Consider the following 53,048-nt stretch of genomic DNA (forward strand, 5'->3'; position numbering starts at 1 on the left):
GTCGCGTTGCTGCATCACTCCGACCAAGGAAGCCAATACACCAGCGAGCACTTCCAGGAGCTGCTCAAGGAGCAAGGCATCACGTGCAGCATGAGCCGCGTGGGCGAGGTCTGGGACAACTCGGCCATGGAGAGCTTCTTCAGTTCACTGAAGACTGAGCGCACGGCCAGAAAGGTGTACCGGACTCGGGAACAGGCCCGCGCCGATGTGTTCGACTACATCGAGCGGTTCTACAACCCGACGCGTCGTCATTCGACGCTCGGCTACGTCAGTCCGATAGAGTTCGAGAAAGCTCAAAAAGCTTAGGGCTACGCTGAAGTAGCCCCCCTTTTTCTGCATCGAGCATGCTGCACGCTTTGGATTGCGCTGATCGGCACTCAGGGATGGCGGTTTTTGCCGTGTCTGTGCATCGGCGCGCTGCTTTCGGCGGCCTTCTGCGTTTTACGGGCGCACTCGCACCAACAGCAGTCCTCGGCTCATGTAGATGTTGGCCAGCGCAAGGGCCGTGAATGCCCTGGTCGCGTTCTTGTGAAGTCCACGGTATCGGACCTTGCTGAAGCCCCACAGTCTCTTGACGACACCGAACACGTGCTCGACCTGCGCGCGCACCTTGGACTTGTTGCGGTTGCGTAGCCGCTGGCCCTCATCGGGCACTCCAGCAACCTTGCGTACACGCTCATTGGTGCAGTCCAGCGCCGCGGGCGCTTTGCTGGCGATCAGTTCCTGCTGGCCCGCGTAGGCGCAATCTCCGTAGACCTTCAACTCTTCGCCGTGCAGCAGTTCGGGCAGCGGGTGCTTGTCGTGCACGTTGGCCGCCGTGACCACCGCGCTGTGGGCCAGCCCCGTGCGGCTGTCCACGCCAATGTGCAGCTTCATGCCGAAGAACCAGTTCTTGCCCTTGGCCGTCTCGTGCATCTCGGGATCTCGCTTCTTGTCCGCGTTCTTCGTGGAGCTGGGCGCGCTGATGATCGTGGCATCCACAATCGTGCCGGTGCCTACCTTCATCCCATGGCCTTGCAGCACTTCGCCCACCTTGGCGAACAACGCCTGCCCAAGGTAATGCTTCTCGAGCAGCCGGCGAAACCTCAGCAGCGTCGTCGCATCGGGAACACGCTCACGGCCCAGGTCGATGCCCACGAAGCTGCGCAGGCTCGCGCTGTCGTACAGCGACTCTTCGCATGCCTCGTCCGCAAGATTGAACCAATGCTGCACGAACAGCATGCGCAGCATCCGCTCCGGTCCAACGGGAGGCCGCCCGCCTTCGCCTCTGGGGTAGTGCGGTTGCACCACCGCGCAAAGCTCCTCCCAGGGCATGATCTTGTCCATCATGTTGAGGAACACGTCGCGCTTCGTGGGGCGGCGAAATTGCTCAAAGCCTCTGTCAGCTGCCATCGCCAAGGTCTGTTGCTTCATGCCCTGATCAACGAATCAGCCGCGATGGCGGTGGACCTTTTTCAGCGTAGCCTTAGGTCGGTGTCTATGAGACCGGCAGCAGCCCAACCTGCGACTTTGCAACGGAAGTGGTCTGTGATTCATGCCCATAGTGCGGCACGTTGCCAGCGCGCTTCCCCGTTTTCCAAGCAGCGAGCCGGCAGCACATGGCGGTAGAGAAGCGAATGAAACGATAGTTGGAATTTAAGCAGGCGAAAATTCTAGTGGCGCAGCCTGCGACACAGGCTTGTGAACTTGAGACTTGCGCACTTGCGGCAGTCCCTTTCTCGCTATGCACATCAGCGAAAGCGCACTGTCTCGCGCATAGGGGTTACGCCCTGAAAGAATATTGCCAATTTTGTACTTCCAGCCTGCAGGCCCAACTTCGCCATCGAAAACTTCAGCTCCGACTTGATGGTTATGCGCATACACGGCAACATCGAAACCTAAGGGGGCAAGCGTCTCCTCGAAAAGCTTGCGAGTCACACCGTCTCCCGGCTGGTGGTGCACTTCGGTTTTGAGCCCGCAAGACTGCTGGCTGGTGCTTTTGTGGAAGCTGTGGCCTATAAGCCTGTAGATCCACAGACGCGCGTTCCATAAAAGCTTTGCCAGTCCCTTGTAATCCCACGCTGTCATCTGAGGGTCGTGATCAGTAATTAACATCCCCCCCGGTTTAACCAGTCGAGCTGCCTCGCGCAGCACTGCGCCCATATCGTCGCAGTGGTGCAGGGAAGCATTGATGACGACTATATCTGCGATGGAAGCACGGAACGGAGTGTGTGCAGCGTCGGCCAAAACTGTGGTGTATCCCAGCCGGGCAGCCATCTCAAGAGAGCCGTCGGCCACGTCCACGCCTATCAGGTGGCTTGGCCGTCCGCCGAGTGTGGCAAAAACATTCCCCGGCCCGCATCCTAGATCAACGACTACCTTGCCCGACCAGTCCCCTCCGGCTGTCAGCCACCTTGCTCGGAAATGGTCGTCCCTATGGCAACTGTCCAGGTACTCTTTTGCCCAGACTGGATTGCCGAAGTACGTCGCATTGGCCAGCATTCCATCTGTGGTCATGCACGAGCCAAATTGATAGTGCGTGCCTGTTCGCATCACTGCCGCTCCGGGCATGAATAGCGTTTCGATCATTCTCGCTCCTTAGGTTGAACAGCTGAGTTCAACATCGGCAGAGCGCACTTCTAACGGTTTAGAGTTTCAGTTTCCGAATTTCATCTCCGTTACAGGGAATTCACGAGCCGATGTTTAACGTGTGCCCCCCTAATTTTTCCGATTTATTGGAGCTATTTTTCTTTTTTATCCCTCCAAACTGACGGGAAATGCTGCCTTTAAGAGGGGAATTTTCGCCGAAATCCAAGAGCGGGTAGCCAAAATCAAGGCCTTGAGGCTCGCAAAAAGATGTGTTTAGGATCATGTTGTCAAGCGATTTGCTTGCCTAGAATTTACTTCGAAGGCGAGTCAATGAACGAGCGACGTACCGATGGCCGAACCGTCATGTGCGAAGCGGAAACTTTCGAGTACTTAGTGCTCAGCTGTTTTGCAAATCTCCGACAAGAAGCTGACACCTCTGGAGGTCGCTGAAATGGTCTTAGAGCGCTGTATCCATTTGGTGGACGTGAAACTTCGCAGCGGAGGTGGCTTCTGATTCAAGCAACGCGGCACACGCGGCCTTTCACTTCGCGCTCAGATTCTGATCCGCTCGACCTCGTCGAGCGACACCTGGTCCTGCCGCCTGTCATAGGGCCCGGTCGTGCGGGCGCTTTCATGGTTGGCCAGCCGTCCGAACATCGGAAATGTTAGCGCCACTTGGTGCGTGCGCAGCACGGTAGGAACTGATCGTTGTGCCCTTGCTCTCCCGAGGTCAAGTAGCTCTCCCGCTGGTCAGGTTGGCCCTGCAGCACCCTGACGAGGCAGGCTCCAGAGACACCTTGTCGGGACGATGTTGGCACCTCAATTCCTGCCGCCGGAATGCGATTCGATGACGGTCTGCTCGGGCTCTACTTCGATGACACGCCCGGAACTGCCTAGTTTGACTTTCAAGATCTGATCCGCGTCCGATCGAATGAGTTCGACTCCGAAGAATTCATAGTGCAAACGTTCTTTTGGTCAACCGCGCCTGCGGGCTGCGCCTAGGACAGCATCCATGAATCCCTTCGGGCCGCACACGTACAAGTGCACCTCCAAACCTTGGGCGGCGCGCAAGGCGTCGAGATTGCGCGTGAACGAGCTTCATCATTTCGTGGAGGACGGCGAGGTTGACGCCCTCGCGCTTCAATGCAAACTGGGCAGCCAAGCGTCAGGCAATGCACGCACACTTGCCGCGTCGTGAGATCCCGCAACTGGGCGGTGGCGCGGAACATGTGGCATCGTTCGCCATGCTCAAACATCTTCTGGTCCTGATCGAGTTGGCGCCCGAAGGACTTGCTCGTGTCGAAGCCGCTGGGTTCAAGGCGCACGTGGCTCTTTCCGCGCAGGATAAGGTGCTTTCGATCAAAGCGTTGGGTCCCTGCATTCATGCCGTGCTCACCAACGGTTCGACGGGCATTGCCGCAGCCCACATCGCGGCGCTTCCCAAGCTGGAAATCATCTGTTCACTTGGTGCCGGGTACGAAAAAATCGATCTCGACGCCGCGCTTGCGCGAAACATCGTTGTCACAAACGGCCCTGGGACCAATGATGCTTCTGTCGCCGACCATGCCATGGCACTTCTGATGTCGGTGGTTCGGGGCATCCCGAAGGCGGACGCCGCAGTCCGTCTGGGCCAGTGGGCGAAATTGCGACAGCCGCGTCCAATGATCTCCGGCAAAAAACTAGGCATCCTGGGCCTCGGGAATATCGGAATGCAGATCGCGCAACGAGGGATGCACGGTTTCGGGATGACGGTGGGCTATCACAGCCGCCGCCCGCGTGAGAACACCACGTTTCTGTACTTTGAAACGCCGATAGCATTGGCGCAATGGGCCGACTTCGTGATCATCGCGACACCTGGCGGCGCCGGCACCTTGCATCTGGTCGATTCCGCCGTGCTCCATGCGCTGGGTCCCGATGGCTTTCTGGTCAACATTGCACGCGGCAGTGTGGTCGACACTGCGGCGCTTGCGCAGGCCCTGGTTCAGGCAAAAATCGCTGGCGCTGCGCTCGACGTCGTAGACGGCGAGCCCGATGTCCCTGCGGAACTGGTTCGCCTCGATAACCTCGTGCTAACGCCGCACATCGCGGGGCGTTCGCCTGAAGCCGTCGCGGCCACAGTGCAACTGGTGATCGACAACCTGAACGCTCATTTCGGCGGGCAGCCGGTTTTGACACCCGTTTCGTTAGAGAGGTAGCTACTCGCAGAACGGCGTCAGGGCGGCAGGCGCCCACACCGTGTATCTGCACGTTCGCCAAAGGTGGAACAACGGCTGGTCTAGGAGGGTATGTGGTTCGACTTCGCTTCTTGCGCTCGTTGCATTGAAATGTGCTGCTGCACCGGTACCACGTTCGAGACTCCCATCATGGGCCGTTTGAGCGGGTGGTTGGGAATGGTACGCGGCTTATGAACCCGACGATCGGTAAGCGCAGTTCCAGGCCGGGTTCGCCGTCGTCCAGGCAGCCCAGGCGCTGCTGTCACGATCGGATGGCCCAGTCCGTCTACGCTGCGCAGCGGGGCCTGGTGCTTGCCTTGGTGTGCATCCATCGATCCTGGTCGGAGACGATCCGTGCGGCACGCCCGTTGCGTATGTCGCCAACATCGCACGCAAGGCCGCGGCAGCGCTCTTCGCCGGCATGCCGAACGGCCCCATGTCGCGCAAGGCCCCGAGCTGCCATTGATCTCATCGCCGGCTTTCAGGACCGCCGTGGACGGTCGGGAATGCGCGCACCGCAACGAGCCTGCGTTCCCGCAAAACGAACTGGCAATGCCTGTTGTGGGTCACTCAGGCGTCGCGGTATCGGGGCAGTCGCAACCGGAACAAGGAACCTTGCTTGGACGTCGCTGCGAGCGCGACTTCACCGCCATGGAGTCGCGCGATGTCGCGAGACAGGTGAAGTCCCAACCCGGTGCCCGGCACCGCGGATGCGCTTTCGGCGCGGAAATATTTGTCGAAGATGCGTGGTGCGTCCAGCGGCGAGATGCCCGCGCCGGCGTCTAAGACGTCGATGTCGATGTGGTCCTCGTCGCGCCGGAGTTCGATGCGCACGGGTCGATCGGCGGGCGAGTATTTCAGCGCGTTGTGAACCAGATTGCGAAGCGCGATGTCCAGCAGCGTGGGGTCTCCGCGAACCGCCGCATCCCCGTGCGAGGTCTTATCGAACGAGAGCCGGGAAGGTCCCGGCAAGTGCAAGCTTTCGCACAGTTCATGTGCCAGCGCCGCCATGTCGACCTTGTCGAGCCGCAAGGGTCTGGTGCCCGATTGCAGGCGGTCCGCCAGCATGACGTTTTCGATCAGCATCGTCAGGCGCTGCACGGCGCGACGGATGCGCTGGGTGCGCAGCTTGACCGCGGGCTGCGCGCCCAGCCTGGAAATGTCGAGCGACTGCGCTGCGGCGTCGATGACGGTCAACGGTGTGCGGAATTCGTGAGAGACCATCGAGACGAACTCCCGTTGCTGGGCGACGGCCTCGCGCTCCACCTCGAGCGATTGCACCAGCTGGCCTTCCAACCGCGCTCGCGTTGCGATCTCTTCGTGCAGTGTCGCGTTGGCGTGTGCCAGCTGCGAGGTTCGCTGCACGACCGTCGACTCGAGCTGGCGCTCGGCCTCGCGCCGCACGGATAGCACCTTCTCGCGCTCCGCGCGGACATCGCGCTCCGCGCGGCGCGTTCGGTTGGCTACTGCGGCGTTCAAGAGCACCAGGTGCATCATGCTTCCGATCACGTACAGGCGATCGGGTTGGGCGCCGGGCACCCAGTCACCCAGCCAGAGCTTCAGCAGCCCGTAGAGTCCCAAGATGGTGCCGACCGAAAACGCCGAAGCGGGCAAGAGATACTGGAACTGGCGGCGCACGAGCAGCAGATAGGCGACGAACAAACCGCCGAACGCGGTCGATACCAGGCTTCCGGCACTGACCCAAGGCGCCGCCGCCGCGTGGTGGGAGGTCATGGCGACGACGCATGCCAACAAATTAAAGGCCGTCACAGCCTGGAAGAAGGTCGATGCGGGTTTCCAATGCTGTCGGAACCCGAAGATGCGGGCCATGAAGCTGGTGGCGACGGCGTTGAACAGGCAGTTGACGATCAACAGCGTTTGCGCCACCCGCTCGGGGTGCGCAGCAAGGAACCACTGCGCCGCGAACCCCTGCCGGTTGAGCGTCAGTGCGGCGACACCGAGCACATACAACGCGTAGTGGCCATAGAGCGGATCCTTGAGCCAGACCATGAAGATCAGATTCATGCAGATCGACAGCACGGCCGCGCCGACCAGCAGGCCCACCACGACGTAGTCCGTCGTGCGGTCCCGCGCGAAACCATCAGGCTGCCAGAGATCGAGCTCGGCGCGCAGCGCGGGACCATCGTTGCGCAATCGCAGGAAGTAGTTTGCGCGCTCGGTCGTCACTGTCAGGGGAAACACGAGGTTGTGGTCCGGAATCTTGCGTTGGGCGAACGGCTGGCGCTCGTCCACATCGGTTCGGGTGAAGCCGCCGTGCCCGTCCGGTGCGTAAAGGGTCGCTTCGTTGATGCGCGGCGGGCGAAGGCGCAGGAGCCAGTCGGCCGGGGCGTCCGGCGCGCGTGAAAGGGAAAGGCGCAGCCACACCGCGTCGCGGCTGAAACCTTCCTGGACGGGGCCTTCCAGGGGCGCGAACCCGCCATGATGTGCGCCGCCGGCGGCCACCTCGGCAATGTCCCATCGGCCCGACGGGTCGCGCAGGATCTCGACGCCGGTCGACAGGCCGAGGGGTTTGGCCACGCCGTCGGCTGCAGACAGGACGAGGCCATGCGCATGCAGCGCGATGCAGGCGAGGGCGAAGCCGACGCAGGCTCTCAGACGTCGCACGACATTGAAAATCCAACGGTCGCGGTGGCCGCGGGGATACAGGGTGCACATGGTCGCGCGGTAGGGCATGGACTTGACGGGTTGCCTGAGGCATGCGAGGGACGACTTTATACTTTGGCGCGCATGCAACTCCCCAGCGAACCACCCCCGCTTCGCATCCATGTGGTCGAGGACGACGACGACATTCGCGAAGAGACCGTCTTTGCCCTGGGTGAACTTGGTTTCGACGCGTCGGGCTTCGGCGATGCCGCTGGGTTCTACAGGGCGCTGGTGGTCGCGCCTTGCGACATCGCGGTGGTCGACATCGGCCTTCCGGGCGAGAGCGGGCTGTCCATCGTGGCGCACCTGCGCGCCCTGCGCAGCATCGGCATGGTGCTCTTTACGGCCCGCAGCACCCTTGACGACAGGGTGGCAGGCTTGCGCGGAGGCGCGGATGCCTATCTTGTGAAGCCGGTCGACATGGTGGAGCTGGCGGAGACGCTGAAGGCCGTCGGGCGCCGGCTGCGTGCTTCGCACGTCGCATCGCTGCCCGCGGCGGCGCCAGACGCTGCTGCTGCCGCCGCCATTGGTGCCCCGGCGCAATGGTCGCTTCACGAGGGCGGCTGGGTGCTCAGCGACCCGCAAGGCCGTCGAATGACCCTCACGGCCACCGAACGCGCGTGGCTCGGCTGCCTGATCCAGCGCCAAGGCAGCGCTGTCAGTCGTGACGATTTGATTGCGGCACTGGGCGGCGACGTGTTTGACTTCGATCAGCACCGCATCGATGCCATCGCAAGCCGGCTGCGCCGCAAGGCCGACAGGCTGGGCATGCGCCTGCCTGTGCACTCGGTGCGCGGCACAGGCTACGTGTTCGCAACCTAGTCAGCGACCCTGGGCCCTGTGGCGCGGGCGCGCTCAGAGCCGCGAGGGGGTGAGGCGGTGAGGATTGGTGAGAAAGCGTCAGGAATCCTGCATGCTTTCCAAGGGGATCGTCGGCACCATGCCGGTCGTCAACGATCGACGAAGAGCACCCCTTTCATGTATACGAATCCAATGCAACGGTCCCAGGATCTGTCCGCCCTTGCATTTCATGGCCGATCGGCGCGCGCGCCACAGCTGTCGCCTCCTTTGCCGCCTGCTGACAGGCATGAGTGGCCGCTCGGACGTGGTCACATCCTGGTCGTCGAAGACGATCCGCAGGAGCAGCAGACGATCCTCACGGCCTTGCGCTCAGCGGGACATCAGGTCAGTTTGTCGGCCGACGGCTCGGAAGGCTACCGTCGGGCCACGGCGCTCTGCCCCGACCTCATCCTGCTCAAAGTGCGGCCCCGCTCGCCGAGCGGTCTGGCCACGGCCCGGCTGCTCAATGCCGATCCCTCGACGTCGCAGATCCCGGTGATCTTCCTGCTTCGCGGGGCCACGCTCGAGGAGCGGCTCGCGAGCCTTGTGCAAGGCGCGGTTGATTGCGTGCAGGTCCCCGTCGACGGCGAAGCGTTGCTGATGCGCTTGGCGGTCCATCTCGCGCTCGCGCGCCGCGTGACGAGGCCGGGCACCGATCAGGCCGATGACGAGGCGGCACACGCTGGGCACGACGCCGAGAGGGTGCTGGCGCAAGCCGCGCAGCGCCTCATCGAGGCCGATCTGTCGACGTCGCAATCGCTTCCTGACCTGGCGACCCAGGTCGGCACACATGCCAAGCGGCTTTCGCGGGCTTTTCGCGCGCACACCGGCATGACGGTGTTCGAGTTCGTGCGCAATGCGAGGTTGCTCCACGCGCGCGCACTGCTGGGCGAATCGGCACTCAGCGTCGAGGAAGTGGCACAAGCTGTCGGATTTTCCAGCGCGGGCAACTTCTCGACGGCGTTTCGCGCTCGTTTCGGGTCCACGCCCTCCGCCTATCGCAGCAACCATCGGGTGCCTGGCCAGGCGCGTCTTCGCTGACGCCCCTGCCATGGGACAGCGATCGGCTCGACATGGCATTCCGCCCCATCACACGAACCGATTGAGGAATTCGAGCCATGAAGGACCTGCTGACCGCCGGAGGACGCCTGTTCTCTGCCACCGTGGAAGGTGCCCCCACGACGCTCAGAGACGCCATGGTGGCCGCACCCCTGTACGTTCGGCTGCTCGAAGAAGACTTTTCCAGCGCCGAGCTGCTGCTGCTTTGTTTCCGCGCCTGGCGGGACGACGCGCAGGGCCCTGTGAACCTTTGTGACCAGCAGCTCGAGCGGGTGCGGCGGTGGGCCGCCGCGCATGCACGCGCGGGTGAGGTCGCCAAGCAATGGCTCAGCGATCCCGACAGGCAGTCGTTCCGCTTCCAGCTCGCAGCCACGGACTGATCGGGTGTGAGGCTGCGCTCGTATGGCTGGCGGCCGCCGCGGCATGCCCCTACTCGCCCTGCTTTCGGGGGCTGCCCTATCGACCCGGCTCCCAGCTCACGCCTGTGGCGTCTCCGGTTGCTTCTCAGGCAGGCGGTGTCGGGTCGCCGCGCGCTCACGAAGCACTGCGTTGATCTCTGCGCCGAAGATGAGGGTCGTGGCGCTGATGTACAGGAAGACCAGCGTCGCGACCACGCCAGCGAAGCTCCCGTAGACCAGCGCCAGCTTCCCCGCGCTGCGCAGCGTATAGGACAGCATGGCCGCTGCTGCGACCCACAGGGCGGCGCCCGCGACCGCGCCAGGGACGACCGTGTACAGGCGCTGTCGGATGTCGGGCAGCCAGCCGTACAGAAGGGCGTACAGGCAGGTCAAAACCAAGAATGCCGTGCCATACCGAACGCTGTTGCGCAGCCAGACCGTTTCTTCCCCGACGCCCACATTGTCCCGCAGCAGGGCCCACAGGTATGGCATGACGACCACGGAACTGAACGCTGCGACGGTGGCCGCGCCGACGACCACGGTGAAGACCGTCGACTTGATGCGCGCACGCCAGAACGGGAGCCCGTGCTCGATGCCGTACGCGCGATTCAACGCGGAGCGTACAGCCTGCATGCCCGATGACGCCGTCCAAACCGTTGCGATCAGCCCCACCGCAACCAAGGCTTGATTGCGCTGCGCGAGCACCTGGCGGATGACGGGCTGCATGGCATCTTTCACAAGCTGCGGCGCATAACTCATGACACGGTTGGCCAGTGCTGCTGCGTCGCCTGGCTCGCCCACGTAGCCTGCGGTGGCAGACAACAGGATGAGCAGTGGAAACATCGCCAGCACTGCGGAAAACGCAAGGCTGCCTGCCTGGTTGGCGCTCTGATGAAAGATGTAGTTGCGAATGGCCAGAAACAGGACCCGCAGGCCGGGTGTTGACAACACGGCGCCATGCAGACGCCGAACAACTTGTCCAGCGGATGTCATTCTGCGATCTCCGGCCCCGCGAGCCTGCCTGGATCGCGCAGTGTCATGACGAAGAGACGAATCATCCGCCCATTGGGCACGATGGCATGCCAGCTCGGCGTAGGAAGACCTCCCCACCGCGGCGACAAGCGCTGCGGGCACTTGCAGTGCCGTCCCTTTCATCCCAGCTCCCATCCTTGACGCGTGTCGCACGTACGCGCGGTGCACGCGACCCCAATCACTGCTCGCAGAGGAAGACTTCTGACGAAATTGTGAGTAGATCGCTGACTCGGCCAGGAACTTCGGTCCTTGCACCATCCGTTGTCTTGCTCTACGACCATTCCTCCCCGGAGCGGGACCCTCTTGCGTGACAGCCAGAGGCATGGCCCGGCGAATGCCGGTCTTTTTTATCGGTCATCAGCGCGCCGCTCCGACGCTTTTAGGACCAGGACTGCGAGGTCAGGCTCGCGGTGGCAGCGGGGTTGAAGGTCCGACTCGGGCGTTAACGATCCGCTTGTCCTTCATCGGCGCAGCAGCTCTGTGCGTCTGCAGTTGGACGTCCCCGTTGCACCCAGATCAACCGCCTGAGGGATGTGCCGTAGCGATACGGCCCGTCGACGGGACAGCCGCATCACGTTCGACCGCGCTCGGCTCGAACGCAACTGTCTGAGCTCCTGGACATCGCCGCCCCACGCAGCAGGAACGTTCGCGAAGGTGGTTGTGCCTGGCGCAAACGCGTGTCAGCCCCATGTCGAGGGGCACGTGTGACGGTGGCCTTTGAATCCCCTCCGAGGGTGCAAAAAAACCAAACGCGGCACCCTTGAAAAGCTAGAACCCCAACCTACGTTGACCTCGTTGGAACCTGGTCAACCGACAAGGAGGTTTGAAATGACCATGAACCTGTTGAAGCAAATTGCCAGCTCGCGACTGCCCGTCACGTTCTACCGGGAAGCGGATATCGACGGCGTCAGACTGCTGCGTGCGGCCGGCCTCGTGGTGGCGCTGGTGCCTTCCCCTTCCGACCCGATTGCCCTGTCGGGCTCGCCGACCGCAGCGCAGGTGCTGGCGCTCACGCCAAAGGGGCGCGAGGAACTCGCGAGCTTCGACCATCCCCGTTCGCGTCCCGTGCACGCGCGCATCCCCAGGATCAGGACGGCGGCCTCGGCCGAGCCCGTCCGACAGCGCGGGTTCCCGTCAAGGGGCCTTGCACAGAAGGGCAGCCGCTCGCTTGACCGCTGGCGAGGCTGAACTGCTCGCCCTTGCCTTGGTTTCGCTGTCAGCCGACGCGGCGCTTCGTGCGCCGCTGTGATTTTCCATGGGAGGTCTTGCCGTGTTCCGAACGCTCTTTCCCCGTGGCATCTTCGCTGGCATTACCGCCTGCAACGTGACGTGCAGCAGGCGGGCTCCGTGCGTGTCTGATGTCTTCGCGAAGACGCGACTGCCTTTGCCGCGTCCAATCAGCGCTCCCAACCCTGGACTGACGCTGTGCTTTTGCCATGACGATCGATCAACGCGGTGTTGCCGCATGTGCTGGCGGGCGCCTGCCCATGCGCGTCGCGTGTGGTGCATCGCCTTCAAAGCGAGGGCTGATATGCGCTGCATTTGAACCGATGCTCACGACTGCGAGTGGGGCGCTGCTGGCACCTTGTGCAGCCATGCCGATGCCGGCATGCGCAAGTTCACACCCATGCCCGACCTGTCGTGGCTCGGCGCGCGAATGGCCCGTCTCCGGATGAAATTGCTGCGTGAGAGCGTTGCCGCCATGACGGAAGGCTTGATGGCGAGGTCAGTGACGTGCCGGCGGCGGGACACCCACCTGCAGGTGGTCGATGTCATAGCCATTTTCGCAAGAACTGGCTCAAAGAGGCCGGACACCCTCGAAGGCAACGTGTTGCAGGGCGATGCATTTCATGGCGTCAACCTCTTGCGCTGCGGCAGCGGTCTTCATCGCAGTGCTCGTCGTCAGCGTCGTCGGCGTCTGTGTCGCCCGAAGCGCGGGTGATCAACGTCGTAGGCATCGTCTCGGCGGCCAACTGGCCGATGGCCGCGCCGAGCGCCATGTCGTCGATCCCACCGAAGCGGCTCAAGCGGATGCGCCCTTGCTTGTCGACGAGCACGATGCTCGGGGTGCCCTGCAGCTGATAGGCCCGCATCGTCGCGGGAATGCTGCCATCCGCAGGCGAGTCGATTCCGATCGGGAAGGTGTAGCGGTACTCACGCACAAAGGCCTCGAGCGCAGCGGGCGTCATGACATCGTGATGTTCGAACACGGTGTGCAGGCCGATCACGGCGACGTCCCGGTCGGCGAAGAGTTGACGCGTCTTTTTTGCCTGCGGCAGGCCGTGCGTCACGCAGGCCGGACACAGCATCTGGAACGCGTGCATCACCACCACGCGACCGCGCAGCGACTCGAGCGTGAGGGCGGCGTCGCTGTTGAGCCATCGGGTGACCTGCAGCGCGGGGCCTTCTGGGAAGTGGTTCGACATGGCGTGGAAATATCCGACTTGAAGGCAAATCCGGGAAGAGAGCGTCCCTCGCTTCCCGGGACGGTTTTTTAATGGGTTACTTTCACGCAGCGGCGCGCAGCTTGACCGAGGGGAAGTCGACCGGCACGTCGAACGCCACGTTCACGTAGTTGGTGAACAGGTTCAGCGCCACATGCGCCAGGATCTCGACGATGTGCTGGTCGTCGAATCCTGCATCGCGCAACACCTGCACATCCGCAGCGTCGACCTGGCCGCGCTCGTCGACCACCTTGAGCGCAAAGCGCAACGCCGCGGCGGTCGGCGGGTCGGACGATTCGCCGGCCTGCGCGGCCGCCATGTCCGCGGCGGACACGCCAGCCTTGCGGCCCAGCGCCGTGTGCGCGGCCAGGCAGTAGTTGCAGGCGTTGCGGTCGGCCACCGCCACTGCGATCTGCTCGCCGAGCTGCGCGGAGATGACGCCGCCGCCGAGCGCGCCGAAGGAACCCCACAGGCTCTTGAGCGCGGCCGGCGAGTTGGCGACGGCGCGGAACATGTTGGGCGTGGCGCCGAACGCGCCGTGAATCTGGCCGAGGAGCGCCTGGGATTCGCCAATGGCTGCGGCTTGGGTAACGAGTTGAATGCGGGACATGAAGGGATCCTTGGAAGTGGTCGAAGTCCACAGTGTCTTGGTCAAATCCGTATGATTCGGTTCGTTTCGTCCAAGGTACATATCTTTTCGTCCAATGCCGCCGCCCACCATGCCGTCGATCGACCGGCTGTCCTCGCTGCTGGAGCGCTTCCGTGTGCGGGCGCATCTGTTCCACGCCGGCCCGTTGTGCGGCACTACCCACTTCGCAGCGAAGCCGGGACGCGGATTCCTGCATGTGCTGCGTCACGGCGAAATGGTGGTCACGCATTCCGCGCGCGCGGGCGTGCCGCGCAAGCTGGTCGTGAAGGAGCCCAGCCTGCTTTTCTATCCACGACCGCTGGCGCACGACTTCCACAACGCGCCCACGGAAGGATCCGACTTCGTGTGCGCAACCCTCGATTTCGACGGGGGCGAGGCTCATCCGCTCGTGCGGGCGCTGCCGGCCCTGATTCGACTCCCATTGCACGCCGTGGAAGGCCTCGAGCAGTCACTGGCACTGCTGTTTGCCGAGACCACCCGGGTCCTCTGTGGGCACCGGCTGTTGGCGGACAGGATGTTCGATGTGGTGCTGATCCAGCTCTTGCGGTGGCTGCTCGACCATCCTCAGGAAGCCGAGCTACCTACAGGCCTGCTCACGGGACTGGGCGATCAGAAGCTCGCCCGTGTACTGGTCGCGATGCACGAGCGGCCGGGTGAACCATGGTCGCTGGAGGACATGGCTCGGGAGGCAGGTTTGTCGCGCAGCGCCTTCGCCCAGCACTTCAAGGCCAGGGTCGGAACGACGCCGGCAGATTACCTGGCCAGCTGGCGCCTCAGCATCGCGCAAGCTGAACTCAGAAAGGGCGCCTCTCTGAAGGCCATCGCAGCCAGCCTGGGCTATGCGAATGCTTCAGCGCTGTCCCGTGCCTTTGCGCAGAGAGTCGGGATTTCGCCACGCGAATGGCTTGCCTCGTCAAGCTGAGCGGGCAACGCGCGTCTTTGCGTGGACATCGCTCGCGGGGCCACGCAACCGCACCCCTTTTCTTTGCGGGCGCGATGACGCGGTCAATGGCAGCCCTGAACTCGGGGGCGATGCGAGAACCTTATCCAGGTGGACGCAGCCCCTCAATCAGCATCATGGAAATGGCACCCGGCAACAACCTGGATTTTTGCGATGGCGCATGGCACTCAGGGGCAACGAAGAGCGGCGGCTGATCTTCAAATGCGGTGGTCGCACGCCTGTGACGTGCAGATCAGCGACCCACACTGACAGCGCCGACGCTGGGGGGCGTTCCTCTCCCGACCACCCCCGGCGAGGGAGCGAGGGGTCAGAAATGTTCAGGAACGGGATGTGCCCGGTTCACCCCGGCGAAGCCTCCGCGGGGACCATCCGAAGCCGCTTCAAAACTTCGGCCGGCGTGGCAAGTGCAACTGGTCGGCCAAATCCGCCATAGCCTCTGGTTGTCTACTCGGCCAGTTCGAATCGCTTCTGAAGTTCACGGATTGCACGCGCAATCTCGGGGCGATGCTGGTCGACGTTCGTTTCGCTGCGTACTGTCCAGTTTGCTGCGCCAGCGCGCTCGGCGGCTGCGACCACTTTGGCCCGGCCGAGGTCAGTGATCAACGCGAAAAGTGCCGAATCACTAGCTACGAAATCCAGTAGCGCGTCCATGAGCTCGTTCGCGGTTCGGCGTTCCTTTTTCACAATCGCTCCCAAAAGGAAGACGATAGAAGCAAGGAAGCTTCCACAAGATTACATGTGCGTTAGGCCAGAGCCCCGGCCGCCCAAAGCGTTAAATAGTTCGCGATCTGCTTCACCTGAGACCGGGGCTGTTGGATTCCGCCCATCTCCACCTTCGGGGGGTGAGGATCAAAACTTGAACTGGCTGACGAGGATGGCGCAGACGGCGGCGCCGCTCATGAACGCCAGGATGGGGCCCTGCGCCATTCAGCGGCAGGGTGGCATTGCGCCGCGCCATGCCGTCGAGCAGCTGCGAGGCGAAGCTGGTCATGTGCGAGGGTGTAGAGGTGCAGCACCAGGAAGCCGCCCGCATTGATGGCGCCGGCATTGAAGGTCAGCAGCAGGCCGAGCGCCAGGTTTGTCGAGGGCGCCCAGTGGCGGATGGTGAGCTAGCGGACTAGCGGACTAGCGGAGTCTGCGCACGGGCACCTTGCAGGCTGGTGCCGGCCTGCCTTCAGGCTGTCAGTGCTGCTCCCAGCGCCAGTTCTCGATGTCCGGCATGTCCTTGCCGTGGCGCACGATGTAGGCTCGATGTTCGAGCAGCCGGTCGCGCAGGTGCTGCTGCACGTGACCGGCGGTGTCGCGGATGCGCGGCACGCGGTCGATGGCGTCGGCGGCCAGGTGGAAGCGGTCGAGCCGGTTGAGCACCGTCATGTCGAAGGGTGTGGTGGTGGTGCCTTCTTCCAGGTAGCCGTGCACGTGGAAGTTGCCGTGGTTGCGCCGCTTGTAGGTCAACCGGTGGATCAGCGCCGGATAACCGTGGAAGGCGAAGATCACCGGCGCGTCGGTGCTGAAGATGGAGTCGAACACCGCGTCCTCCAGCCCGTGCGGATGGCCCGAGGGCGATTCGAGCGCCATCAGGTCGACCACGTTCACCACGCGCACCTTCAGATCGGGCAGCAGCGTGCGCAGCAGGTCGACGGCGGCCATGGTCTCCAGCGTGGGCACGTCGCCGGCGCAGGCCATCACCACGTCGGGCGCCACGCCGTGGTCGTTGCTGGCCCATTCCCAGATGCCCAGGCCCACCGTGCAGTGGCGCTCGGCCGCGGCCATGTCCAGCCACTGCGCCTCGGGCTGCTTGCCGGCCACGATCACGTTGACGTAGTTGCGGCTGCGCAGGCAGTGGTTCGTGACGGACAGCAGCGTGTTGGCGTCGGGCGGCAGATACACCCGCACCACCTCGGCCTTCTTGTTGACGACGTGGTCGATGAAGCCCGGGTCCTGGTGGCTGAAACCGTTGTGGTCCTGGCGCCAGACGTGGCTGGTCAGCAGGTAGTTCAGCGACGCGATGGGGCGGCGCCACGGAATGTGGCGCGTCACCTTCAGCCACTTCGCATGCTGGTTGAACATCGAGTCGACGATGTGGATGAAGGCCTCGTAGCACGAGAAGAAGCCGTGCCGACCCGTCAGCAGGTAGCCTTCAAGCCAGCCCTGGCACAGGTGCTCGCTCAGCACTTCCATCACCCGCCCGTCGGGCGCCACGTGGTCGTCGCCGGGCAGGATCTCGGCGGTCGAGGTGCGGTTGCTCACCTCGAACACCGCACCCAGGCGGTTGGACGCGGTCTCGTCGGGCCCCATGAGCCGAAAATTGCTGTCCGCCGCGTTGAGCCGCATCACGTCGCGCAGGAACTCGCCCACCACGCGCGTCGCCTCGGCATCGACGGCGCCGGGCTTGGCCACCGTGACGGCGTAGCCGCGGAAGTCGGGCAGCTTGAGATTCTTCAGCAGCAGGCCGCCGTTGGCGTGCGGGTTGGCGCTCATGCGGCGCGTGCCCTGCGGCGACAGGGCGGCAAGGTCGGCCCGCAGGGCGCCGTCGGCATCGAACAGTTCTTCCGGCCGGTAGCTCTGCATCCACTGCTGCAGCAGCGCGATGTGCCCGGGCTTGTCGGCAAAGCCGGTGAGCGGCACTTGGTGCGCGCGCTGCGTGCCCTCGATGGGCAGGCCGTCCACTGTCTTCGGCCCGGTCCAGCCCTTGGGCGAGCGCAGCACGATCATGGGCCAGTGGTGTCGGCGGCTGAAGCCGTCGGAGCGCGCTTCCACCTGGATGGCGCGGATGGCATCGAGCGAGGTGTCCAGGGTGGACGCCATCAGTCCGTGCATCAGCGCGGGGTCGTCGCCCGACACGAAGCGCGGCTCGTAACCGTAGCCGCGCAACAGCTGTGTGAGCTGTTCGTCGCCGATGCGTGCGAGCACCGTCGGCCCCGCGATCTTGTAGCCGTTCAGGTGCAGGATCGGCAGCACCGCGCCGTCGCATGCGGGGTTGAGGAACTTGTTCGAATGCCAGCTGGCCGCGAGCGCGCCGGTCTCGGCCTCGCCGTCGCCGATGACGCAGCAGGCCAGCAGGGCGGGGTTGTCGAACACCGCGCCGTGCGCGTGCAGCAGCGAATAACCGAGCTCGCCGCCTTCGTGGATCGACCCGGGCGTTTCTGGCGACACGTGGCTGGGGATGCCACCCGGGAACGAGAACTGCGTGAAGAGGCGCTTGAGGCCTTCCGCGTCGCGCGAAATGTGCGGATACACCTCGGTGTAGGTGCCTTCGAGGTAGGTGCTGGCCACCACGCCCGGCCCGCCGTGGCCTGGACCGGCGATGAAGATGGTGTCGAGCCCGCGCGCGTTGATGGCGCGGTTCATGTGCGCATAGATGAAGTTCAGCCCCGGCGTGGTGCCCCAGTGGCCCAGCAGGCGCGGTTTGATGTGTTCAAGCGCCAGCGGCTCGCGCAGCAGCGGGTTGTCCATCAGGTAGATCTGGCCCACCGAGAGGTAGTTGGCGGCGCGCCACCAGGCGTCCAGCAGGGTGAAGTCTTCCAGGGGCGGGTGAACGGCGGGGTTTGGCATGCGTCGGGCTCCAGTCAGGGCGTGCGGGCGCCTGCGATGGCAGGCAGTGTCTTGGAGCGAATGTGCGCGCACTGCGCCCTCGGGTCTGTACGACGTCGCACAGACCGCCTGCCGGGTGGGTCTCCAGAATGACCGGTTCATGAAACTTCACCAAACAAAAGCAAATGAAATTTCTTCTTGCAACTGATGGGTCAGCCCCAGCCTTACGGGCCGTCAAGTACGCAGCGAAGCTCGTCGCGCTCATGGAGGAATCGCGCGAGCACAAGGTCACGCTGGTCAGCGTGCATGACGACGCGGGCCTGCGCCATGCCAAAGCGCTCGTGGGCAGCGAGGCCGTACAGGATTATTTGCGTGAACTCAGCGACAAGGAGCTTCGGCCCGCCATCAGGGCGCTCGACGCCGCCGGCATTCGGCACGACATCGTGATTCGCACCGGCAGCATCGCCGGGGAGATCGTCGCACTCGCGAACAAGGGTAGGTTCGACATGATCGTGCTGGGTTCGAAGGGACGCGGCGCGATGATGGATCTTCTGATCGGCTCCGTGGCCCAGCGTGTACTTGCCACTGCGAAGCAGCCGGTGACGCTGGTGAAGTAGGCGCATGTTGCCTCGCCGCGGCGTCACCCTGACAGCACCGGAAGAAGCTCCCCGCATGGCGACCCAGCCCTCCGCGGAAATTTCCAGGACGAGGATTCAGGCGCTGGCGAAGCGCTGGTCCACCGACCTTCGGCAGGACGTGCACTGGCGGCCGCACGTCACTCATTACCTCCGCTTCGAAGTCGCAGGTCCGCCCACTGGATACAGCGCTCCAGGACCATTTCAGCGACCTCCAAGCGTGTGCGCTTCCTGTCGACGACCTGCAAGACGGCTTTGAGGACTGAGTGCTCGAAAATTTCCGCTCTGCACACCACGGTTCGTCCATCGGTACTCTGCTCGACGTGGAACACAAATTCAAAGCGATCCCGGTATTGCGGGGGCACGGTCAGCTTCATCCCTGTACTCGAGGTTAGGCGGCCTTGCGATGCGAAGATATGTATGGGAAGCCCGCGGAAACCGTGGGGAACTGCACGGGATCCATTCTTTTCTATCCTTTCACTGCCGTCCCAAATCAATCGAATCGGACCGGTTTTTTGGGATAGAAAATATATCTCTAGATTGAAAATCTATCTATGCGGCCGTGCGTTTTTTGCGACGGCTAGCGAAATCGCTTGGTGAATTCGCGCACCACACCAATGACCTTGGCATCGCCGAGCGGTTTCAAGGGATAGCGGCTGTTCAAGGGCTTGAGATAGAGGTCGCCGCCGTCTTTCACGAGTTGTTTGAACGTGGTCTCGCGCGCTGCATTCAATGCAATGACATAGTCACCCGGAATTGCCTCCATGTCGGGCTCCACGATCAGGATCGACCCGGCAGGAAACGAGTCTCCGACATCACTGACCATGCTGTCCCCGTGCACCCGCAACGCGTAGGTGTGCTTCTTGACCGGCACGCTCACAGGGACAGTGTCGAACTGTGTCGCCGGCTTGAAGTTGTCGATGACGGTGTAGTTGCCGGCCTCAACCTCCGACACGAGAGGAACTTCAAATCTCATGTCGGCACCCCGCGCACCCGCTGACACCCCGGAGACCAACTCGGCGATGGAGATTCCGAGCAGTTTCGCCACTCGCCCTTGATTGGCCCGCTTTGGAGCTGTGCCGCCTTGTTTTTCCCATTGCTGTACTGCGCCACGGCTCACCCCCAACGCAACAGCAAATTGCTGCTCGCTCATCTGGAGACGCTTGCGTCCTTCGCGAATTAAACGGCTGCTGGTCACAGGCCCTAGAGTAGGCGCTGTTTCAGATAGAAATAAAATCCATGATAGCTCTTCCATCATCGGGGTAGGGAAATCCTTAGAGATCCGATAGTTTGGTTGGGTTTGACCAAACTTCTATCGTAGGTCGCACGCTTTAGTAGTCTTACTATCAGGCGCCTGTCGGCTCGGTCGGTAATAGTTCACCGGCAGTCTTGGAAGAGCCCCTATGTCCAGTGATGGCAATTTCTATGAATTGCGCATGACTACGCCCAGCGAAGTCTTTGGCAGCACCATGCTCGGGGTCCGCGTAAGGGCCGCTTGCCAGATGCCGTTTGCCGAGAATTCGATCGGTTCAGTTCAGGACCATATCAACCGTCAGTTTCGATATTTCGAGGCGCTCGGAAAATTCATCATGTTCGCCGACGGCGCGGTCTTCGTTGGAGCTCGTGTGAGTTCCATCGTCGACACGACAGCAAGCATTTGCTGGAAGTCTGCTTTCTACCCGGGGCCGCGTCATCGGCGAGCCATCCAGGGAGGGCACGGTGAACTGCTCCCTCTGGGCTTTCACGGACGGTTCGATCTGTACCTGCAGCAAGCCGAGGACATGCCTGGTGGTGCGAAAGCCTCCGTTGTGGCTAGATCAGGGCTGGGCGAGGCAACCACGCTCGATTGCAAGATCGGCATGCCCGCGGATGTCGCACATGCCCTGCGCGAAGGCATGATGCGCGCGAGGCTCCTGGCTGCCGGGCCTCCATAGCAGCAGTTGCGGGACCAGTCCCCTGAGAGCACGCCGGTGCGAGCGATGAAAAAGCCGATCTTCCACAGCGCAACCATCACGTTGAAGCTCCCGCTAGACATCAGCGCGCACGAAGAAATCGAGGCCCTGCGAACTGCAGGCATTCCGGTCGACGCGCTGGGCAATGCGAAATCCGGTTTTCTTTTCGTGCGAACCGTTGGAGGCGGCGCGCAGAGCCAGCAGAACATCTTTCGGTGGTTTGCCTCCCACATACGCTAGATCCACCGGCTTGCAAGGGGATCGGTCTCATCAGACACGGGTGGTGTGGCCGATTGGACGACGCTTTGGTTTTCAATGGACGGAGGAGGAAAAATGACCGAAAAGATTCGGCTCAACGATGAGCAATGGAACAAACTGCTCAGCCTGCCCCACGAGGGCGAGACCAAAACGCATGGGGAGCCAAGCCATGTGTCGAACAGGTTGAGGTCACATGGATTGGTGACACAAGACAGCCAGGGCCGCGAGCACCTTACCGAACAAGGAATTCGTCGATTGAGCCAAGGCCGGTAGTTTTTGCACGCTCATGCTGGCCGCCGCGCTCCGCCAGTAGTTGCGTGAGTACGCACGGTCAACCAGACTGCCTCAACGGGCCTGCCTGAAATCCGCCGGGGCCTTGCCGGTCCAGCGCTTGAAGGAGCGGAAGAAAAGTTGGGCTCCGAAAAGCCGAGCAGAAGGCTATCTCGGTCAGCGTGGCGATGCCTGCCGCCAAGTAGCGCTGCGCCATCTCCAGGCGGACGTTGTCGAGCAGCGTCGAAAAGCGCACCCTCTCGCTGCCAGGCGACGCCGCTGCGTGCGAGCGCTGAGAAAGCGCCCGCGATACACGCTCTCGGTGTCTGGCACGTCGCCGTGCAACTTCGGCTCCAGGATCTTGCGCACCGCCGCCGCGGTACCGCTGGATGAGGCTTCGTAGGGCCCGCAGGTCGGGTTCGACTGCCGACTCGAACATCGTGGTCACACCCTGGTTGGTGCTGACCAGCGGCAGGTCGTTGTCGGCGCGCCTAAATACGGTCAATCATGGGACGAACCAATCCGAGCGCATCGGCTGCAGCCCGACGAAGAGTCCCGTGGCCGGGTTGGCGGCCTTCTCGTACATCACGAGGAAGACGCGGTCGGCCTGTTGGCTGCTCAGCGGCGTCCTCAGGTCGTCGGTTTCGGGACCGGCAAGTGCGGGCATCGCGCCCAGATTGACACCGGCCTTTTGCAGGCGATTGAGCCTTTTCCAAAGGAAGGCGCGCCAGCGTCATAGCGACGTGTCGAACGGACCCGCTTTTCGCAAGCCCATGCTGTGGGCGGCGTCGAACAGGGGGAGTCCGCATCGAGGCCCGGGCAGGCCGCGCCGACGTAACGAGCTGAAGAATGGCCGCCCCGATCAGCCCGAGGAAGGAGGCCGACCTGCATCAGGAGCGAGGACCCGAACGGTGGCGGCCGTTAAACCACACCTTTTTGTAAGAGGTGCCGGCCTTCCCGCGTAATTCCGTGGACGACCGCAGACTGCGGTTGTGCATCTGGTGAAGTGCGTTGCACCGTTGCCGTGATGACCAGCGCAGCGCGGAGTAGCACTATTTGTCTGATGTCTTCGGGATCAGTGACGGTGAGCGGCAATGTTGCTCGTTCGATGACGCGAAGAAAATTGAGGGGCATGACATCAGGTCATTGAAGCGACGAAATTTTAAACCGAAAAACGGCCACTCGTGACGATAAAAAATGCGATGGACAGCCCTTAACTCTTGCTCAAATAATTTTAGGACGGAAAGGATCGCTATCCACCTATTTTTCCCAGATAAAAAATCCAAAGTACCATGATTAAATGCAATTTCGCTGCGACAGCTCCCGCAATAATGTGCGCAGCAGCGACCATTGGAAATGCATCGATCTGGACAACCCTCAACAATAGGATTGGGGCCAAACGAGAAATTTCTAAGTGCTACAAGAGGGGTCTAAGAACTGGGAGCCCGTATTTTGAAAAACGGTGGCTGTTTTCATTTCAGAAAAAAGCGCGTCGAAGCGCCATCCTTTTCCTACAAGTATCCCTGGTTGGCAGGGTGGGAGCCAGCAGCCTCAAGCGACGGGGTTTCGCCTGGCAGAGAGAGCTGGAACTCCGTCACGGCTTCAATCGAGGGACCTGAACAGATCCAGCATGCGCCAGCGCTATTTCTCGGAGGACATGCAGACCAGGGCCGACGTTCGCACGCGCAACCTCGGATTCCGAACCGAAGTGAAAGAGCGGCCATCTAGGCGTGCTCTCACATTGCCTGCCGTCCTTGAGCGCGCAGGGCAGGCGCGGGCGCCCCCGGGAGCTTGCGATGAAAACTTCCATGACCCCACTCGCAATTGCCGTCGAAATGTCTCGAGGAGGCTGCCCTGGTCGAGGCAGGGCCCCGGCTTCGGTCGCCTCCAGATCAGCCAGCCTGCCCCCGCTCATCGCGCCGACGCCGCGGAATCGAACCGGACGCTGGAGTTCTGCACCGCCCACATCCGCAGCACGCATTGGCCTCACGCGCGCAGGGTAGCGCTGAACTCAGACTTTCGGCAGCGTCACGGGATTTCCGTTGAGCACCGCAGGTGCCAGCCTTTTGCCTATCCTGCCCCGCTGGTTCAGTCCAACAATGTTCAAGCGTGTTGGGTTGACATTCAGTTTTTCGCAATCGGAAATCCAGCCTCTTTTCGAATGCCGGTAGAGAGTTGGTGACTACGTGATGCGCCCGCGTTCAATCCACGTGCGAATCACGGGTTGGTACTCCCAGGAGAGATGCCGCGCTGGTCACCATGGAACGCGGCCTTGGGATGACCCATCCGGGCATGGGTTGCCTCGCTGTTTGGTGTCAAGGTTCCGGACCGTCGCCTCCGGACCAGCGCTACAGAAAATCTGAAATTGGTGCCGGCGAAGGTTGCCTTTGCTCAGCCGTCCCATGAGAACAGGTTGGAAACGCGTTGTCTTTTAGCCGAAGGTCAGCCCATCGTATGCATCGTTCCAAGACAGCATCGGTGACTTCCAAGCGGGTTTGATTTTTTGTCGCGATTTGCAGCGTTGCTTTCAGAATCGAACGCTCAAAGATTTCCGCCCGGCACACCACCGTTTTTCCATCGGCGCTCTGATCAATGTGAAATATGAATTCGAACCGGTCGCGGTATTGCGGCGGAACAGTCAGTTTCATCCCCATTGGATATCTCTCTCTGGCGCAGCTCAGCTCCCACTGCGCTTTATCAAACTAATGCATTATTTTTACTTCATTGGACCCGATGGTTTTATTGGGGTAAACAGCTATCGACTCAAAGAAGCGGTGACCTTTACAGAATGCGGCAGCGGATGCCAACGAACGGGCCCCCACTTACCGGAACAGCGCGGTATGCCCCTACGCGGAAGCGGACCGTCATTGGCTGGAGCAAAAGCATTACTCACTTGGGACGGGTCAAATGGTGGCGACCGGAATGCGACAGTCGGGTCCAGCCCTTGTGGAACTGGCTGGTGAACGATGAGCTCTAGGAAGGCTTGCATGCTTCTTCTTCGGGAGCGCTTTCGAAGGCATCGAAAAGACTTCCAGATTTCTCGAAGCTCGAGCGTCCACTTTCCGAGCTTCCAACATTGACTCGACAGTGGCGGCATTGAGCTGTCGCACCGTAAGCACCCAGGGAATTCATTGACTGGAGAAGCCGAGGCAACGGGAAATGCGCAATGAAAAATGACGCCCTGGAGGGTTCGGCGCGCCACGAGGTGAACGGCCTGTGGCCTACTGCAGCGCTTGGCGAGGCAGGGAGATGGTGAAGACGCAACCGGAGTTCGGGACGTCACGCACTGTTAGCGCGCCCTCATCGGCTTCGATGCTTTGACGTGCGATGGACAGCCCGAGCCCAAGGCCTGCGCGCCCGTCGTCGTTAGGCTTGAAGGGCACGAACATCTTGGCCGCGCCGCCAGGAGGCAAGCCGCCGCAGTGGTCCTCCACATCGATGAGGACATGCTCGCCGAAGGCATACGCATTCAGCGTGACCAGCGAGTCCTTTCGCGTGAACTTGAACGCGTTCTGCAGCAGATTGGCCAGGGCCGCGTGCAGCAGATCTCGATTGGCGTGCACTGCCAACCCTGGGTCCACGGCACGCACTTCGAAAACTGCCGCTTTCATATTCGGGTCGAGGCGGGCCGCCAGTTCGACGTCGACGATGAAGGTGGCGACCGAGAAAGTCTGGCGCTGGTCCGATCCTTCACCCCGGACTTCTGCAGTCGCTCTGCTGATCAACAGGCCGAGCGTGGAAAGGCTGCGCTTGAGAATCGCACCGGTGGCGCCACCAATCTGCATGTTGCCGAGTTCGAGCGCCCGAACCGCGAGGGTGGCCGTGCCCTGCGAGTTGCGCAGTTCATGAACCAGGAAGCCCAAGCGCTGCTTCTCGCCGGCCGTTTGCTGCACCAACAGCAATGCATCGCGCTGAGAGCTGAACTCGGTCACCGCGTCTGCAATGGCGTTGTACAGGCAGCGATTCAGAGTGCGGAACTCACCCACCGCAAACGGCGCGTCGCGCTCGAACGCCAGGTCGGTGATCGCCTGGCAAAGATCGCCGTAGTCATGCACCACCTGATCCACGGTGTAGCCGAGGTTCAGAAGTTCCTTGCCGTGCGCGGTAGCACTCACGCCGATCTCCGACAACGCGAGCGAGTCACCCCCGGAGGGACCGGAGATGGCGATGCTCGCTGCCGCGTCGTCGTTGTTCTCAGCGACAAGCGTTCGCGTGAGCTGGTCGAGAAACATCGGCACCCCGTGGGCCAACTGCTTGGCGGTGGCCGCGCGCAAAGGACGCTGTGCCACCTTCAGCTTGCATCTGGCGACCAGTTCGTCGCGGTTGTTGGAAAGAAATCGATGCATGTCCGTTTGCGCTTCACGCGCATTTTTGTTTGATATCAGATCGAGCCTTTTCCTGTGCGACGGCCAAGCTTCCCTTTGCCGTGATGACCTTCACCAGCATGGCGTGGAGCCCGATGCCCGATTTTGTGGAATGCATCTGAGGCGAGGCTTCGATGAACCCATCGTCATGGAGTCGCTTTGCAGCGGCGAAGTCGGCCTGCAGGGTGAGGATCCTGGGCGGCAGCATGCGGTCGAGGCGCATCAGAAGTTGAATGTCCATAGGAGCTCTCTGAAGTGCGGCCGCGGCTAAGTGCATCGCTGCCTGCTGGCAGCGTCTCCGGAATGGCGGGGGGCGTCTGTGCGCCCCCGTACAGACTGGTTGGAATTCGCAACCTCAACTGTCCTCGCCAGCAAGGCGTCATGTCACATGCGTCAGACCCCATACGACCCGTTCAGCATGGGTGGGAGTCATTGGAAGGATTGCTGCGTTCGCTACCCGCTGCGCGAACAGGTCGCCGACTTGCCGAGTGCCACGTGGGCCCACCGGAGTTCCGACAGGGCAGCGTGTCGCTGCCTCGCCATCCGAGTTGATCCTGAAAGCAATCGGACGTCAGCGTCGCCCGGGGCCTGCGGCGCTTGGAAACACCGCCGCTTCGCTGTTTTCCGCCGAGGCGGATTTCCCCCGAGGCGTTACGCACATCACGATGGCCTGACCCGAATAGACGGTTCGTCCGCGCTCGTGCAGTACGGGCGGCAACTCGGCTTCGATGAGCCCGGAACTGCGCAGCACTTCGCACTTCTGGATCTCGTCCTGGTCGCCGAGCTTCAGGGGCAGTTGCGCGCAACAGAGGCGATTGAGTAGTCGCATGGGCATTTCAGGCTCCTGGGGGCCGACTGGCGGACGTGCGAATCGCTGATGCGTCGGGTGCGCTGGCTTCGCGGTCGATGTTGGCGCGCAAAGCGTCATCGAGCACGGGTTGCTTGCCGCTGCTCATGCGCGTCTGCGCGATCCATACCACCGCGTGGTGCAGGATCTTCGGCAGCTGCCTGCCACTCAGGTAGGCCCGAACCAGCTTGTCGGCGGCGATTTCCGAATGGTTCGTCGAGTGCATCGTTTGTTCCTCCAGAACAGATGGGTCTGGCTCCCACGCTAGCCAGAAACAGGCTCGAGCACCGTTCGCCAGCGCACCGACGCGCTCATCTGGCAATATGGCTCGGGTGTGTGCGCCACCGTACAGACATGCGGAGTTTCGCCGCGGAATCATGTGAGCTTTGGAAGGATCCTCCCCACTATGGCGTTGCCCCCGCGTTCGTCTTCGCTCAATGTCGCCACCGCGCACAACGGCCTCCTGGATGCCATCCCGCCCGAAGTGATGGTCCGAATGGCACCGTCCCTGGAACTGGTGCGACTGAGCCTGGGCGAGGTGCTCTATGAGTCTGGCGTGGTGCAGCAGCACGTGTTTTTCCCGACCGACAGCATCGTTTCGCTGCTGTATGTGCTGGAGAACGGCCAGTCGGCCGAGATTGCGGTCGTGGGCTTCGAGGGCATGGTGGGCGTGTCGCTGCTCATGGGCGGGGGCAGCACGCCCAACCGCGCGGTGGTGCAAAGCGCCGGCCATGCCTTTCGCTTGAGTGCCAGCCATATCAAGGAACTGACGGACAAGGGTGGGCCGCTGCTGCATCTGCTGCTGCGCTACACGCAGTCGCTGATCACGCAGATGTCTCAGACGGCGGTGTGCAACCGGCACCATTCGCTGGAGCAGCAGCTGTGCCGCTGGCTGCTGTTGAGCCTGGACCGCCTGCCCGGCAACGAACTGGTGATGACGCAGGAGCTCATTGCCAACATGCTCGGCGTGCGGCGTGAAGGGGTGACCGAGGCGGCGGGCAAGCTGCAGCGCCTGAGCCTCATCAAGTACGCGCGCGGCCACATCACGGTGCTCGACCGGCAGGGGCTGGAGCGGCAGGTGTGCGAATGCTACGAAGTCGTCAAGCGTGAGACCGACCGGCTGCTGCCGCAGCGGCCGGCCATCTGAGGCGGTGTGTGGGTGCGGCGGCGCACAGAGGGCGGGCCGCCGACGGGCAAGAATGGCTCGCCAGCGCTCTTGCAGCGCTGGCGTTCCTGACTTCTTCCTCTTCCTGACAGGCGGTTCCGTGACTTCAGATCCGTCCGCCTTCATGGTTAACCGGCTGCTCGAGGCCTTGCCTCCCAACGACCACACCCGGCTGCTCGCGCGCTGCGATCAGGTGCAGTTGGAGGCCGCGCAGGTGCTGTACGAGCCGGGCGACATCATCCGCCACGTGCACTTTCCCACCTCGGCCTTCGTGTCGCTGGTGTCCACCGCGGATGGGCACGATGGTCTGCAAGCTGGCATGGTGGGCAACGAAGGCGCATTGGGCTACGAGCTGTCGCTCGGCGCGCAACGCGCTCCATTGCGCACGCTGGTCCAGGGTGCCGGCTTGGCGTGGCGACTCTCGGCGGAGTCGTTCGAGCAGGAACTGGCGGCCAGCACCGCGCTGAAGCGCGTGCTGCACCGCTATGTGTGCGTGCTGCTGACCGAGTTCGGCCGCTCGGGCCTGTGCCATCAGTTCCACCAGATCGAGGAGCGCCTGGCGCGCTGGCTGCTCACCACGCAGGACTGTGCGCATTCCGCGCAACTGGCGCTCACGCACGAGGTGCTGGGGCGCATGCTGGGTGTGCGCCGGGTAGGCATCACCAACGCGGCCACGGCGCTGCACGCGCGTGGCCTCATCTACTACCGGCGCGGCGTCATCGCCATCACCGACCGCCAGGGACTGGAGAACGCGGCCTGCGACTGCTACCGCGCCAACCGGCGTAGCTACTCGGAACTCATTGCACGGGGCTAGTTAGCGTCGTATCAGGCCGCGCCGTTGCGAATCACCTGGTCAGGCAGCCGGCGGATTCCTGGCAGGCCTGCCAGCGCTGGCAGAGGCGCCAGCAACATGTCGAGATCCACTTGCTGCCGACGGCCTCAGGCCGACTGGCCGCGCCAAAAGTCGCCCATGTGGCGAAGTGCTCCCCATCGACCTGATTCAGTTGGGCAGCGATCAGCTTCATGACTTGCTCCCGGACCGAGTAGCGCTCTCAGTGTTCACAGGGTTGGAATGAACAGTGCCGCCTCCAATTCACCGGAGTGGAAAAACGTGCGATTTCTAGGCATGGTGTGATGGGGGACGCAATGCAGGACTGACCCGATCCATGCGGTGAAGGAACCAGGCAGGTTTTGTGCGGGGACGCGGGCGGACCGATGCCCCCGACTGAAGCCGCGGAGTGCTGATCGGTTGGATGCGGCAAGGGTGGAAGCGACGATATTGATCAAGTGGCTCGTGCGTCCCTGCAGCGCCTTCAACTTTTCGGTATTGAGATCCGAAGCGGTCTTCGTCGAACTCGTAACCCTTGACTATCTCGGCCCGCGGCACGATCTTCTTTGCTTGGTTCGCCGCGACGTATTGCTGCCTGACTCGGGAGCCTTCCCTTGGAGAGCATGTTGAAGTGGACGAACGCCGAACTCTGCGTCGCTCTGTGGCGCAAAACCGGTATCGGCGCCAGGCCGAGAGCAAGTGAAGCGACGCAATCGATCGAGGGCGGCCATGGTGATCGCTTCGTCCAGAGGATCAACATGCCACCTATCAAAGGTCTCTCGGGAACAGGCAGGACTCGCCGGAATCTCTCAGTGCTGTCATACGCGGGTGCAAAATGACCGGATGACGATACCAAGTTCTTCGCCTGGTCAGCCGGGCGATGATTCCGCGACGCACCTGAGGGTGAGCGGTGGCGCACTTTTTCAGCCAGCGCCCCACGGGCGGGCTGAGACATTCTCCGGTGGCACCCGGGTACCCTCGGGGTGGGCAAACGACGAGTTGCTTAAACCCCTGTTCATGCCCCGAGAACAAGACGAGTCCTATCGCGGGGTTATCGACCCGTAGGGGATGAATGATGCCGATGGATTTTTTACGCAGGATTGAACACGCCGAGTTTCCGCTGGCAGTGGAAGACTTCCGAGACGTCAACAACGCAGCGGTGTTGAAAGCAGCTGGACTCATCGAAGCAGAACTCGTTGAAGCCGTTGATGGCGACCCTGATCCGTGCTGTGCACTCATCAAGCGCATCACGCCGGAAGGCAGGGCGGCGCTCGCAGGGACACTCAAGCCCGACGTCTAGGGAGGCGGCGGAAGACGCTCGAGGAAATCCAGGAGCCCGTCTATTTCGGTGGACTTGTCGAAAATCGCGTCTGCCCCGAGCTCGTTCGCTCGGCGACGGATTTCCTCGGTGGCATAGTTAGAGAAGATGACCACGCGCTGGCCAGCGCGTCGATTCGCACAGCTCGCGAGGACGCCCAGGCCCGACCCCTCGCGCAGGAAGAGGTCCACCACCGCCACGTCCCAACCGTCGTGAGACTCAAGCCAGGCGATCGCCTCGGCTTCGGTCTCGGCGACACCTTCCACGCGGGCCTCGGACAACGCCTCAAGCGTCGGAATTAGGTTGTCGCGGATTACCTTGTTGTCTTCGACGAGCAATGCATGAATGACCATGCTGCGAAGCTAAGCTGTAAATCCGTCTCATTTGTAGGAAATAGGGTCGGCGAAAGGAAAGCATTTCATCCGACAGAAGGTCGGGCCGGCAAAACCAGCGTTCGAACAGGGCCTACGCTTCCTTGCCGGTCCCGATGTGTTCCGCTGCGACGCCGTCGAGCGCTGGCGATCTCCGAGGCCGTCCATTGGTTTAGCGTCCTCCCTGGCGACCGATGCTTGTCATCGCTTGTACCCCACCAGCTTCATTGCCTCTGCAAGCGGCTGGCGCGTCTTCCAATACCCGGCCCACGGGTCTGACGTCTGGAAAGACAGGTGCTCGCGCGCGGTGCGCACGGTCCATTGGGCGCCGCTCTTCAGCTTGGGAAGATCGTCCCAGCTCACAGGGATCGACACGCCCAGGCCCGGCCGCGCACGTGCGGAGAATGCTGCAGCGGTCGTCGCGCCATGGCCATTTCGCAGGTAGTCGATGAAAAGTTTGCCGACTCGGTTGCTTGGGCCGCTCTTGGCCACGAATCGAATGGGGATCGTCCTGGCCATGTGCTGGACAATGGCTTGAGAAAACCCCTTCACCGTGTCGTAGTCATAGCGCGGCGCCAGCGGGACGACCACATGCAGCCCCTTGCCGCCACTGGTCTTCAGCCAGGACTCCAGCCCCAGAGCGTTGAGCATGGTCCGCATGAGCGCCGCAGCTTCCTGGATGTGTTCCCAGGTCGTCCCTTCGCCGGGGTCGAGGTCGAAAATCATCCGGTCGGGCTTGTCGATGGCCTTGGCCGTCGAATTCCACGTGTGGAACTCAATCACGTTCATCTGCGCGGCGCCGATCAGCGCCTTTGCGTTGCCCACCTCGAGCAGCGACGTATGGCCGGGCCAGAGGGCTTCCGGCAACTCCGTGATGCCGGGAATGCCGATTTTTTCGCCATGCTTCTGGAAGAACAGCTCCCCCGTGACGCCTGCAGGACCGCGAACGAGAGAACAAGGGCGCCCCTTCAGGTGTGGCAGGATGAAATCGGCGACCGATTCGTAATACCTCACCAGGTCGAGTTTGGTGACGCCAGTGGCGGCGTCGATCACCCGCTCGCCGTGACTCACCTTGATCGTTTTTCCGGCGTCCCTGCGGCTGGCGCCGGCGACGGCAATGTCGCTGTCGGCGCCCATAGCTGCAGGCGCGCCAACCACCTTCGGTTGCTCTCTCACGATGGCCTCGGCCGGCTTGTCGTCGCGCAGCCCGATGAAGGATGCATGCCTCACTTGACCGTCAGGCGTCCATTCGGCAAACGAAGCCTCTGCCAGCAGGACTGGCTTCACCCACCGCTCGCTGCCCACCTTGCGCTTGGACCATCGGCCCGGCTTCGAGGTGCCTTTGTCGAAGGGAGATGCGTCGACCGCCAGCGGCAGGAGCTTGCGCTTGAATTCAGCCGCCTCGTCGCCGCTCCAGCCGGTTCCTACGCTGCCTGCAGGGACCAGATTGCCCTGGTCATCATGAATGCCGAGCAGCAAGCTTCCGATCTGGGCGCTGTTGTCCGTCCGGTCCGTATATCCGCACACGACGAATTCCTGGCGGAGCTTGCATTTCAGCTTCAGCCAGGTCTCGCTGCGCCGCGACACATACGGGGCATCGGCCCGTTTGGCGATGACGCCCTCCAGGTGCATCTGGCAGGCAGACTTCAGAATCGAAACCGGATCGGCTGGGAAATCAGCGCTGAAACGCACGTGCTCAGAGGCGCGCGCTTCAAAGAAATCTCGAAGAAGCGCTCGACGCTCCTTCAACGGCACTTGGCGAAGGTCCGCGCCTTCGAAGAAGGGGGCGTCGAAGACGAAATACACAATCCGCTCGGCGCCTTTGCGCTGTTCGAAAGCGTTCTGCAGGGCATTGAAGTCCGGCGCGCCATTGGCGCCCAACACCACAATTTCGCCGTCCAGGAACGCCGAATTCAGGCCGAGCGCGCTGAGTTCGACAACGAGACCTGGCATCTTGGCCGCCCAGTCATGCCCACCGCGGGTGAGCAGGGCCGCCTTGCCCTTCTCGATGCGAGCCATGAGTCTGTAGCCGTCGAATTTGATTTCGTAGAGCCACTCGCCCGACGACGGAATACCGGCGGCCAGCGTGGCGAGCTGGGGCTCGATCCTGGCGGGCAGAACGGCTTTGCGCGCGTGGGCCAGCGGATCTGCCTTTCTGGTCGTCCTGCGTCCAGGGTCCGCTACAGGGCGAGCTGCAGCCTTCTTCAACGGCTTGGAAATGACGCTGTCGGGCAAGGCGGTGAGTACGTCGTACGCCGAGTGCGGCCTCGCGAAGTCGTCTTTTTTCTTGAAAAGAATCCAAGGTTCCTGCCGCTCGCCCCCCTTGGCGATCTTCACAAGTTCCCACAGGCCTTCGAGCTTCTGGCCATGCAGCCTGAACACCAGCTTTCCGTCGGCCAGGCCCTGGCGGGGATCGCCCACAGGCTCCCAGGTGCCGTTGTCCCAAACGATCACTGTGCCGGCGCCGTACTGCTTCGCCGGAATGGTGCCCTCGAAGGAGGAATAGGAAATCGGATGGTCCTCCACGTGGATCGCCATCCGCTTTTCTTTGGGGTCGAAGCTGGGGCCTTTGGGCACAGCCCAAGATAGCATGACTCCATCCAACTCGAGGCGGAAGTCGTAGTGCAGTCGAGAAGCTGCGTGCTTCTGGATCACGAACGACAGCGCGTGCGGGTTGGCCACGCCGCCCTCTGCAGGCTCTGCGGTCACGGCGAAATTGCGCTTCGCCTTGTAGACGGACAGTGCGTCGGCCTTCGGCATGACGGCCCCTTGCTACTGTTTCTTTGCCAGGTACTCGCGGACCTTCTCTGCCGAATTGCCTGCAGCCTTCACGGCTTCGCGCAACTCGCCCGGTGTGCAGCCCAGGCTCTGGGTCCAGTCCCGCACTTCGTAATCTTCTTCAAGCGAAATGAGTTTGCGGTCCCACGCGGTTTTCTTGCTGTCCTCTGTCATGCGCGTCTCCAAAAGAAATAAATACCTTGCAAGGATTCGCGGACTGCCCCTGTAGGCGTTCGTCGCGAGCGCGGCTCAGATGGTGGCAGTTTGCGCAGCCGCGCGGAGGATTGAGCACCGGTGCCGCACGCCCCGTCGGGTCCAGTCGCCGCTGCCGTCGCGACGTTTCTGACGGTGTTGCTGATTCAACAAAGCCAGATTAAGGACAGCGTCGCGCTGCACTTGAAGCTCAATGAGTTGCTGCCAGCATGCAAGTGACGAGCAAGCGAAGGATCGGGATCGAAGAGCTCGATGACAGAGCTGCGCGATGTCGCTGGGTTCTACGTTCAATTGCCGCGCGCGTGGAACCGGCGCGTGCAAGGAGCGTCACTCCATCGACGAACGCTCCGAAACACCACCGGTTTTCTCATGAGGGTGGAGCGCGCCCAGCGCCCCCGTGCGCATCGAACCCGACCTTACTGGGCCGGTCCGCAACATCGATGCGCGCAGCTGAACGGTCATCCACGCAAGTCTTGGCGCAGCGAAGGCCGTCGCCCGGCGCTTGAAAGCCTTGGCTCAGTCGACCTTCACCTCAATACGTCTGGGCTGCGCGTGGGACGTCTTGGGGATTCGAAGCTTCAGGACGCCCTGCGACAACTCCGCCGTCACCTTCTCGGTGTCCAGCTCCTTGCTGAGAGTGAACACGCGCCGAAAGCGGCCAAACTCCACCTCGGTATGGCTTGTCTTCAGCCCTTCGGGTGTCTTCAGGGAGGACGCGGCGTCGATGGTCAGCGTAGCCCCCTCGACATGCAGGTTCAGTCCCTCGCGGCGCACGCCAGGCAAGTCTGCATACAGCGTGATGCCGCTGACATCCTCGATCACATCGACAGGAGGTGTGAGTGCTGCCGCATCGTAGCGAGAAGCATCGGGGGCGGCAGCGTCTTGGCGCATTGCGCGAGCGGCGGTCTGGACATCGTGGTTCATGGTCATCTCCTTTCGATCTGAACAGCTATTGAATATCGATTCGACGCGGCTGTGCGGAGGCGCGACGCTGAACGGTGATGTGAAGAAGGCCGTCTCTCAGTTTCGCATCCACGGCTTCAGGATCTGCGTCTTCGGGCAATGTCATCACACGACGAAATGCGCCTTCGAAACGCTCATGAATATGAACTGCGGCCTTGCCTTCGGGCGGTGGCGCAATGCCCTTTCGCTCTCCGGCAATGGTAAGCAGACCCCGCTCTAAATGGACCTCGAGCGTGGCGGGATCCACGCCAGGGGCAAAGGCGTAGATCTCCAGCGAATGATCAGTGCTCCCAACGTTCAACGCTGGAAACCCGTCGCGCGGAAGTCCGCGGATGTTGGGCGACAGGTCAGCGGCTTGCCGGATGTCTCGTTGGAGCCGATCAAGCTCGGCCAGGACGTCGCGGGGAAAAAGGGAACGGTACATGACAAACCTCCAGAAAGTTGCAGGCACACCCCGGTCGCCGGGGCGGCCATCAAAGCAGAAACGTGTGGCGGCGCGAGGCGCCTTGGTTCGGCGCCGCAGGCTCTACTGCATCCGAGTTGGCTCGCGCGATTCGGACGTCGGGCGAAGGAGCTTGGCCCAGGGCGCGGTTTTGATCCGAGGCATCCTGAAGCGCCACCGAGGAGGGCGTGATTCGGGGTATGGAAATTTCGCGAGTTCTTCGCGGCCCTTTTGCGTGATGGCCAGTACCTGGGCCATAGATGGCGCGTGAGGAGCGTGTGCGGCGGACGAGAACATCGCCACCACCAAGCCGGCTGCACGCAACACCCTGACTTGATCGATGTCCTCGGTGCGATAGAACGTCAAAGGCAAGCGGGAGCCGGCAATTTGCTTGAGCAAGTTCATGGTCATTCGATACCTCCTTTTGCGGGTGACCAGGTTCCGACGGTGTGGAAGTTAGGCGCCTCCCGAAAAGTTTTCAAGAGGACCACCTGGATTTTTTTTTTGGCGCGGTTACAGCCTCGCAGGCGTTCCTGCGGTAGCACTGCACGCCTGACAGCCGACGCCAGTCAAGGCGAAATGGCAACTTCCTACAAAGCGCTCGGTCCGTGCATGCCAGCGTGTCCGCTTCACGAACGACCTGGAGATTCCATGTTCAAGCTCCCAAACTCCGCCGTTATCGCTGCGGCCTCAGCCACGTTGGCGATGTCGATGTTCGCTCCCGTTGCCCAGGCAGCCGGCAAACTCTCATCCGCAGACGAGTCGATGCTCAAGGACATCGCGCAAGCCAACATCGCGGAAATCGACAGCGGCAGGCTTGCGCTCGAAAAATCGACAAATCCCGAGATCAAGAAATTCGCCCAGATGATGGTCGACGACCATTCAAAGGGTTTGGCGGACACGAAGGCGTTGGCGTCGTCCAAGAGTGCAAGCTTGCCTGACGGCCCCGATGCGAAGCACAAAGCAGTGATGATCGAATTCAAGACGCTGTCGGGCGGTCTGTTCGACAGCCGCTACGTGAAGCAGGCGGGCGTGGGTGACCATGAGGCCACCGCGAAGCTCTTGCAGAAGACTCAGGCCGAAGCCAAAGATGCGGACCTCAAGGCCCTTGCCACCAAGATGCTTCCCGTCGTGCAAGGCCATCTCCAACATGCGCAGGATCTCGCCGCCAAGACCGGCAAATGAACCCACAGGCTTGAGGCGGGAGCGCAGCGCCCGCGATTTTTAAGGACTACACATGTCACTCATCTGGACCATCATCATCGGATTTCTTGCAGGCTTGGTAGCGCGGGCGGTACTGCCCGGGCGTCAGTCGCTTGGCATTATCTGGACAACTTTGCTTGGTATTGCCGGGTCGGTGATCGCCACTTACATTGGGCAGGCGCTGGGGTGGTATGCCGCGGGAACTGGCGCGGGATTCATTGCGTCAGTCGTTGGTGCGATCATCGTCCTGGTCATTTACGGGATGGTCACGAAGCGCGCGTGAGCAGCTAGACGCCTGCTGAAAGCTCAGGGTTTCGCGGTCGGGGGGCGGCGCTATCGCTGTGTGCTGCTCGGCCAAACACGGAAGACCGTGTTTGTGTGCTTTTGTGTGCCGATGGGGCCGGCAGTCGCTTTCCCAACCCGCGACCCAGTCGCCTTCGCCGCCCCGCATGGCTTGGCACGGAGCCAGGCTACCTGGGCGGGGCGGGCTTTTCCCTGGCCCACTTTCGTTTCAAGAATGTCTGGTTGCGACCATGGGGAATGAAGCCTTCTGAGCAGCCGCGGAAGACATCCCGTGGCTCCTTCTATAAGGATTGATTTCTCATGACGTGCGCTTGGCCGGCGGCTGTGCCGCTTCCTGCGCTCCCTTCTTGGTCGTCGAATCACTTGGCAGTTCAGCCGGCGTACGCCCATCGGGATTGGCGCCCGTGGTGGGCTTGGGCGTCTTGGTGGGACTGCCCGCTGAATGAACGCTTCGTCGCTGGGTCATGACCGGTCTCCAGTATGTAAAGGAATTCACGATGGCACCTTGAAAACGTGCGTGTGTAGGAGGGTGGCGCGTGAATTCCGAGGAAGGCCGGGCGCCGGGAGCGACCCCTTCCAGCGCCACCCGGCAAACCGGCGCGCAGCCCGAATGCCTGTACTCCTACATGGAGGCTGGATGGCGAGACCTAGGTTTCAGCACCGGGGGCTTTCCCCTTCCCTGCACCTCCTCCCGCCTACCAACCCGCCAAGGAAAACTGCGCCATGAAAGCCCTGACCTACCAATCCTCAAAGAACGTCAGTGTCGAGACGGTGCCCGACCCGGTGCTGGAGCAGGATGACGACGTGCTGCTGCGCGTCACCGCCACGGCCATCTGCGGCTCCGACCTCCACATTTTTCGCGGCAAGATTCCCGACATGGAGTCCGGCGACATCCTCGGCCACGAGTTCATGGGCATCGTCGAGGAGACAGGAAAGGGCGTCACCCGGCTGAAGAAGGGCGACCGCGTGGTTGTGCCCTTCACCATCGCCTGCGGCCAGTGCTTCTTCTGCAACAAGACGCTGTTCGCGGCCTGCGAGACCACCAATCCTGGACGCGGCGCCATCCTCAACAAGAAGAACGTTCGCTCCGGTGCGGGACTGTTCGGCTACTCGCACCTGTATGGCGGCTATCCCGGCGGCCAGGCGGAATACGTGCGCGTGCCCAAGGCCAACGTGGGCCCGCTCGTGATCCCGCCCGGGCTGGCCGATGAGCAGGTGCTGTTCCTTTCGGACATCCTGCCCACGGGCTACCAGGCGGCGTTGAACGGCGAAGTGGGGCCGGGCTCGACGGTGGCCATCTTCGGCGCCGGCCCGGTGGGTCTGATGGCCGCGGCCTCTGCCCGGCTGCTTGGCGCAGAGCGCATCTTCATGGTCGACGAGCACGCGTACCGCCTCGAGTTCGCGCGTGCCACGTACGGCGTGGAGCCTATCAACTTCAAGGACATCGACGACCCTGCAGGTGCCATCATCGAGCGCACCGATTTCCGCGGCGTGGATGCTTCCATCGACGCCGTCGGGTTCGAGGCCAAGGGCAGCACGCTGGAGACGGTCATGACCGACCTCAAGCTCGAAGGCTCCAGCGGCAAGGCGCTGCGGCAGGCCATCGCGGCCACGCGGCGCGGCGGCGTCGTCAGCGTGCCCGGCGTGTACGCGGGCTTCATCCACGGCTTCCTCTTCGGCGACGCGTTCGAGAAGGGCTTGACCTTCAAGATGGGCCAGACACATGCGCAGCAGCACATGCCCAAGCTGCTTGAGCACATCCAGGCAGGCGAGCTGAAGCCCGAGGTGATCATCACGCACCACATGGCGCTGGAGGATGCTGCGCGCGGCTACGACATCTTCGAGAAGGCTGAGGAGGAGTGCCGAAAGGTCGTACTCACGCCCTCCGGGCCGCCGCCCCTGGCGACCGTCACGCTCGAGACCAACGGCGCGTTGCCGCGCTGATCGAAATTCCTTCGAATTCTTAACTGGAGGCCTCATGGCAGATGCTCACGATCCCGCAACACCCCGCATCGACAAGAATGACTCGACGCAGGTCGAACGTTGGACGCGCGAACTCAACGTGACGGGCGAACAGTTGACCGAAGCCATTGCCAAGGTGGGCAACAAGGCGGCCGACGTAGAGCTGTATCTGAAGGGCAGTCGCAGCTCGACCAATGCGGACACTGCGGAAGACGCGGCGAAGGCGAAGTAGCACGCGGGGGGGGCGCGGGGCGCCGGGGCCTCGGCGCGAGCGGCGTCCCCTGGTCGCACCTTCTGAACTGCAGCGTTTGAGGCGGAAGCCAGTGTCCAGCGCGTACGTGCGAGCGGTCTCTGATGCCGAGGTCGCGGTCGCATTCCTACGGCGTTGCGTCCTTCAAAGCTTGCCCCTGCGTGCCTGCGTCTCGCGAGCCCAAATGCGCGCACGCTCTGTGCAACTCGCAAGGGCATATCCATGAGCAATGACACCACTCCCACCGACGGGCACTCACTCGAGTACCGCGGTTTTCGATTTGAGCTTCGCGTGGAGCCGCAGCAGGGCGGCTACCGGCCGGTCGTCGTCCTTCTCCGCTCCCCTGCAGCTCAAGAAGAAGCTTTACTGCCCAACGACACCGAGGAAATCGTCTACGGGACGGCGGCGGAAGCGATCCGGCATGCCGAGCAACAAGCCATGCGCTGGGTTCACGACCGCACGGGCGACGGGCGAGGGCAGTTTTAGCGACCCCTTGCGCAGCTGCGCCGGATGCAGGGCGCTGTTCGAGCTTCGGGTAGGGGGCATGGTCGGGCCCAGTTCGGGCACTTGTCCGATGGACGCACGCGAGCCCATGCATAGCTTGAGCGCTGAACCTGTCTTCCACCCGCAACACAAAGGAGCGCACCATGACCGACCCCCAGCACGCTGGCCCCCGTCCACCCTTCGATACGCCGGAGCAGTCGCCGCCAGGCCTGGAGTCGATGATGACACCGCGCCCGGACTTCGGCGAGTCCTCCTATGTCGGCAGCGGCAAGCTCAAGGGCAAGGCCGCGTTGATCACGGGCGGTGACAGCGGCATTGGACGCGCCGTGGCGCTCGCCTTCGCGCGAGAAGGCGCCGACGTGCTGATCTCCTACCTGGCGCAGGAAGAGTCCGATGCGCAGGCCTGCAAGGAACTGGTCGAGCGCGAGGGCCGGGTGTGCGTCGCGGTGCCGGGTGATATCTGCGACGAGGCGCATTGCAACCAATTGGTCGATACGGCGGTGCAGCGCTTCGGCAAGCTCGACGTGCTGGTGAACAACGCGGCGTTCCAGATGAGTCACAAGGACCTGAGCGACATCACAGCCGAAGAGTTCGATCGTACTTTCCGCACCAATGTGTACGCCAACTTCTTTCTTTGCAAGGCTGCCGCGGCGCACATGAAGCCGGGAAGCGCGATCATCAGCACGGCCTCGGTCAACGCCGACAAGCCGAACGCCACGCTCGTCGCGTATGCGGCAACGAAGGGCGCCATCCAGAACATGTCGGGTGGCATGGCGCAGTTGTTGGCCGAGAAGGGCATTCGCGTGAACTGCGTGGCGCCGGGTCCTTTCTGGACGCCGCTGATTCCCTCAACCATGCCGCCGGACAAGGTGAAGGAGTTCGGCACGCAGACGCCGATGAAGCGCCCGGGCCAGCCGGCCGAGCTGCAGGCGGTGTACGTGCTGCTGGCGTCGGACCAGGCGAGCTACATCTCCGGCGCGACCATTCCCGTGACGGGCGGCGTGCCTTTCATCTGAGTCGAGGGCGATGTTCGCGCATGTGCCGTCTTGCGCGCGTCACCTGCACCGGTTTGTGTTCTCTTGCTCAAACGTTCTGGCGACGGCGGTTGCCGATGATCTCCTCGAGCACCTCTTCAAGCGTCGACCAGGTTGGAAACAGGATCACCTCGTCGGCGGAACTCCAGCGCCCTCCAGCGGCCTTGAGTCGCGTGGCCAGCGCATCATCTGCTGCAAGAAGGGCAGGTTGGGACCACCCGACCTTCGGCAGTTTTTCCCGCACTTCGCATCCCAATCGCGCAGCGAGTTTTTGCGCGCGCAGTCCGCTTCGACCTGCTGGAGAAAGCATGTGAGTCCTTCGAGTATTCCGTCATGAATGGCCTCGTCCGCCTGCCACTCGGATTTCCCTTACGGGGACGATGTGATCAGTGCGCAATTGCAGGCGCCCCGAGGCTTCGTCTCGACAGTCTTGCTGGGCAACCAGGAAGACACGCCGGGTTGCTTTGTCTTGGCGCTTGCAAGCCACCGGGTTGAAGCCAGCGATCCGGTGGGGTTCGAAGGCGATGAAGAGGGGCGGAGGGGCAGGGTGGCATGGGGTCGCTCAAGCACCGGGCGGGCCGGACGCGCGAGGGCTATCGCCAGTCGGTGGTGGCTCTCCACCGCCCCGCACCTTGAACACGCTCAATGTGCCGTCGCTTTCAAGGCGGGCGATGCGTACCTCCGCAATGTCTTCAACGCCTTGTTCGCGCAGCTTGCCGTCGAGTTCTTCGCGGGTGATCATCTCCCGCTTCATGGCCCGCCGGTTCACCCGCCCGTGGCGCACAAGCGCCTCGGGCACCGGCTCGAGAAAGCGCTCGACCATCGGCGATCTGTAACTCAGCCAATCAAGACCGAAGTTCCAAGCGATGAGGGTGGAAAGCAGCACAAGGCCATCGTTGATGGACTTGTACTCTCCCTGCATTGCGTTGCTCGACGCATCGGCCACGAGCACGACGACAGAAGATCGGCCACGCCCATCGAACCGAGGTCGCGGCGCAGCACGAAACGAAAGACCAGCAGCAGGAACCAGTAGACGAGGGTCCCGCGCAGCACCATGTGCCATACCGGATACTCACGGGCGAACAGTTCTGCGAGGTCATTCATTCGGGCGGCGGCGCACGCGGTGCGCGCATATCACGTTGCAGCCGTCGCGGTATGCAGTGGCGCGGCCGCCTCGGCGAGGCGGTGTGCCACGGCGTTCAACAGCGCGCCTGCGAAGCCGCCCGGTGCCCGTGCATGGACGCGCGCGCTCGTCACCACGCGCGGCAGCGAACTCCAAGCGACATGGCGGCCGGCGGCAACCAGTGCGGCCACCAACGCCTCATCTTCTCCGCAAGCGAGGTGCCTGAAACCACCGACCGCGCGGTACGCCTCGGCCGACACACCGAGGTTCGCGCCGTGCACATGACGATGGTCGTCGCGATCAAAGTACGTCTCACTGAAGTGCGCTTCCAGCAGTTCGGCATTGGCACCGTGCGGCGACCAGTCCTGAACGCAGACGGTGCCGCAGACCACATCCGCCTGCAGTTCGAGCTGGTTCGCCAGCCACGCCTCGGAGACCACCGTATCCGCATCGGTGAAGGCGAGCCAGCGGGCACCGCGTGCCAGCATCGCCTGCGCGCCTGCGGCGCGGGCCATGCCCACGTTGCGCGCCTGAACGCTCAACAACATCGCACCGGCGGCGGCCGCCGCCACGCACGTTGCGTCCGTACAGTCGTCGAGCACGACAACCGCTTCCACGGGCTCACCCCTCAAGGCAGGATGTTGGGCAGCGCGAGTGACGGCGGCAAGGCAGCTGCGGATGACTTGCTCCTCGTTGTGTGCCGGGATGACGATGCCGATCATGGGGGTACCTCCGTTGCAGGGCTTCTCTTGGGTGTACGGGGGACATTCGTTGCTAAGCACCGCTTCTCTGGCGCACCTGCGCCTCGGCCTCCAGCCAATCGCTCGTCTCATCGCCTGGCCCGCCGTTGCGCCGCAGATACGCTTCGTAGGCGGCCCGTCGGATCGCGTCATCAGGCGTGTCCTTGTCCAATGGGGACACGGCCGAATCGGCCTGGCCTTCATTGGACTCGTCGGCCGGCGAACCTTCCACGTTGGTCTGTTCGGCCTCACCCGGGTAGCCGTGCGACTTGTTTGCTTCCCGCCCCATTCGACTTCCCTCGGCCGGGCTGTCCTGGCCCACGGCCCGGGCTTGGTCGATGTTCACCGGCGACATCTGCGTTTGACCACCACTTTGCTTCATCATTTGCTCCTTGGTTGGCTCGCCCCCGTAGGGGGCGGGGTAGTGCTCGATCAGACTTTTGGCGGGTCGTTTTCACGCCCGAAGTGCCGGTGCGCGCCCATGGCGGCAATGAAGGACGCAATGCCCTCGTCTGCCCCTGCAGCATCGACCAGGATCAGGCCAGGGTCCACTGCGCCATCAGGCATCGTCAGCGGGATCTGGGCTTCGGCCAGCAGCGCCTCCGAAGCGCCGAAAGCCAGAATGGTTTTGCAGTGCCAATACTGGTCGCGCAGGAATTCGAGCGTGTGAGCGTCTGCGTCGAGTGCCTCGACTGCCTTGGCGCCGTCAGGCAGTACCAGCGCGTCAAACAGGAAGCCCGGCGAGTTTTCCATCGTCGCATCGGCTTCGAACTTCTCTCCGCCTGCGCCGACATAGGTACCAAGCCGAGCTGCAATCAAACGCGGAATGGCACCCGCTGCAAAGAGGGACAAAATCAGCTTCTGCAAGGATGCGCCTTCCACGCCATGGTCGATCAGCACGGCCACCTTGCGCGTGCGAATGCCACCGTCCCCGGGCCGCGCCATCAAGGACAGCGCCGGCGATGCCTCCACCTCAGGCGCGACGGGCGTCTCCAGCGCCTTGGGCAAGGGCGCGGGAAGCTCCATTCCGAGGTCCTGTGCCACTCGCTGGGCGAGGTCGGGCGCCGCGTTCAACAAGCTGGCTACGACTCGCTGCCGGATTGCAGGCACCGTGACCTTGGACAGCTCGAAGCGAAACGCATTGCCGATGTGCGCCTTCTCGACGTCGGTCTGGCTCTCGAAGAAGAGTCGCGCCTGCGTGTAATGGTCGGCAAACTTTTCGGGCTTGATGCGCACCTTGTCGGCGCTTTCTTTGGCGTCGATGCGTCGGGCCACACTCATGAAGCCCTGTGCAGCGCCTGCTTGGAAGGGGCAGCCGCCTGCCAGTGAGTTCGGCTCGTAGGCGACTCGGCCGCGGTTGATCGCTTGGCGGTGCATGCCGTCGCGCTGGTTGTTGTGGACCTGCGCGATGGGCGCGTTGATCGGCAACTCGTGGAAGTTGGGGCCTCCCAGGCGGCTGATCTGCGTGTCGACGTAGGAATGAATGCGCCCCGCCAGCAGCGGGTCGTTGGTGAAGTCCAGGCCGGGCACGATATGCGCCGTGCAGAACGCGACCTGCTCTGTCTCAGCAAAGAAGTTGTCGGGGTTGCGGTTGAGCACCATGCGACCGACGATTTGCACAGGCACCAGCTCCTCGGGGATGAGCTTGGTGGCGTCGAGGATGTCAAAGCTGAACTGCTCGGCCTGCTCTTCGGTGAAGATCTGCAACCCCAGCTCCCATTCGGGATACTCGCCCGCTTCAATCGCTTCCCACAAGTCGCGGCGATGGAAGTCGGGATCGGCGCCCGAGATCTTCACGGCTTCTTCCCAGACCAACGAATGCGTGCCCAGCTTGGGCTGCCAGTGGAACTTCACCAGCACGCTTTCACCTGCATCGTTGACCAGGCGGAAGGTGTGCACGCCGAAGCCCTGCATCATCCGGTAGCTGCGCGGAATGGCACGGTCGCTCATCTGCCACATGAGCATGTGTGTGGACTCGGGCATCAGCGACACGAAATCCCAGAAGGTGTCGTGAGCGCTTGCCGCCTGCGGCATCTGGTGATGCGGCTCCGGCTTCACCGCATGCACGAGGTCCGGGAACTTCATTGCATCCTGGATGAAGAAGACCGGAATGTTGTTGCCGACCAGGTCCCAGTTGCCTTCGTCTGTATAGAACTTGACGGCAAAGCCGCGCACGTCGCGCGCGGTGTCCTTGGAGCCGCGCTCGCCGGCCACGGTCGAAAAGCGCACGAACACTGGCGTCACCTTGCCGGCCTCCTTGAAGGGCGCGGCCTTGGTGTACTGCGTGAGCGGCTCGTAGCATTCGAAGAAGCCGTGGGCACCCGATCCGCGCGCATGCACGATGCGTTCGGGAATACGCTCGTGATCGAAGTGCGTGATCTTCTCGCGCAGGATGAAGTCCTCGAGCAGCGCGGGCCCGCGCGCGCCTGCCTTGAGCGAGTTCTGGTTGTCGGCGACGGCCACGCCCTGATTGGTGGTGAGTACCCGGCCGGACGAGTCGACGCGCACGCGGTCCAGCGTGCCAATCGTGGCATTGAGACCCTCAGGCGCCGCGGTGCCCGTCTTGTCTGAGGCATTGCTCTCTGACAGCGTGCTCGCGCCTGGCAACCGCGACGGCGGTGCGACGGTCACCCCGGCTGGAGTCGCGGCGGCGTTGGTGGCTCCGTGTTCCAGCGGCTTGTTCTCGTTGGCAGGCATGCCAGCGGCCAACGTCTGGGTGTCGATGGCCTTTTGGGCGGGCGAATCGCCAGCACCAGCCGCAGGCGGTGCAGGATGCGCAGGAGCGCTGTCGGTGTTGCGCGCGGCGGCACGTGCCGCAACGATCTCGGGAGTGGTTTTCTTGGCCATGGTGGTGTGTTGTTAGAGGGTTGGGAAGGGCGACGTCATGCAGGGTATGGACCGTGACGCGCCTTTTTTTGTAGGACGCAACCCCTCTAGAGGGCCAGCAGCAAATTCAGGTTCAAACTTAATCTGGGTTAATGCAGCGACCAAGAACATGACGCACGATGGCGCCCTCGCCTGATATATGCTGACAAAGTCCGTACTCCTGAACCGCACCACCTCACTGTCCGACGCCGAGCGGGACCGTCTGGAGAGCGCGATCGCGAGTGTCCGGACACTTCGTGCGGGTGAGACGGCGGTGCGCCAGGACACGCCGATCAATACCAGCTTGCTGCTTGTGGAAGGTTTCATGACGCGTCACGTCGACGCACGCGACGGCAAGCGGCACCTTGTGGCCGTGCATGTGCCGGGCGACTTCGTGGACCTGCACGCCTTTACGTTGAAGCAGCTTGATCACGACGTCGGCGCGCTCACAGACGTCAGCGTCGCAGTCTTCACGCACGAAGCGCTGGAAAAGATCCTGTTCGAGGACGCCGCCCTCGCCAAGCGCCTTTGGTTTATCACGATGCTCGATGCCGCACAGCATCGACAGTGGATTTATCGGCTTTCCAGCCTCACTGCGCAGCAGCGTGTGGCTCACTTCTTGTGCGAGACCCACGCCCGGCTCCTAGCGGTCGGTTGGTCTCATGGCCATGGGTTCCCGCTGCCGATGACACAGTCCGACATCGGCGAGGTGTGCAGTTTGACGAACGTGCACGTCAATCGCGTCTTGCGAGATCTGCGAGAGATGGGGCTGTGCCAGGTTCGCTCATCACGGGTCCAGATCCTCGACATCGCGGGGTTGGTGAAAGTCGGATCGTTCGACCCCGGATACCTTTACTTGAATGCTCACGTGGCCGCGCAGGCGGTTGGACACATTGGAGACTCTCATCATGAATAGCAGGTCCTCGCTCAAGCCGCGTGAAGACGCGGGCGTGGCCACGGCGATCGATGGCGTGGTCGTTCTGGACGGTCCCGATGGAGTGGCTGTGACGATGACAGCGGACGCTGCCGCCCAAACGGCAGACAGCCTGCATGCGGCTGCGAACGAAGCCCGTCGTCACACAGGCGCGGGACCCGACCCCACAGATGAGCTCCGCGCCGCACCATGAGCTTCCTCCATGCGCGCGTCCATTGGAGGGCGGGTGACGATCGACCTTCCAGTGCGTTTCCCGAGGTGAAGGTGGGAGGCCTGGGTAAACGTCCGAGGCTGCGCCCGCTTGCGATACCGACAGTGACTGCGTTTGCGCGAGCGTTGCATGCCTAGGGATTTCTTGCGCAGGATCGAGCGGGTGGCTCTTCCGATGGAGGTGAGAAGCCCTCGAGATATACGCAGTGCTGCCGTGTTGCGTGCCGCGGGCATGCTCGAGGCGATCGTGCCGCCGGAGCCCTTCGACGAAATGAGCGTTGGTACCATCCTGAAAATCACGTCGCTGGGCCGCGCGGAGCTTCGACGAGACGACGATGGGCTGCGGCCGCTCGGACGAGGCGACCCTGACATGTTCGCAAAGAAAGTTTAGGGACGTCGCCCGTGCACCTGACTCTTGCACCTTCCAACGTGTTGCTGCTCCTACGGACCGCTTCTTGCAGAGCGCACGACAGCGGCCGTGGCAAGAAGAATGCTGGCTACCAACGCGCCAATGGCCAACAAGCCTTTCGGCGTGACGTCCACGCGCGCCTCGATTTGCAAAGGTTGGGTCTTCAAGAAGAAGGATGCCGTCTGAGAAGAAGCGGGCCCAGGGTCGCGTGTATGTCCTTCCAAAGCCATCTCCTAGCTCGGCGAACGAGCAGTGTGAACAGCCGGCGTGTTGCTGGGAGCTGTGAACATTTCGGACAGTGTCTGCACATCAACGGCTGTCAGGCCCGAGTTGCGCTCCCTTTGAACGGCAAGGTGTAAAAGCGCGATCGTCGCCAGCAGCGCCAAGACAGCGATGAGCAACCACAATTCACCTCCCAACCCGCGGCGAAAGTGCTGGCGAGGGTTGTCCATCATTCAACCTCCTTCTTTGCAAGCGTTCTGAGTCGGCGGGTCAATTTTCTTTCCTGCGAGTGTTCCCAGAGATACAAGGCAGGCATTGCGATCAAGTGCGTCATGGACACCAGAAGCCCAAATGAAAGCAGCGCAAGAACCACGAATGGAAATGCTGCCGTTTCGACGACAACGCGGATCACCCTGAGCCTGCCTGGCATGCCCCCTCCCAGTTATTTATCAAACCGTCACCTGCACCGAAGTGCTGTTGCGGGTGGAACACTGCCCCTCGAAATTTTCAAATGGAAGCCTGTTGCCAAGTCATCGAGCAGTGAACTGTGTCCCGAAGTGAGCGATCATGAATTTCTGGGACCGGAACAACCTCAAGACAAAAGATGATTTTTATGACGTCTCCCCTCCTACACAGCCGAGACCTGCATGTTCCAACCAGGGGTCCGCGGCTTTGGCCGACGACCGGGCGGCACTCTTATTCCCGCTAGACGGCAGCCATGCGCGACGCTGATCCCGGTCCTATCACCGCCTCTTCTCTGGTCTCTGGCATCGAATTGCCTGACAAGACGGACGCGGCGGCATCTGGTCGCGCGACGGACGTCTCCCCTGGGCGCGTTCGGGGGGGACGAGCGCGCAGCCCACTCAGGGTGGGAATTGCAGATGACCACGCGATCGTTCGCGAGGGCATGAAAGATGTACTTTCGGGACTCGCTGACATCAAGGTGGTGGGAGAGGCCTGCGATGGACGTCAAGCGGTCGAGCTCGCCCGACGCGTGGAGATGGATGTGCTGCTGATGGATATCGCCATGCCTCACAGGGGCGGCCTGGACGCTCTGGGAAGCCTGCGTGCGCAGTTCCCCGGCGTGTCGGTCTTGATTGTGTCGGGATTTCCTGAAGAACAGTTCGCCCTCGCCCTGATCCGGCTCGGCGCTGCGGGCTACCTCTGCAAAGACACTGCGCCTCAGGAATTGATTGATGCCATCCGGGTTGTCGGCGCCGGCAAGCGCTACTGGAGCGTGAAGGTCGCGTCGATGCTCGTGTCGCACGTGGTCGACCAGCGACCACCCCAACTTCATGACGCCCTGTCGACGCGCGAGTTCCAGATCTTCTTACGGCTGGCACGCGGGGAAAGGGTGGGCGACGTGGGACGCAATCTCGCTCTTTCTCACAAAACCGTGTCGACGTACCGAACCAGCCTGTTGCGAAAGCTGGCATTGGCCAGCAACAGCGATCTCACGTACTACGCGATGAAACATGGGCTGATGGCATAGGCCCGTTCGAGCTCAAGGGCCGCGCTCATCTGAGAGCCCAGCCGTCGACATCGCGCTTCGACGCCCCGTAGGGACAACTTTGGAATCGAAACACCTGGGAAGCAATGTACAAAGCTCTCGACCTGATTCAATGGGCAGCATTTGCGCTGTCCCTCCTCGCGGCCTGGCTGGTGGCGTCCACGCAGGAGCGCCGTAGGAACGTCGGCTTCTGGGTGTTCCTTCTCAGCAATGTGGCCTGGACTGTCTGGGGCGTGCACACGTCGGCCCATGCGCTCATCGCCCTGCAGGTCTGCCTCGCTGCGCTCAATCTCCGGGGCCTGTCGAAGACAAAGTGAAGCAAGCGGGAGAACGCTCTGCCGGCTCGGCTCGGCTCGGCTCGGCTCGGCTCGGCTCGGCTCGGCTCGGTGCAGCAGGGGTGCGAAACCCGAAGAGCCCGTCCAGCGCACGAAGCGCTTCGCCCTGACACGCATCGGGAGCGGCCTTGCCCACGCACAAAGCCCCCAATTTCCTACGTCGAAGGATCATTCATGGCCCGACACCAGATGGCATGAAAAACCTGTTCTCTCCAACGCTTGGCCGAATGCTCATCTGTTGCGCCTTGGGTGCTGTGGCCGGTCAGGCCATGGCCCAGTCCACTGGAAACCCAAAGGGAACCGCGGCGCCGACTTCGAGCGACGCGCAGAAGGCGCCGGCGGCTCGGTCGCCCACCGGGGCATTCGGCGACAGCGGAAAGATCATCACGGACGAGAGCACCGCCAGGGCACGCACGCAGACCAGCAGGCCGCCCGCCTCAGCAGGGGGAGGCAAGGCGACCCGGGATGGTGAGCCTGGAAAGGCCGGAAGCGGGGCCGCTGCGGGCGGCGCAGATCCGACTGCGAAGCCAGCACCGCAGTGACAACCCCATTTGGGGCGGCGAGCGTTGATCTTCATTAAGAAGGATTCCCATGGCCAGCAGCAGAACCCTGTGGAAGGGCGCGATCACGTTCGGGCTTGTCCATATTCCCGTGGGCTTGCACACCGCGAGCATCGAGCAAGGGGTCGACTTCGACTGGCTCGACAAGCGCAGCATGGATCCGGTGGGCTACAAGCGCATCAACAAGAGGACGGGCAAGGAGATCGACAAGGACAACATCGTCAAGGGCGTGGAGTACGAAGACGGCAAGTACGTGGTGATCTCGCCCGACGAGATCGAGGCGGTGTACCCGCGCACCACGCAGACCATCGAGATTCAGCGGTTCATCGACGCCAACGAGATCCCCTTTGTGTACCTGGAGCGGCCCTACTACGTGGCGCCCATCAACAAGGGCCAGAAGGTGTACGCGCTGCTGCGCGAGGTGCTGGTGAAGACCGGCAAGGTCGGCCTGGCCAAGGTGGTGATCGCCACGAAGCAGCACCTGGCCGTGCTGGTGCCCTCGGGCAAGGCGCTGGTGCTGAACCTGCTGCGCTGGGGCGACGAGGTGAAGACGCTCGACGGACTTGACCTGCCAGCAGCTGGAGTCAAAGGCGCCAATGTCACAGCCGCCGAGATGAAGATGGCCGAGCAGCTTGTCGGCGACATGTCGGGCAAGTGGAACCCCGACGACTTCAAGGACGAGTTCAAGCACGCGGTGATGAAGATCGTGGACAAGAAGGTCAAGGCAGGCGACACCGAGACCGTCATCCAGCCGGAGGAAGAAGCTCCTGGGGAATCCGCTCAGGTCATCGATCTCACCGAGCTGCTTGCGCGCAGCTTGAAGAGCGGCAAGAGCGTGAAGGCGCCCTCGAAAGGAGCACCGACGGGCGAAGGCGAAGCAAAGGAAAAGCGGCCTGCACGCAAGGCTGCGGCCAAGAGGGCCACGCCTGCAGCCAAACGCAAAGCCGCTTAAGTGGTGGCGCTGTAGAACGGTTGTGCGAGTCGCTACCTACAACATCAACAACGTCGTCGCACGGCTTCCTCAATTGCGCGCCTGGCTTGAAGTCACGAAGCCAGACGTGGTGTGCCTGCAGGAGCTCAAATGCGTCGCGGGGAAGTTTCCATACGAAGAGCTCGCCGCACTTGGCTACGAAGCACTGGTTCATGGGCAGAAGACTTGGAACGGCGTAGCGATCCTTTCTCGCGTGTCCGCTCCCTTGAAGATACGCCGCAGTCTGCCTGGCGACGCAGCCGACACGCAGAGCCGGTATCTCGAAGCAGCGGTCAATGGCATTGTGGTCGCATGCCTGTATCTCCCCAATGGCAACCCTTGGCCAAGCCCAAAATTCGACTACAAGATGGCGTGGTTTGAGCGCTTGCTTCGACATGCTTCCGCATTGGTCCGGGCCGGTCATCCTGCCGTTCTCGCAGGCGACTTCAATGTCGTTCCCACCGACGGCGACATTTATTCGACCAGGTCTTGGAAAGACAACGCGCTGCTACGGCCGGAGCCGCGCGCGGCGTTCCGAAGATTGGTGAAGCAGGGATGGGCAGACGCGCTCAAGCCGAACGACGGCCAGCAGTCCCCGTACACCTTCTGGAGTTACCTGCGAAACAGGTGGCCACGTGATGCCGGCATGCGCATTGATCATCTTCTGGTCAGCAAAGCACTCATGCCCCGGCTCAGATCCGCTGGCGTCGACAAGGCCATGCGTGGTCTGGAGGGCGCCAGTGACCATGCCCCTGCCTGGATAGAGCTCAAGGATTCTGCTTAGGCATGCGATCACGAAGCCCTGTCAGGATCAGGGAAAGCAATGGCAGCAAGCCTGCTCCTGCGAAAATCTGTCCATTCGCCTTCAGGCTGTGCGAGTCGATCGGCAACTGCGTAGAGCACAGCAGGATTGCCGCCCATCCCCGTGTGGCTCCCGTGGACTTCGATGTTTTCCGATTGGGGTCCCGCTTGGATCGTGCTGGCGCGCCATGACACGATACCGTCGGATCGGCTGAAGATCGAGGTGGTTGGCATGTCCAGCGACTGAGCGACAAGCTTTTTCACGCTGGAGTCCGTCTTTCCCTGGCGATTGAGAGCTCGGTAGACGCGATCGGCATTTGTGACATCAGCGCCGCCGCTGATTGGACTCCCAAGGGTGATGACGCTGCGGACCATTTCCGGGCGGCGAGCCGCCAGCAGCCGTGCGAACGCCCCACCCAAGCTCCATCCGACGATGCTGACTTTGCGCCGGCTTTCGCCAAATATCTCTTCGAGCTGGCCAAGCATCTCGGCTTCCAATTTCTGCCGGTGACCCAGGTTCAAACCCATGTTCCAACCCTGCGCGTCGTAGCCAAGGGTGCTGAAATACCGCCGCATCAATAGTGTCGATGCATTGCCTGCCAGGAAACCCGGCAGAACAAGCACAGGATGGCCGTCGCCTCGAGGTGCAAGCTGCAACAAGGGCCAGAGAGCGAGGCCAGAGCCGAACTCTAAGACCGCTCTGCCTTCCGCTAAAAGCAGCAGCGTTGATGGCGGCGCAACGCGGCCGTCCCTTAACTTGTCAGTCGGCGAAGGGAGATGCTCGGCATGATTCATTCAATGCACTCTGGGAAGCTCTCCGCCGCCTCATCGTCGGACAACGCCGCTTCCTTGACCACCTCGGGACGCCGCTAGGGATGTGAATACAGCGCAGTCAGGTCGATCTCAATGCCGAGTGCCAGTTTGAGCTCGAGGTTCTAAGGGCAGCGCTGCCTGCAACTGAGGAACAGGTCCGCCTTGGGCAGGGCGGCACAGGGGCCTTGCCAGTGTCTCCTCAAAACGCTCGACGAACTCGTTGCGCAGGACGTATCGCTCTGGAAGAGCACGTCTGCAGACCGGACGCTCAGCATCGAAGCGCTCGAATTCAGGAAGACTTCTCCGGTCGCAAAAATGGGGCAACGGGTGAGGCATCATCGGGGTGGTCAATGACTCACCGTTAGCAAGATCCAAGGATTTCATGTCCGACACGCCGACTGACGCTGCCGACTCTCAACGACGAACAAGACGAGCACTCTTGTTTGTCGCCGGCTGCTTGTCCTGGTCCATGAGTTATGCCGATCCCGGCCAATCCAGCCGCGATGAACCGGCGCTTCAGAATGAAGCCGACTATCGGGTGATTGCCGCGCGATGCGGCACCCCCGCGTTTGAGAAGCAATTCTCCAAGCAGTCCAGGGCCGCAGTGGCGGCAGGTTTAATCGTGAGGAACCAGGAGTCGGCGTCGATCGAGAAGGCCATCGAGGCCCGGAGACGCAACCCACTTCTGCTTGTCAGTACAAAAGCGGATTGCGTGGAAAAGATGTCCCTCCTCAAAGCGGTTCAACAACAGCGGGCGCAAGCCGTCCGCACAGGATTGCGGCAGGTTCAGAAGTGAGTCCATCGACTCGCGTTCTGTAAGCGGCCAGTTGAACCATCTTGAGACTGCTGCGTGAGGCATGGACCATGCTGTCCATCTAACCTTGGCGGACAGGAAAATGCACGTCAATCTGAAGCAACGGCGCCGGCACGGCCCGCCCTTGGGGCCGAAGTCCTGGCAGCGTGTGGCGAGCCCGGAGCGTCGGTGGCTGCAGTGGCCCTGGCGGTTGAGTTGAACGACAGCCTGGCGCATCAATGGCGCCGCGGCCGTGGCGCCCGGAAGGCTCCAGGCGAGGCCTCAACGGGGATGGCCGAAGCACGCTGAGCGCGCAATACCCCAGGCCGTTGCGCGTGATGTCGGAACCGGGGTGCGCGGGGCGATCTACGGTGCGAAAAGGCTGTGTCCAGCCACGCTGTTGAACGCAGTTGAACGGCCGCATTGATGAGCTGCTCGTGCATCACTGGCAGCCCGCCCGCTGAGCGCATCACGCCGATCGGCAAGTTGGGCAGACTGCCTTTGCTCCCAACCAACGCAGCATCACTAGACCCGGCGTAGGACACGGCGAAGTCATTACGACGTCATGGTTCCATGCTGCGCATTTTTCTCGCCTGAACGGTTAATGAACGCCGAAAGTACTACATTTTTGCAATGCCTGCGGTAGTTGCAGCCGCATTCAAGGGCGGGCGCGCGCTATTGCACAGCGATCGCGTGCGACGGCCCATGGAAGTGAATTCGTGTAATTGGAACGGGAGAAT

General features: G+C 62.4%; 60 protein-coding genes and 1 pseudogene. 27 read left to right on the plus strand and 34 right to left on the minus strand.

What is annotated here, in order from left to right; all coding sequences use genetic code 11:
• Positions 1 to 306, plus strand: a 306-nt coding sequence (locus AB6807_RS38225; RefSeq protein WP_371088665.1) for an IS3 family transposase, incomplete at its 5' end; no start/stop codon positions are given.
• Between the two features lie 135 nt (positions 307 to 441).
• Here AB6807_RS38225 and AB6807_RS38230 read toward each other — a convergent pair.
• From AB6807_RS38230 to AB6807_RS38245, 4 genes are all read right to left on the minus strand, one after another.
• Positions 442 to 1,413: an IS5 family transposase gene (locus tag AB6807_RS38230; protein ID WP_371088666.1), complete on the minus strand. Its 972-nt coding sequence runs from the start codon at positions 1,411 to 1,413 to the stop codon at positions 442 to 444.
• Positions 1,414 to 1,635: 222 nt separating this feature from the next.
• On the minus strand, positions 1,636 to 2,568 hold the full coding sequence (locus AB6807_RS38235; RefSeq protein WP_371088667.1) for a class I SAM-dependent methyltransferase: 933 nt from the start codon (positions 2,566 to 2,568) through the stop codon (positions 1,636 to 1,638).
• Between the two features lie 552 nt (positions 2,569 to 3,120).
• The gene (locus AB6807_RS38240; protein WP_371088704.1) at positions 3,121 to 3,261 is read right to left on the minus strand and encodes a hypothetical protein; all 141 of its coding nucleotides are present in this window, start codon (positions 3,259 to 3,261) and stop codon (positions 3,121 to 3,123) included.
• Positions 3,234 to 3,386, minus strand: coding sequence for a 2Fe-2S iron-sulfur cluster-binding protein (locus AB6807_RS38245; protein ID WP_371088668.1), 153 nt, complete (start codon positions 3,384 to 3,386; stop codon positions 3,234 to 3,236). Before AB6807_RS38245 ends, AB6807_RS38240 begins: the two co-directional genes overlap by 28 nt.
• Positions 3,387 to 3,812: 426 nt before the next feature.
• On the opposite strand from AB6807_RS38245, the gene AB6807_RS38250 reads away from it, so the two are divergent.
• Positions 3,813 to 4,763: a 2-hydroxyacid dehydrogenase gene (locus tag AB6807_RS38250; protein WP_371088702.1), complete on the plus strand. Its 951-nt coding sequence runs from the start codon at positions 3,813 to 3,815 to the stop codon at positions 4,761 to 4,763.
• A 588-nt stretch (positions 4,764 to 5,351) separates the two neighbouring features.
• Here the strand turns inward: AB6807_RS38250 and AB6807_RS38255 are convergent.
• Entirely contained in the window at positions 5,352 to 7,475 is a 2,124-nt protein-coding gene (locus AB6807_RS38255) for a 7TM-DISM domain-containing protein (protein WP_371088669.1), read from the minus strand.
• 54 nt (positions 7,476 to 7,529) lie between these two features.
• Between AB6807_RS38255 and AB6807_RS38260 the strand changes: the two genes are divergently transcribed.
• The 3 genes from AB6807_RS38260 (at position 7,530) to AB6807_RS38270 (ending at position 9,724) form a co-directional block, all read left to right on the plus strand.
• Positions 7,530 to 8,267, plus strand: a complete 738-nt coding sequence (locus tag AB6807_RS38260) for a response regulator transcription factor (protein WP_371088670.1) — start codon at positions 7,530 to 7,532, stop codon at positions 8,265 to 8,267.
• A gap of 156 nt (positions 8,268 to 8,423) precedes the next feature.
• Positions 8,424 to 9,326, plus strand: a complete 903-nt coding sequence (locus AB6807_RS38265) for a helix-turn-helix domain-containing protein (protein WP_371088671.1) — start codon at positions 8,424 to 8,426, stop codon at positions 9,324 to 9,326.
• Between the two features lie 77 nt (positions 9,327 to 9,403).
• Positions 9,404 to 9,724 (plus strand): hypothetical protein, encoded by a 321-nt coding sequence (locus tag AB6807_RS38270; RefSeq protein ID WP_371088672.1) that lies wholly within the window; start codon positions 9,404 to 9,406, stop codon positions 9,722 to 9,724.
• 96 nt (positions 9,725 to 9,820) lie between these two features.
• On the opposite strand, the gene AB6807_RS38275 is transcribed toward AB6807_RS38270, so the two are convergent.
• Positions 9,821 to 10,735 carry a YihY/virulence factor BrkB family protein gene (locus tag AB6807_RS38275; protein WP_371088673.1) on the minus strand — a complete coding sequence of 305 codons (915 nt, stop codon included), beginning with the start codon at positions 10,733 to 10,735 and terminating at the stop codon, positions 9,821 to 9,823.
• An 867-nt stretch (positions 10,736 to 11,602) separates the two neighbouring features.
• Between AB6807_RS38275 and AB6807_RS38280 the strand changes: the two genes are divergently transcribed.
• Positions 11,603 to 11,962, plus strand: coding sequence for a hypothetical protein (locus AB6807_RS38280; RefSeq protein ID WP_116914152.1), 360 nt, complete (start codon positions 11,603 to 11,605; stop codon positions 11,960 to 11,962).
• Positions 11,963 to 12,630: 668 nt separating this feature from the next.
• Here AB6807_RS38280 and AB6807_RS38285 read toward each other — a convergent pair.
• Both AB6807_RS38285 and AB6807_RS38290 read right to left on the minus strand, forming a co-directional pair.
• Positions 12,631 to 13,200: a peroxiredoxin family protein gene (locus AB6807_RS38285; protein ID WP_371088674.1), complete on the minus strand. Its 570-nt coding sequence runs from the start codon at positions 13,198 to 13,200 to the stop codon at positions 12,631 to 12,633.
• An 82-nt stretch (positions 13,201 to 13,282) separates the two neighbouring features.
• Positions 13,283 to 13,828 carry a carboxymuconolactone decarboxylase family protein gene (locus AB6807_RS38290; protein ID WP_371088675.1) on the minus strand — a complete coding sequence of 182 codons (546 nt, stop codon included), beginning with the start codon at positions 13,826 to 13,828 and terminating at the stop codon, positions 13,283 to 13,285.
• A 94-nt stretch (positions 13,829 to 13,922) separates the two neighbouring features.
• Here AB6807_RS38290 and AB6807_RS38295 point away from each other — a divergent pair, with 94 nt between their 5' ends.
• Positions 13,923 to 14,789: an AraC family transcriptional regulator gene (locus AB6807_RS38295; RefSeq protein WP_371088676.1), complete on the plus strand. Its 867-nt coding sequence runs from the start codon at positions 13,923 to 13,925 to the stop codon at positions 14,787 to 14,789.
• A 483-nt stretch (positions 14,790 to 15,272) separates the two neighbouring features.
• On the opposite strand, the gene AB6807_RS38300 is transcribed toward AB6807_RS38295, so the two are convergent.
• The 3 genes and pseudogenes from AB6807_RS38300 to AB6807_RS38310 all read right to left on the minus strand — a co-directional run bounded on the left by AB6807_RS38300 (position 15,273) and on the right by AB6807_RS38310 (position 18,383).
• Positions 15,273 to 15,479, minus strand: coding sequence for a hypothetical protein (locus AB6807_RS38300; protein ID WP_371088677.1), 207 nt, complete (start codon positions 15,477 to 15,479; stop codon positions 15,273 to 15,275).
• Positions 15,480 to 15,692: 213 nt separating this feature from the next.
• A pseudogene (locus tag AB6807_RS38305) lies at positions 15,693 to 15,931 on the minus strand (DUF1275 family protein); the annotation flags it as partial.
• Between the two features lie 79 nt (positions 15,932 to 16,010).
• Positions 16,011 to 18,383: a phosphoketolase gene (locus tag AB6807_RS38310; RefSeq protein WP_371088678.1), complete on the minus strand. Its 2,373-nt coding sequence runs from the start codon at positions 18,381 to 18,383 to the stop codon at positions 16,011 to 16,013.
• Positions 18,384 to 18,547: 164 nt separating this feature from the next.
• Between AB6807_RS38310 and AB6807_RS38315 the strand changes: the two genes are divergently transcribed.
• Complete coding sequence (locus tag AB6807_RS38315) at positions 18,548 to 18,979, plus strand: universal stress protein (RefSeq protein WP_116914147.1); 432 nt, start codon at positions 18,548 to 18,550, stop codon at positions 18,977 to 18,979.
• 158 nt (positions 18,980 to 19,137) lie between these two features.
• Here the strand turns inward: AB6807_RS38315 and AB6807_RS38320 are convergent, their stop codons facing one another.
• Together AB6807_RS38320 and AB6807_RS38325 are read right to left on the minus strand one after the other, a co-directional pair.
• Positions 19,138 to 19,374, minus strand: coding sequence for a hypothetical protein (locus tag AB6807_RS38320; protein WP_286517316.1), 237 nt, complete (start codon positions 19,372 to 19,374; stop codon positions 19,138 to 19,140).
• Between the two features lie 203 nt (positions 19,375 to 19,577).
• The gene (locus AB6807_RS38325) at positions 19,578 to 20,255 is read right to left on the minus strand and encodes an XRE family transcriptional regulator (protein ID WP_116914145.1); all 678 of its coding nucleotides are present in this window, start codon (positions 20,253 to 20,255) and stop codon (positions 19,578 to 19,580) included.
• Positions 20,256 to 20,400: 145 nt separating this feature from the next.
• Between AB6807_RS38325 and AB6807_RS38330 the strand changes: the two genes are divergently transcribed.
• The 3 genes from AB6807_RS38330 to AB6807_RS38340 all read left to right on the plus strand — a co-directional run bounded on the left by AB6807_RS38330 (position 20,401) and on the right by AB6807_RS38340 (position 21,480).
• On the plus strand, positions 20,401 to 20,931 hold the full coding sequence (locus tag AB6807_RS38330; RefSeq protein WP_132749173.1) for a hypothetical protein: 531 nt from the start codon (positions 20,401 to 20,403) through the stop codon (positions 20,929 to 20,931).
• A 45-nt stretch (positions 20,932 to 20,976) separates the two neighbouring features.
• On the plus strand, positions 20,977 to 21,189 hold the full coding sequence (locus tag AB6807_RS38335; RefSeq protein ID WP_116914143.1) for a hypothetical protein: 213 nt from the start codon (positions 20,977 to 20,979) through the stop codon (positions 21,187 to 21,189).
• Positions 21,190 to 21,282: 93 nt separating this feature from the next.
• Positions 21,283 to 21,480: a hypothetical protein gene (locus AB6807_RS38340; RefSeq protein ID WP_132749171.1), complete on the plus strand. Its 198-nt coding sequence runs from the start codon at positions 21,283 to 21,285 to the stop codon at positions 21,478 to 21,480.
• Positions 21,481 to 21,982: 502 nt separating this feature from the next.
• Here the strand turns inward: AB6807_RS38340 and AB6807_RS38345 are convergent.
• The 6 genes from AB6807_RS38345 to AB6807_RS38370 form a co-directional block, all read right to left on the minus strand.
• Entirely contained in the window at positions 21,983 to 22,144 is a 162-nt protein-coding gene (locus AB6807_RS38345; protein ID WP_165840559.1) for a hypothetical protein, read from the minus strand.
• A gap of 1,681 nt (positions 22,145 to 23,825) precedes the next feature.
• Positions 23,826 to 24,131: a hypothetical protein gene (locus AB6807_RS38350; RefSeq protein ID WP_371088679.1), complete on the minus strand. Its 306-nt coding sequence runs from the start codon at positions 24,129 to 24,131 to the stop codon at positions 23,826 to 23,828.
• Positions 24,132 to 24,698: 567 nt separating this feature from the next.
• The gene (locus AB6807_RS38355) at positions 24,699 to 25,823 is read right to left on the minus strand and encodes a HAMP domain-containing sensor histidine kinase (protein ID WP_116914141.1); all 1,125 of its coding nucleotides are present in this window, start codon (positions 25,821 to 25,823) and stop codon (positions 24,699 to 24,701) included.
• 13 nt (positions 25,824 to 25,836) lie between these two features.
• Positions 25,837 to 26,082 (minus strand): hypothetical protein, encoded by a 246-nt coding sequence (locus tag AB6807_RS38360; RefSeq protein ID WP_116914140.1) that lies wholly within the window; start codon positions 26,080 to 26,082, stop codon positions 25,837 to 25,839.
• Positions 26,083 to 26,412: 330 nt separating this feature from the next.
• On the minus strand, positions 26,413 to 26,676 hold the full coding sequence (locus tag AB6807_RS38365; RefSeq protein ID WP_132749167.1) for a hypothetical protein: 264 nt from the start codon (positions 26,674 to 26,676) through the stop codon (positions 26,413 to 26,415).
• Position 26,677: 1 nt separating this feature from the next.
• Positions 26,678 to 26,914, minus strand: coding sequence for a hypothetical protein (locus tag AB6807_RS38370; RefSeq protein WP_116914139.1), 237 nt, complete (start codon positions 26,912 to 26,914; stop codon positions 26,678 to 26,680).
• 180 nt (positions 26,915 to 27,094) lie between these two features.
• On the opposite strand from AB6807_RS38370, the gene AB6807_RS38375 reads away from it, so the two are divergent.
• Both AB6807_RS38375 and AB6807_RS38380 read left to right on the plus strand, forming a co-directional pair.
• Positions 27,095 to 27,835, plus strand: a complete 741-nt coding sequence (locus AB6807_RS38375) for a Crp/Fnr family transcriptional regulator (RefSeq protein ID WP_116914138.1) — start codon at positions 27,095 to 27,097, stop codon at positions 27,833 to 27,835.
• A 118-nt stretch (positions 27,836 to 27,953) separates the two neighbouring features.
• Positions 27,954 to 28,667, plus strand: a complete 714-nt coding sequence (locus AB6807_RS38380) for a Crp/Fnr family transcriptional regulator (RefSeq protein WP_371088680.1) — start codon at positions 27,954 to 27,956, stop codon at positions 28,665 to 28,667.
• A gap of 31 nt (positions 28,668 to 28,698) precedes the next feature.
• Here the strand turns inward: AB6807_RS38380 and AB6807_RS38385 are convergent, their stop codons facing one another.
• Positions 28,699 to 28,878 (minus strand): hypothetical protein, encoded by a 180-nt coding sequence (locus AB6807_RS38385; RefSeq protein WP_132749165.1) that lies wholly within the window; start codon positions 28,876 to 28,878, stop codon positions 28,699 to 28,701.
• A gap of 885 nt (positions 28,879 to 29,763) precedes the next feature.
• On the opposite strand from AB6807_RS38385, the gene AB6807_RS38390 reads away from it, so the two are divergent.
• Positions 29,764 to 29,982, plus strand: a complete 219-nt coding sequence (locus tag AB6807_RS38390) for a hypothetical protein (RefSeq protein WP_371088681.1) — start codon at positions 29,764 to 29,766, stop codon at positions 29,980 to 29,982.
• Here AB6807_RS38390 and AB6807_RS38395 read toward each other — a convergent pair.
• The 3 genes from AB6807_RS38395 to AB6807_RS38405 all read right to left on the minus strand — a co-directional run bounded on the left by AB6807_RS38395 (position 29,979) and on the right by AB6807_RS38405 (position 33,323).
• Positions 29,979 to 30,353, minus strand: a complete 375-nt coding sequence (locus tag AB6807_RS38395) for a response regulator (protein ID WP_116914136.1) — start codon at positions 30,351 to 30,353, stop codon at positions 29,979 to 29,981. The two genes, AB6807_RS38390 and AB6807_RS38395, sit on opposite strands and share 4 nt — an antisense overlap.
• Before the next feature lie 219 nt (positions 30,354 to 30,572).
• Positions 30,573 to 33,131, minus strand: a complete 2,559-nt coding sequence (gene ligD / locus AB6807_RS38400; protein ID WP_371088682.1) for a DNA ligase D — start codon at positions 33,129 to 33,131, stop codon at positions 30,573 to 30,575.
• A 12-nt stretch (positions 33,132 to 33,143) separates the two neighbouring features.
• Positions 33,144 to 33,323 (minus strand): DUF3606 domain-containing protein, encoded by a 180-nt coding sequence (locus AB6807_RS38405; protein WP_116914134.1) that lies wholly within the window; start codon positions 33,321 to 33,323, stop codon positions 33,144 to 33,146.
• Between the two features lie 174 nt (positions 33,324 to 33,497).
• On the opposite strand from AB6807_RS38405, the gene AB6807_RS38410 reads away from it, so the two are divergent.
• Positions 33,498 to 33,581, plus strand: coding sequence for a low affinity iron permease family protein (locus AB6807_RS38410; protein WP_371088703.1), 84 nt, complete (start codon positions 33,498 to 33,500; stop codon positions 33,579 to 33,581).
• Between the two features lie 297 nt (positions 33,582 to 33,878).
• Here the strand turns inward: AB6807_RS38410 and AB6807_RS38415 are convergent, their stop codons facing one another.
• The 3 genes from AB6807_RS38415 to AB6807_RS38425 form a co-directional block, all read right to left on the minus strand.
• A complete protein-coding gene (locus AB6807_RS38415; protein WP_371088683.1) occupies positions 33,879 to 34,286 on the minus strand; it encodes an Hsp20/alpha crystallin family protein in 408 nt (135 codons plus the stop codon).
• 25 nt (positions 34,287 to 34,311) lie between these two features.
• Positions 34,312 to 34,749, minus strand: coding sequence for an Hsp20/alpha crystallin family protein (locus AB6807_RS38420; protein WP_116914132.1), 438 nt, complete (start codon positions 34,747 to 34,749; stop codon positions 34,312 to 34,314).
• A gap of 102 nt (positions 34,750 to 34,851) precedes the next feature.
• Positions 34,852 to 35,178: a hypothetical protein gene (locus AB6807_RS38425; protein ID WP_371088684.1), complete on the minus strand. Its 327-nt coding sequence runs from the start codon at positions 35,176 to 35,178 to the stop codon at positions 34,852 to 34,854.
• Positions 35,179 to 35,418: 240 nt separating this feature from the next.
• Here AB6807_RS38425 and AB6807_RS38430 point away from each other — a divergent pair, with 240 nt between their 5' ends.
• From AB6807_RS38430 to AB6807_RS38455, 6 genes are all read left to right on the plus strand, one after another.
• Positions 35,419 to 35,952, plus strand: coding sequence for a DUF4142 domain-containing protein (locus AB6807_RS38430; RefSeq protein ID WP_371088685.1), 534 nt, complete (start codon positions 35,419 to 35,421; stop codon positions 35,950 to 35,952).
• Between the two features lie 52 nt (positions 35,953 to 36,004).
• Positions 36,005 to 36,253 carry a GlsB/YeaQ/YmgE family stress response membrane protein gene (locus AB6807_RS38435; RefSeq protein ID WP_116914130.1) on the plus strand — a complete coding sequence of 83 codons (249 nt, stop codon included), beginning with the start codon at positions 36,005 to 36,007 and terminating at the stop codon, positions 36,251 to 36,253.
• A 743-nt stretch (positions 36,254 to 36,996) separates the two neighbouring features.
• Positions 36,997 to 38,217 (plus strand): zinc-dependent alcohol dehydrogenase, encoded by a 1,221-nt coding sequence (locus AB6807_RS38440; RefSeq protein WP_116914129.1) that lies wholly within the window; start codon positions 36,997 to 36,999, stop codon positions 38,215 to 38,217.
• A 34-nt stretch (positions 38,218 to 38,251) separates the two neighbouring features.
• Positions 38,252 to 38,467: a DUF3606 domain-containing protein gene (locus tag AB6807_RS38445; RefSeq protein ID WP_116914128.1), complete on the plus strand. Its 216-nt coding sequence runs from the start codon at positions 38,252 to 38,254 to the stop codon at positions 38,465 to 38,467.
• A 240-nt stretch (positions 38,468 to 38,707) separates the two neighbouring features.
• Complete coding sequence (locus AB6807_RS38450) at positions 38,708 to 38,971, plus strand: hypothetical protein (protein ID WP_116914127.1); 264 nt, start codon at positions 38,708 to 38,710, stop codon at positions 38,969 to 38,971.
• Positions 38,972 to 39,132: 161 nt separating this feature from the next.
• Positions 39,133 to 40,005 carry a glucose 1-dehydrogenase gene (locus AB6807_RS38455; RefSeq protein ID WP_116914126.1) on the plus strand — a complete coding sequence of 291 codons (873 nt, stop codon included), beginning with the start codon at positions 39,133 to 39,135 and terminating at the stop codon, positions 40,003 to 40,005.
• A gap of 67 nt (positions 40,006 to 40,072) precedes the next feature.
• Here AB6807_RS38455 and AB6807_RS38460 read toward each other — a convergent pair whose 3' ends face one another.
• The 5 genes from AB6807_RS38460 to AB6807_RS38480 all read right to left on the minus strand — a co-directional run bounded on the left by AB6807_RS38460 (position 40,073) and on the right by AB6807_RS38480 (position 44,733).
• Entirely contained in the window at positions 40,073 to 40,333 is a 261-nt protein-coding gene (locus AB6807_RS38460) for a hypothetical protein (protein ID WP_371088686.1), read from the minus strand.
• Positions 40,334 to 40,585: 252 nt separating this feature from the next.
• Entirely contained in the window at positions 40,586 to 40,975 is a 390-nt protein-coding gene (locus tag AB6807_RS38465) for a DUF421 domain-containing protein (protein ID WP_371088687.1), read from the minus strand.
• Positions 40,976 to 41,157: 182 nt separating this feature from the next.
• On the minus strand, positions 41,158 to 41,868 hold the full coding sequence (locus AB6807_RS38470) for a glycosyltransferase (protein ID WP_116914124.1): 711 nt from the start codon (positions 41,866 to 41,868) through the stop codon (positions 41,158 to 41,160).
• A gap of 52 nt (positions 41,869 to 41,920) precedes the next feature.
• Positions 41,921 to 42,271, minus strand: a complete 351-nt coding sequence (locus AB6807_RS38475; RefSeq protein WP_116914123.1) for a DUF2934 domain-containing protein — start codon at positions 42,269 to 42,271, stop codon at positions 41,921 to 41,923.
• A 47-nt stretch (positions 42,272 to 42,318) separates the two neighbouring features.
• On the minus strand, positions 42,319 to 44,733 hold the full coding sequence (locus tag AB6807_RS38480) for a catalase (RefSeq protein WP_116914122.1): 2,415 nt from the start codon (positions 44,731 to 44,733) through the stop codon (positions 42,319 to 42,321).
• 178 nt (positions 44,734 to 44,911) lie between these two features.
• Between AB6807_RS38480 and AB6807_RS38485 the strand changes: the two genes are divergently transcribed.
• Positions 44,912 to 45,667 (plus strand): Crp/Fnr family transcriptional regulator, encoded by a 756-nt coding sequence (locus AB6807_RS38485; protein WP_116914121.1) that lies wholly within the window; start codon positions 44,912 to 44,914, stop codon positions 45,665 to 45,667.
• Positions 45,668 to 46,537: 870 nt separating this feature from the next.
• Here the strand turns inward: AB6807_RS38485 and AB6807_RS38490 are convergent.
• The gene (locus AB6807_RS38490; protein ID WP_371088688.1) at positions 46,538 to 46,756 is read right to left on the minus strand and encodes a hypothetical protein; all 219 of its coding nucleotides are present in this window, start codon (positions 46,754 to 46,756) and stop codon (positions 46,538 to 46,540) included.
• 488 nt (positions 46,757 to 47,244) lie between these two features.
• Between AB6807_RS38490 and AB6807_RS38495 the strand changes: the two genes are divergently transcribed.
• Both AB6807_RS38495 and AB6807_RS38500 read left to right on the plus strand, forming a co-directional pair.
• Positions 47,245 to 48,018: a response regulator gene (locus tag AB6807_RS38495; RefSeq protein ID WP_371088689.1), complete on the plus strand. Its 774-nt coding sequence runs from the start codon at positions 47,245 to 47,247 to the stop codon at positions 48,016 to 48,018.
• 104 nt (positions 48,019 to 48,122) lie between these two features.
• Entirely contained in the window at positions 48,123 to 48,353 is a 231-nt protein-coding gene (locus tag AB6807_RS38500; RefSeq protein WP_371088690.1) for a hypothetical protein, read from the plus strand.
• A gap of 280 nt (positions 48,354 to 48,633) precedes the next feature.
• Here AB6807_RS38500 and AB6807_RS38505 read toward each other — a convergent pair whose 3' ends face one another.
• Positions 48,634 to 48,825 carry a hypothetical protein gene (locus tag AB6807_RS38505; protein ID WP_371088691.1) on the minus strand — a complete coding sequence of 64 codons (192 nt, stop codon included), beginning with the start codon at positions 48,823 to 48,825 and terminating at the stop codon, positions 48,634 to 48,636.
• Positions 48,826 to 48,962: 137 nt separating this feature from the next.
• On the opposite strand from AB6807_RS38505, the gene AB6807_RS38510 reads away from it, so the two are divergent.
• Both AB6807_RS38510 and AB6807_RS38515 read left to right on the plus strand, forming a co-directional pair.
• Positions 48,963 to 49,883: a Ku protein gene (locus AB6807_RS38510; protein WP_371088692.1), complete on the plus strand. Its 921-nt coding sequence runs from the start codon at positions 48,963 to 48,965 to the stop codon at positions 49,881 to 49,883.
• Between the two features lie 22 nt (positions 49,884 to 49,905).
• On the plus strand, positions 49,906 to 50,685 hold the full coding sequence (locus tag AB6807_RS38515) for an exodeoxyribonuclease III (RefSeq protein WP_371088693.1): 780 nt from the start codon (positions 49,906 to 49,908) through the stop codon (positions 50,683 to 50,685).
• Positions 50,686 to 50,693: 8 nt separating this feature from the next.
• On the opposite strand, the gene AB6807_RS38520 is transcribed toward AB6807_RS38515, so the two are convergent.
• A complete protein-coding gene (locus AB6807_RS38520) occupies positions 50,694 to 51,497 on the minus strand; it encodes an esterase/lipase family protein (RefSeq protein WP_371088694.1) in 804 nt (267 codons plus the stop codon).
• Positions 51,498 to 51,897: 400 nt separating this feature from the next.
• Between AB6807_RS38520 and AB6807_RS38525 the strand changes: the two genes are divergently transcribed.
• Positions 51,898 to 52,311: a hypothetical protein gene (locus AB6807_RS38525; protein ID WP_371088695.1), complete on the plus strand. Its 414-nt coding sequence runs from the start codon at positions 51,898 to 51,900 to the stop codon at positions 52,309 to 52,311.
• Positions 52,312 to 53,048 lie beyond the last annotated feature (737 nt).

It is taken from the genome of Variovorax sp. RCC_210, assembly GCF_041355175.1.
Lineage (GTDB): Bacteria > Pseudomonadota > Gammaproteobacteria > Burkholderiales > Burkholderiaceae_C > Variovorax.

Excerpts from the sequence above, each read along its gene's own strand:
- AB6807_RS38230 (WP_371088666.1), bottom strand. The coding sequence starts at position 1,413 with ATGAAGCAACAGACCTTGGCGATGGCAGCTGACAGAGGCTTTGAGCAA.
- AB6807_RS38235 (WP_371088667.1), bottom strand. The coding sequence starts at position 2,568 with ATGATCGAAACGCTATTCATGCCCGGAGCGGCAGTGATGCGAACAGGC.
- AB6807_RS38250 (WP_371088702.1), top strand. The coding sequence starts at position 3,813 with ATGCTCAAACATCTTCTGGTCCTGATCGAGTTGGCGCCCGAAGGACTT.
- AB6807_RS38255 (WP_371088669.1), bottom strand. The coding sequence starts at position 7,475 with ATGCCCTACCGCGCGACCATGTGCACCCTGTATCCCCGCGGCCACCGC.
- AB6807_RS38260 (WP_371088670.1), top strand. The coding sequence starts at position 7,530 with ATGCAACTCCCCAGCGAACCACCCCCGCTTCGCATCCATGTGGTCGAG.
- AB6807_RS38265 (WP_371088671.1), top strand. The coding sequence starts at position 8,424 with ATGTATACGAATCCAATGCAACGGTCCCAGGATCTGTCCGCCCTTGCA.
- AB6807_RS38270 (WP_371088672.1), top strand. The coding sequence starts at position 9,404 with ATGAAGGACCTGCTGACCGCCGGAGGACGCCTGTTCTCTGCCACCGTG.
- AB6807_RS38275 (WP_371088673.1), bottom strand. The coding sequence starts at position 10,735 with ATGACATCCGCTGGACAAGTTGTTCGGCGTCTGCATGGCGCCGTGTTG.
- AB6807_RS38280 (WP_116914152.1), top strand. The coding sequence starts at position 11,603 with ATGACCATGAACCTGTTGAAGCAAATTGCCAGCTCGCGACTGCCCGTC.
- AB6807_RS38285 (WP_371088674.1), bottom strand. The coding sequence starts at position 13,200 with ATGTCGAACCACTTCCCAGAAGGCCCCGCGCTGCAGGTCACCCGATGG.
- AB6807_RS38290 (WP_371088675.1), bottom strand. The coding sequence starts at position 13,828 with ATGTCCCGCATTCAACTCGTTACCCAAGCCGCAGCCATTGGCGAATCC.
- AB6807_RS38295 (WP_371088676.1), top strand. The coding sequence starts at position 13,923 with ATGCCGCCGCCCACCATGCCGTCGATCGACCGGCTGTCCTCGCTGCTG.
- AB6807_RS38300 (WP_371088677.1), bottom strand. The coding sequence starts at position 15,479 with ATGGACGCGCTACTGGATTTCGTAGCTAGTGATTCGGCACTTTTCGCG.
- AB6807_RS38310 (WP_371088678.1), bottom strand. The coding sequence starts at position 18,383 with ATGCCAAACCCCGCCGTTCACCCGCCCCTGGAAGACTTCACCCTGCTG.
- AB6807_RS38315 (WP_116914147.1), top strand. The coding sequence starts at position 18,548 with ATGAAATTTCTTCTTGCAACTGATGGGTCAGCCCCAGCCTTACGGGCC.
- AB6807_RS38320 (WP_286517316.1), bottom strand. The coding sequence starts at position 19,374 with ATGAAGCTGACCGTGCCCCCGCAATACCGGGATCGCTTTGAATTTGTG.
- AB6807_RS38325 (WP_116914145.1), bottom strand. The coding sequence starts at position 20,255 with ATGATGGAAGAGCTATCATGGATTTTATTTCTATCTGAAACAGCGCCT.
- AB6807_RS38330 (WP_132749173.1), top strand. The coding sequence starts at position 20,401 with ATGTCCAGTGATGGCAATTTCTATGAATTGCGCATGACTACGCCCAGC.
- AB6807_RS38335 (WP_116914143.1), top strand. The coding sequence starts at position 20,977 with ATGAAAAAGCCGATCTTCCACAGCGCAACCATCACGTTGAAGCTCCCG.
- AB6807_RS38340 (WP_132749171.1), top strand. The coding sequence starts at position 21,283 with ATGACCGAAAAGATTCGGCTCAACGATGAGCAATGGAACAAACTGCTC.
- AB6807_RS38345 (WP_165840559.1), bottom strand. The coding sequence starts at position 22,144 with ATGCCCGCACTTGCCGGTCCCGAAACCGACGACCTGAGGACGCCGCTG.
- AB6807_RS38350 (WP_371088679.1), bottom strand. The coding sequence starts at position 24,131 with ATGGGGATGAAACTGACTGTTCCGCCGCAATACCGCGACCGGTTCGAA.
- AB6807_RS38355 (WP_116914141.1), bottom strand. The coding sequence starts at position 25,823 with ATGCATCGATTTCTTTCCAACAACCGCGACGAACTGGTCGCCAGATGC.
- AB6807_RS38360 (WP_116914140.1), bottom strand. The coding sequence starts at position 26,082 with ATGGACATTCAACTTCTGATGCGCCTCGACCGCATGCTGCCGCCCAGG.
- AB6807_RS38365 (WP_132749167.1), bottom strand. The coding sequence starts at position 26,676 with ATGCCCATGCGACTACTCAATCGCCTCTGTTGCGCGCAACTGCCCCTG.
- AB6807_RS38370 (WP_116914139.1), bottom strand. The coding sequence starts at position 26,914 with ATGCACTCGACGAACCATTCGGAAATCGCCGCCGACAAGCTGGTTCGG.
- AB6807_RS38375 (WP_116914138.1), top strand. The coding sequence starts at position 27,095 with ATGGCGTTGCCCCCGCGTTCGTCTTCGCTCAATGTCGCCACCGCGCAC.
- AB6807_RS38385 (WP_132749165.1), bottom strand. The coding sequence starts at position 28,878 with ATGAAGCTGATCGCTGCCCAACTGAATCAGGTCGATGGGGAGCACTTC.
- AB6807_RS38390 (WP_371088681.1), top strand. The coding sequence starts at position 29,764 with ATGGATTTTTTACGCAGGATTGAACACGCCGAGTTTCCGCTGGCAGTG.
- AB6807_RS38395 (WP_116914136.1), bottom strand. The coding sequence starts at position 30,353 with ATGGTCATTCATGCATTGCTCGTCGAAGACAACAAGGTAATCCGCGAC.
- ligD (WP_371088682.1), bottom strand. The coding sequence starts at position 33,131 with ATGCCGAAGGCCGACGCACTGTCCGTCTACAAGGCGAAGCGCAATTTC.
- AB6807_RS38405 (WP_116914134.1), bottom strand. The coding sequence starts at position 33,323 with ATGACAGAGGACAGCAAGAAAACCGCGTGGGACCGCAAACTCATTTCG.
- AB6807_RS38415 (WP_371088683.1), bottom strand. The coding sequence starts at position 34,286 with ATGAACCACGATGTCCAGACCGCCGCTCGCGCAATGCGCCAAGACGCT.
- AB6807_RS38420 (WP_116914132.1), bottom strand. The coding sequence starts at position 34,749 with ATGTACCGTTCCCTTTTTCCCCGCGACGTCCTGGCCGAGCTTGATCGG.
- AB6807_RS38425 (WP_371088684.1), bottom strand. The coding sequence starts at position 35,178 with ATGACCATGAACTTGCTCAAGCAAATTGCCGGCTCCCGCTTGCCTTTG.
- AB6807_RS38430 (WP_371088685.1), top strand. The coding sequence starts at position 35,419 with ATGTTCAAGCTCCCAAACTCCGCCGTTATCGCTGCGGCCTCAGCCACG.
- AB6807_RS38435 (WP_116914130.1), top strand. The coding sequence starts at position 36,005 with ATGTCACTCATCTGGACCATCATCATCGGATTTCTTGCAGGCTTGGTA.
- AB6807_RS38440 (WP_116914129.1), top strand. The coding sequence starts at position 36,997 with ATGAAAGCCCTGACCTACCAATCCTCAAAGAACGTCAGTGTCGAGACG.
- AB6807_RS38445 (WP_116914128.1), top strand. The coding sequence starts at position 38,252 with ATGGCAGATGCTCACGATCCCGCAACACCCCGCATCGACAAGAATGAC.
- AB6807_RS38450 (WP_116914127.1), top strand. The coding sequence starts at position 38,708 with ATGAGCAATGACACCACTCCCACCGACGGGCACTCACTCGAGTACCGC.
- AB6807_RS38455 (WP_116914126.1), top strand. The coding sequence starts at position 39,133 with ATGACCGACCCCCAGCACGCTGGCCCCCGTCCACCCTTCGATACGCCG.
- AB6807_RS38460 (WP_371088686.1), bottom strand. The coding sequence starts at position 40,333 with ATGCTTTCTCCAGCAGGTCGAAGCGGACTGCGCGCGCAAAAACTCGCT.
- AB6807_RS38470 (WP_116914124.1), bottom strand. The coding sequence starts at position 41,868 with ATGATCGGCATCGTCATCCCGGCACACAACGAGGAGCAAGTCATCCGC.
- AB6807_RS38475 (WP_116914123.1), bottom strand. The coding sequence starts at position 42,271 with ATGATGAAGCAAAGTGGTGGTCAAACGCAGATGTCGCCGGTGAACATC.
- AB6807_RS38480 (WP_116914122.1), bottom strand. The coding sequence starts at position 44,733 with ATGGCCAAGAAAACCACTCCCGAGATCGTTGCGGCACGTGCCGCCGCG.
- AB6807_RS38485 (WP_116914121.1), top strand. The coding sequence starts at position 44,912 with ATGCTGACAAAGTCCGTACTCCTGAACCGCACCACCTCACTGTCCGAC.
- AB6807_RS38490 (WP_371088688.1), bottom strand. The coding sequence starts at position 46,756 with ATGGACAACCCTCGCCAGCACTTTCGCCGCGGGTTGGGAGGTGAATTG.
- AB6807_RS38495 (WP_371088689.1), top strand. The coding sequence starts at position 47,245 with ATGCGCGACGCTGATCCCGGTCCTATCACCGCCTCTTCTCTGGTCTCT.
- AB6807_RS38500 (WP_371088690.1), top strand. The coding sequence starts at position 48,123 with ATGTACAAAGCTCTCGACCTGATTCAATGGGCAGCATTTGCGCTGTCC.
- AB6807_RS38510 (WP_371088692.1), top strand. The coding sequence starts at position 48,963 with ATGGCCAGCAGCAGAACCCTGTGGAAGGGCGCGATCACGTTCGGGCTT.
- AB6807_RS38520 (WP_371088694.1), bottom strand. The coding sequence starts at position 51,497 with ATGAATCATGCCGAGCATCTCCCTTCGCCGACTGACAAGTTAAGGGAC.
- AB6807_RS38525 (WP_371088695.1), top strand. The coding sequence starts at position 51,898 with ATGTCCGACACGCCGACTGACGCTGCCGACTCTCAACGACGAACAAGA.